The following is a 43,111-nucleotide window of genomic DNA, read 5'->3' as shown; positions in this document are numbered from 1 at the left end:
CAGGACCTCGCAGACGTTGGCGTCATCGGCATGGCCGTGATGGGTTCAAACCTCGCGCGCAACCTCGCGCGCAACGGCTACCGTGTGGCGCTCTACAACCGCACCACCAGCAAGACCGATGCGGTCATGGAGGAACATGGCCACGAAGGCGATTTCCGCCCGGCCGTTGAACTCGATGACTTCGTCGCCTCGCTGGAGCGTCCACGCCGCATCATCTGCATGGTCAAGGCCGGTCGCGGAACCGACGCAGTCATCGACTCCCTGATCCCCCTCCTGGAAGAAGGCGACATCGTCGTCGATGGCGGCAACGCCCACTTCGAGGACACCCGGATCCGCGAGAAGCGTCTGCGTGAGGTGGGCCTGCACTTCGTCGGCGCCGGGATCTCCGGCGGTGAGGTGGGCGCCCTGGAGGGCCCCTCCATCATGCCCGGCGGATCGAAGGAGTCCTACGCAGCACTCGGCCCGATCCTGGAGAAGATCTCCGCCCACGTCGACGGGGAGGCGTGCTGCACATGGATCGGCACCGACGGCGCCGGACACTTCGTGAAGATGGTCCACAACGGCATCGAGTACGCCGACATCCAGGCCATCGGCGAGGCCTACGAACTGCTGCGCGCCCTCGGACTCGACCACAACCAGATGGCTGAGGTCTTCTCGAACTGGAACACCGGCGACCTCGACTCCTACCTCATCGAGATCACCTCCGAGGTGCTGCGCAAGGTCGATCTCCGCACGGGCAAGGCACTCGTTGACGTCATCGTCGATGCCGCCGGATGAAGGGCACCGGCACCTGGACGGTACAGAGCGGCCTCACCCTGGGCACCCCCATCAACACCATCGCCGAATCCGTCTTCGCCCGCGCCGTGTCGTCGCATCCCCAACTGCGCAAGGCCGCCCAGGCCGCGCTACAGGGCCCGGCCGGCACACTGACAGTCGAGGATCGTGACGCCTTCATCGAACAGATCCGCCAGGCGCTGTGGGCCAGCAAAGTCGTCGCCTACGCCCAAGGCCTCGACGAGATCCGCATGGCCTCACAGGAATACGGCTGGAACATCGACGTCGCCGAGGTCGCGCGCATCTGGCGCGCGGGCTGCATCATCCGGGCCAAGCTACTGGAGCGCATCCGCTCCGAGTACGCCGCCAGCAACCTGGTGTCCCTCCTGACGGCGCCATCGGTGGCCGCCGACCTGGCCACCTGCCAGGACGGCTGGCGCACCGTCGTGGCACAGGCAGTCATGGCCGGTGTCCCCGTCCCCGTGTTCTCCGCAGCCCTGGCCCACTACGACCTCGCCCGCGCCCCCCGCGTGAACGCAGCCCTGACCCAAGGCCTGCGGGACTTCTTCGGGGCCCACACCTACCTCCGAACCGACATCGAGGGCCTCTGGCACACCCAATGGTCCGGCGACGGCACCGAAGTCCCCGGCGAGGACATGCACTGACCTGATCGGTCGAAGTGTCACACCCGGCTGGCACACTTGCGTCTCATGACGGACGTGGGCCCGCTGGGCATGTTCTCGGGCCCTGCCCGGACGTGGTTCGCTGACGTCTTCGCCTCCCCCACAGCCGTCCAGCAGGCCGCCTGGGAGCAGATCGCCGGGGGGCAGCACACGCTTGTCGTGGCGCCCACCGGCTCCGGCAAGACTCTGGCCGCGTTCTTCTGGGCGCTGGACACCCTGGCCGCCACCCCACGCACCGGCGGCACCAGGGTGTTGTACGTGTCGCCGCTGAAAGCGCTGGGCGTCGACGTGGAGCGCAACCTGCGGGCGCCGCTCGTGGGAATCCGGCGCACCGCGGAGAGGCTGGGTGAGACCGTCGCGGACATCACCGTCGGCGTCCGCAGCGGTGACACGCCCACGAAGGAGCGCGCCGCCCTGCTCCGCCGGCCGCCCGACGTCCTCATCACCACCCCCGAGTCTCTGTACCTGATGTTGACGTCGTCGGCCCGCTCGACCCTGCAGGACGTCGAGACCGTGATCATCGACGAGATCCACGCGATCGCCGGCACCAAGCGCGGCAGCCACCTTGCCCTGTCACTGGAACGACTCGACGCCCAGGTGGGGCGCGACGTGCAGCGGATCGCGTTGTCCGCCACGGTACGACCCATCGAGAAGGTGGCCACCTTCCTGGGCGGGGACCGCGAGGTGTCCATCGTGGCCCCGCCCTCCGACAAGAAATGGGACGTCCACGTCCGGGTGCCGGTGCACGACATCACCGACCCGGGTCCCCGCGCGGCACCCGTCGAGGTCGACCCCCTGCTGGCCAGCCACGGCGCATCGGATGCGGAGGCCACCGGCTCCCTGTGGCCCCACGTCGAGGCCGAGGTGTACGACGCGGTCTGTGCGGGCAACTCCACGCTCGTGTTCACCAACTCCCGGCGCGTGGCGGAGCGCCTGACCTCGCGGCTCAACGAGATGTGGGCGGAGCAGCACGACCCGGCGTCACTCGTGGCCCCCGGCCGACGCCCACCCGCGCAGATCATGCTGGCCTCCGACGAGGTGGGCATGGCCCCCGCCGTCATCGCGAGGGCCCACCACGGCTCGGTCAGCAAGGAAGCCCGCGCAGAGATTGAGGCGGCGCTGAAGTCCGGCGAGCTGAAGTGCGTGGTGGCAACGTCGTCACTGGAGCTCGGCATCGACATGGGCGCTGTCGACAAGGTGGTGCAGGTGTCCGCGCCGCCGTCGGTGGCCAGTTCGCTGCAGCGCATCGGCCGCGCAGGCCACCACGTGGGCGCCGTGTCCCGCGGGGAGGTGTTCCCCATGCACCGTGGCGACCTCATCCCCAGCGCCGTGGCCACCGCCCGCATGCTGGAGGGTGCCATCGAGGAGCTGCGGATTCCCCGCTCACCGCTGGACGTGCTGGCACAGCAGACGCTGGCCGCCACCGTTGCCGCCGGGGAGGGCGGCCTCGACGTCGACGAGTGGTTCACCTGTGTGAAGCGGGCCATGCCCTACTTCACGCTGGACCGCTCCGTCTTCGACTCCGTCGTGGACCTGCTCGCCGGCGCCTACCCCAGCGCCGACTTCGGGGAGCTGCGCGCCCGGTTGGTACTGGAGGAGGGCCGCATGGTGGCTCTGCGAGGGGCACTGCGCCTGGCCGTCACCTCCGGCGGCACCATCCCCGACCGGGGCATGTTCGGGGTGTTCCTGGCCACTGACGACGACGTCGGCCGCCGGGTGGGTGAGCTGGACGAGGAGATGGTCTACGAGTCGAGGGTGGGCGACGTCTTCACGCTGGGCGCATCGTCGTGGCGCATCCAGGAGATCACCCGCGACCAGGTGCGCGTCACGCCGGCACCCGGCCACACGGGTCGCCTCCCGTTCTGGCACGGCGACGCCGAGGGACGCCCCGCGGAGCTCGGCCTGGCGCTCGGTCGGTTCCACCGCGAGGTGCTGCGGACCCCCGAGAAGCTCGAGCAGCCGTATCTCGACGAGAACACCCAAACCAACATCCGCACCTACCTGACCGAGCAGAGGGAGGCCACCGGCAGCGTTCCCGACGACTCCACCATCGTGCTGGAGCGTTTCCGCGACGAGGTGGGCGACTGGCGGTGCGTCCTGCACTCCCCTCTCGGCCGCGGGGTGCTGGGCGCGTGGGCCCTGGCCATCGGCGAGGCCCTGTCCCGGGAGGCCGGCATCGACGTGGTGCCCGTGGCCTCCGACGATGGCATCATCTGGCGGCTGCCCGACAGCGACGCCGCGGAGCGGCTCGGCGAATTGCTGACCGTGAACCCTGAGGAGGTGGGCGCCATCGTCACCGAGCAGGTGGGTGGCACCGCCCTGTTCGCCGCCCGTTTCCGTGAGTGCGCCGCCCGTGCGCTGCTGCTGCCCCGCCGCGACCCCGGCCGCCGCGCGCCCCTGTGGCAGCAACGCCAACGTGCCAGCCAGCTGCTCGAGGTGGCGCGACTCCACCCACGCTTCCCCATCATCATCGAGACCGTGCGCGAGGTGCTGCAGGACGTCTACGACCTCCCCGCCCTGGTCACTGTGTTGCAGGGCCTCCAGCGCGGCTCCATGCGACTGGTGGAGGTTGTCACGGACCACCCCAGCCCCTTCGCGGCCACCATGCTGTTCCGCTACACGGGTGCCTTCATGTACGACGGCGACACCCCGCTGGCGGAGCGCCGGGCCGCCACCTTGTCCATGGACCCGGCCCTGCTGGCCGCCGTGCTGGGCACCGTTGACCTCCGTGAACTGCTCGACATGGAGGTCATCGACGCCGTGGAGGCTGAACTGCAGCACCGGGCCGGCCCCGCCGGTGGAATGGACCGGCGCGTCACCACCGTTGACGCCCTCGCCGACCTGCCCCGTCTGCTGGGCCCCATCCCTCTCAACGAGTTACCGGGCCACCTCAATGACGACCTGGGCGAACAACTCCCCGACGTGGTGCAGGCACTCGGCAACCGCGTGCACGTCCTGCAGCTGTCCGGCCGGGAGCATCTCGTGGCCGCCGCCGACCTGGGACTGCTCCGCGATGCGCTCGGCATCCCTGTCCCGGCCGGCGCCCCCGCGGCCGACGACACGGCTGGCCGTGACCCCGTCACGCAGCTCATCGCGCGGTTCGCCCGCACCCACGCCCCGTTCACGGTGGGGCAGGTGGCCGCAGCATTCGGGCTCGGCGCCGCCACCGCCCTCCTCGTGCTGGAGCGGGAGGTGCGGGCCCGAAGGCTCGTGGAGGGCCATTTCACGCCGGGCCGCGACGGCGTCGAATACTGCGACCCGGAGGTGCTGCGCCGCATTCGCACGCGGTGCCTGGCTCTGGCCCGCGCCCAGGTGCAGCCGGTGTCCCCCTCCGCCTACGCCCGCTTCCTGGCCGACTGGCACCAGGTCACCGACCCGCCGGACTCCACCCCCGACGAGGTCCTCATCGCGTTGCAGCGGCTCGCCGGGGCTGCGCTGCCCGCCAGCGCCTGGGAGACCCATGTGCTGCCCGCCCGCATGCGCGCCTACCAGCCCTCGCACCTGGACCAACTGGTGGCCGAGGGTGAGGTGGTCATTCGTGTTCGCGGGAGCGTGGGTGCACACGACCCGCTCATCTCCCTGGTACCTCGGGATGACCTGGATCTGCTGGGTCCCCTGGGGGTGGCCGCCGACGACGACGCCGTGGCGCTGGCCACGGACCTGCGGGACTCCGGCGGGCTGTTCACCGAACTGCGGGCGCTGCGGCAGGCGGCCGACCCCGGTGCCAGCTCGGCCGCTCTGGCGGACGACGTATGGCATGCCGCCGAGTTGGGACTGGTGGCTCCCGCGTCCATGGCGCCCGTGCGGGCCCGGATCGGTGGTTCGTCGAAGGGTGCCCACAAGGCTGCCCGCTCCGCGCCGCGCCGCCGGGCACGGCTTCCGCGCCCCGGCCGCTCCCTCATGGCACGCACCGGCACCATCGGGGGGCCGCCCGACGTCGCCGGTCGCTGGTACCCGGTGCAGGATCCGAGGACGGCACCGGCGGAGCAGGCCGTGGCGCAGGTCTCCACCTGGCTCGAACGCTTCGGCGTCATCACCCGGGGAGCGGTGGCCGCCGACGGATACGGTGGCGGGTTCGCGGCCGCCTACCGGGTTTTGGCGGAACTGGAGGCGGCCGGCAAGGTGCTGCGCGGCTATGTCGTGGAGGGCCTCGGCGGCTCGCAGTTCGCCACCTCCGCCACCATCGACCAGGTCCGCGACTTCACCGACAGCCCCGACGAGACCCCCTGGCCCTCCGGCATCCTGGATCCCGCCGTCTCCGTCTTGTCCGCCCTCGACCCCGCCAACCCCTACGGCAGTGTCCTGCCCTGGCCCGGCCACGACACTGCACGACCCTCCCGGGCGGCGGGTGCGCTGGTGGTGCTGGCCGACGGCGTCTGCCTCGCCCATGTCAGCCGCGGCGGCCGACAGCTCACCCTGTTCCCGCCCACCTCGCCGCAGTCCCCCACCCGTGAGGACGTGGCGGCACTGGTGGTGCGTGCCCTGCACGGCGCGGCGCTGCAGGGGCGCATGGGCCGCGTCCGCATCGAGGAGGTCGACGGCCAGAGGGTGGCCGCCACCGGCCTCCTGGACGCGATGCGCGGCGCCGGCGCCCGTGTGTCACCCCAGGGCGTGGTCATCGAGGCCGGTCATGCCCGAGGGTGACACGGTCCACCGCCTGGCCGAGCGGATGGCCAGCCTGGAGGGAAGGCTCATCACGTCCACGGATTTCCGTGTGCCCCGGCTTGCAACAGCCTCCTTGACGGGCCGCCGCATCGAGCGGGTGTGGGCGTGGGGGAAAAACCTGTACTGGGACTGCACCACCTCCGACGACACGCTCGTGCTGTACACGCACCTGCGCATGGACGGCATCTGGAACATCCACGCCGCCGGCACCAGATGGCGCTCCCCCGGACACACGGCCCGTGTGGTCGTCCGCGTGGAGGGGTATCCCGACCCGGCGCGGGAGGTGGAACTCGTGGGTCACGAGCTGGGCAGGGTGGAGCTGTGGCCGGCATTGGACTACCCGCAGCACACGGGCCACTTGGGGCCCGATCCGCTCGACGACGACTGGGACGCACCCGGGCGCTGGGACACACCCGGCCGCCACGAGGCCGAGGAGCGGCTGCGGGCCCAGGGCACGCGCAGCCTGGGCGAGTCCCTGCTGGACCAGCGGGTGCTGGCCGGGGTCGGCAACGTGTACTGCAACGAGTTGTGCTTCCTCCTGGGGGCCCACCCCACCTCGCCCGCCTCCGGCGTGTCAGCATCGCGCGCCGTGGATCTCGCGGCGCAGACCATGCGCGTTAACCGACACGCCTCGCGGCGGGTGTTCACGGGCGTGAACCGGCCCGGGCAGAACACCTTCGTCTACGGCCGGGCCGGTCAGCCGTGCCGACACTGCGCCACCCCCATCCGCTCCGGCTTCCTCGGCGGCGCCACCAGCGTGGCCGACCCACGCGCCGGCCAGGAACGCGTCATGTGGTGGTGCCCCACCTGCCAGCCGAGCCCGTGATCGCCCACAGACCGCACTGGTGCCGAGCTTGACTGATGCACCCGATCTGGCTCGCCCGGCTCGACAAGCTGCGTTGGGTGCTGGTGCTGACCCGTGAAGAGGTGCGGGCCGTCCGCCAGTTCGCCACCATTGCACCGACGACCTCGAGGACTGACCGCCGGAACCGGGTGGATCTCGAGTCAGACCGTGGGAGCCTCCGCTGCGAGGCGCGTCGCACGCCGACGCTGCAGCAGCGTGGCGACGCCAGCCACCACGGTCACCAACGCCCCCAGAAGAAAGACCAGCAGCCCCCCATTCGTGCCCGCCACAATCCACGCCGGGGCTGGGCCCGGGTCCAATCCCCGGTCCTCGGCCAGCCTGTACTGCACCCCGGAAACGATCGTCAGCACGACAGCAACGCACAGCCCGACGCCTGACGCGATCATCGCCACCCACTCCGTGCGTTTGGACACTGCGCACCTCCGACTTTCTGCAGATGGCCAGTGCGACTACGGGACCAGGTCTGGCCGCCACCTATTCCCCCACATGCTTCCACACCTGCCAGCGCCCCAAGGTCACGTGTGCCCGGCGCGTCTTGCGCAGGTTCCCATGCCCGGCGCGCCGGGGCACGATACTGGCCGCATGAGAGCTCGCCCCACCGCTGTACTGGCCATCGTGGCTTCGCTCGTGGTGGTGCTCGCTGTCGTCGCGGCGCTCGCGACCCGGGGCCGTGAGCATCCCGAGCTCGACGCCGGCACGCCCGAAGGCGTCGTCCAGCTCTACGTCAGTGCCTTGTTCGACGACGACCTCGCCACGGCGGCGCAGTACCTGGACCCGGCGCTCGGCTGCTCCGACCCGCTGCCCGAGCCCTACCTCAACGACACTGCCCGGATCGCGGTGGTGAAGACCACGACGAGCGGGGACACCGCGAAGGTGGACCTCCGGATCGAGGAGGGTTCCGGGCTGAACGGCAACTGGACGCATGATGAGAGCTTCACGCTCCGTCGCGACGGTGGCACGTGGCTGCTCACCGAAGAACCGTGGCCCGTCTACGGATGCAAGTGATGGGTGGCCTGATGATGAATTTCCTGCTGCTGTTCGCCCTGGCCATCCCGGCCGCACTGGTCGTGGTCATCGTGCTGGCCTTGCGCCGGCGGGAGCATGTGACGAGTGCCGCCCCGGGCGCCGGAACGCGCGGCGTGCGCCGCTTCTTCCAGTACCTCCTCCTCTTCGCGCTCACGATCCTGGCCGCCGTGGGGGTCGCGGACCTGCTGGGCCGCCTCTTCGGCGCCACCACCTCCGGCGGCGAGACCCTCGCCCTCCCCCTGTCCTTCACGCTCGTCGGACTCCCGCTGGCCTGCCTGATCGCCTGGTGGACCCGCCGTGCCATGCGCCACGACCCCGAGGAGGCAGCGTCGCTCTGGTACGCCGTGTACCTCACGCTGGCAACGTGGACGGCCCTCATCGTCGCCATGGTGGCGCTGCAGGCCCTGCTGTCCGGCGCCCTCCGGGGCGACGTCAACGGGGACGCGCTGGCCCGACTCGTCGTGTGGGGTGCGTTGTGGGCCCTCCACTGGAGGCTGGCACGCCCGCTTGGTGACATGCGCGGCTGGCCCCACCTGCTGGTCGGGTCGCTGATCGGCCTGGGGACGGCCGCCGTCTCCATGGGGCTGCTGCTGGGCACCAGCCTCGGCGCGCTCCTGCTGGATGGCCCCGGGGAACTGGTCTTCGGGACTTCAGGGGAATTGGCCCGGTTCGGCGCCATGTTCATCACCGGCGCGCTGGTCTGGGTGCGCTACTGGCCGGGCGCCGCAGCACGTCTGCCGCGCAGTACCCCCTGGCTGGCGTACGTCCTCCCGGTGGGTGTGGGCGGCGGGCTGCTCACAGCACTCGTGGCCGCCAGCATCCTGCTGTGGCAGGTGTTGGTCTGGCTGGTCGGAGACCACCTCGGCCTGAACGCCCGTCAGCACTTCGCGGATTCCCCCAGCGCGCTCGCCTTCACCGTCGTCGGCCTGCTCATCTGGTGGTACCACGGCGCAATCCTCGCGGAGACGCGCCGAAACCGGAGCGAGGTACGTCGCGTCTACGAGTACTTGGTCTCAGCACTGGGCCTCATCGCCGCCTCCGCAGGCGTTGGCATGGTCATCGTCGCAGCCATCGAGTCCTTCACGCCCGGCGTGGACCTGGGGATGTCGGTGGTGAACACGCTGCTGGGTGCGGTGACCCTGCTGGCGGTCGGGGTGCCCGTGTGGTGGTTGTTCTGGAGCAGGATCCAGCGGGTCCGCGCCGACGATCCGGTGTCAGAAACCGCCTCGCCCACCCGCAGGACGTACCTGGTTCTCCTGTTCGGCATCGTCGGCGTCGCGGCGGTGGTGGCCCTGCTCGTCGCGGTGTTCGTGCTCCTCCAGGACGTGATCGCGGGCACGGCCTCCGCGGAGACCCTCCGGTCGATGCGCTATGCCCTCGGGGTACTCGTCACCGCCGCCGCCGTCTCCGCGTACCACGGGGCTGTGTTCCGGGAGGACAGGCATGTCGCGCTTCCCAACCGGCCCACCGGGCCCAGGTCGGTGCTCCTCGTCGGCGCCCCTGCCCCGGGACTGGCGCTGGCACTATCCCGCGCAACGGGGGCCCGCACACAAGTCCTCGTGAGGTCCGACGGTGCGGCCCCACCGTGGTCGGAGGAGACACTCATAGCAGCACTGCACGCTCACCCCGGCGAAGATCTGCTGGTGATGGGCGGCGACCCACCGGAGGTGCTGGTGCTGGACCGGGAGCGACCCCACCACGACGCGTGACGTGCAGCCGCCACGTCCGGTCAGTCGCGGCGATCGGCCGGACTCTCAGCGGTTCAACATCTCCTCCACCCACTCCGGCACCGCCGTGCCGGCCGGGCCGAGCCGCGTCTCCTCAAAGTCGGTGTTGACCCAGGAAGGCTCCAGGTTCAGCTCCACGGTGTGCGCCCCCGCCGCCCTGGCCACCTGCACGAACCCGGCGGCCGGGTAGACGTTGCCGGACGTGCCGATGGCGGCGAAGACGTCGCAACTCTCCAGGGCCTCGAAGATCTGTTCCATGCCGAGTGGGATCTCCCCGAACCAGACGACATGCGGCCGCATGCCGCCGACCGCGCCGCATCCGGGGCACAGGGTGGTGTCGTCCACGTCGCCGCGGAACTCGTGCACGGAGTCGCAGAACACGCAGCGCGACCGCAGCAACTCCCCGTGCATGTGGAGCACGCGGGTGGAGCCGGCCCGCTCGTGCAGGTCATCGATGTTCTGGGTCACCAGCAGCACGTCACCGTCGAACTCGCGCTCAAGCCGTGCCAGGGCGACGTGCCCGGCGTTGGGAGCCACGACGCCGTTCAGCAACTGGCGGCGGCGATCGTTGTAGAAGCGGTGCACCAGGACAGGGTCGGCCTCGAACGCTTCCGGCGTGGCCACATCCTCGGGGCGGTGGTTCTCCCACAGCCCGTCGGCGTCCCGGAAGGTGGCGATGCCGGACTCGGCAGACATGCCGGCACCGGTGAGGATGACGATCGAGGAGACCATGTCACCACTGTGCCACGCCTGCCGCCCGAGATCGGGAAGCGGCTCAGAGGACAGACCCCCGCGCCACAAGCTCCGGCTCGATGGCGTGCACTGCGGGTTCCTCCCCGGCGATGGCTTTCAGCAACACCTCCAGGCACAGCGCGCCCAACTGGTCGAAGGGTTGGCGCAGCGTGGTCAGCGGTGGTGCGAAGTATCCTGCGCCGTCGACGTCATCGAAGCCGATGATGCTGACATCACGGGGAGCGTTGATGCCTGCCTCTCGGAAGGCGGCGAGCATCCCGAGCGCCGTCATGTCGTTGCCGCAGAAGATGGCGGGGGGCACGGCGTGATTCGCCACCATCTCGTGGCCGATCTCGTGGCCGCGCCGCGCCGTCCAGTCACCCACCCAGCTCCGGGGCATCTCGATGCCGGCTGCGGTCAGGGCGTCGCGGTGTCCGCGGATGCGCGCCAGAGCATCGAACCAGCCCAGCGGGCCGGACACGTGTGTCACCGACTGCGCCCCGTGCTGCAGGAGATGGTTGGTGGCGATCTCGGCACCCCGCCCCTGGTTCACGGAGACGACATGGAAGTCGGGGTCGGGGCCCATGTCAGCCACGACGACCGTGGGGACACCCGCGGCGACGGCCCGGATGCGCTCGGCCATGTGCTGGTGCGGCGCCACGACGGCGATGCCCTCCACCCCGCGGTCCCGGAACGCGGAGAAGACGGCCGCCAGTTCCTCCTCGTCCCGGTCGCTGACGGCGGTGACCAGAGCCGAGTACCCGGCGGCACGGGCCGCGACCTCGATGGCCGCGACCGTGCTGCCTGGACCGAAATAGCCCGACCCTGTCCATACGATGCCAACGAGCCCACTGAGCTGGGTGACCAGCGCCCGGGCCGCGAGGTTGCGTCGGAAACCTAGCTCGGCCATGGACGCCAGCACCCTCTCCCGCGTCTGCGGGCGGACGCTGTCCGGTGTGTTCAGGACGCGCGACACCGTTTGGTGGGACACCCCGGCATGCTTGGCGACCGCCATCATCCCCGGCGGTCGCGCTGTGGTGCCCCTCATGGTGTGTTGCCCATCGTGGATGGTCCTTTCGGGACTCAGACGCCCTGGGTGATGCGGTGCCACACGGCTTCGAGACGAAGCTCCTTCTGAAAGCCGCGCGTGGTCGTGTCCTCGTCGATGACAGCGAGTTCCATACCGGCCATGGCTGCGACATCCTCCCACATCTCACGGGTCGTGGACGTGGTCATGGCGGTGTGGTGGGCGGCACCGGCAGTCAGCCAGCACTCGGCCGACGTGGCGAAGTCGGGCTCGGGCACCCACACCGCGCGCGCCACAGGAAGGTTCGGCAGCGGGGCATCCGGCACGACGTTCTTGACCACGTTCATGACGAGCCGGAAACGCTCACGCATGTCGGACATTGCCAACACCAAGGCGGGACCGGCATCGGCGTCGAAGACCATGCGCACGGGGTCCTCGCGGTCGCCGATGCCGAGCGCATGGATCTCGATGCGAGGCTTGGCGGTGGTGAGGGAGGGGCAGACCTCCAGCATGTGCGCTCCGAGGATCTTTTCCTTCCCGGGGGTCATTTCGTAGCAGTAGTCCTCCATGAGGGAGGCACCACCGGGCAGTCCGTGGCCCATCACCTTGGCGGCCCGGACGAGGATGGCGGTCTTCCAGTCGCCCTCGGCTCCGAATCCATAACCCAACCCCATGAGGCGCTGCACAGCGAGTCCGGGCAGCTGCCGCAGTCCGCCGAGGTCCTCGAAGTTGGTGGTGAAGGCGCCGAAGGAGCCGGATTCGAGGAACCCGAGCATGCCCAGTTCCTGGCGGGCGGCGTAGCGGAGCGACTCGTGGCGTTCGCCGTCGCTGCGGAGCTCGGGCGCGACGTCGTAGAGCTTCTCGTAGGTCGCCACGAGGTCATCGATCTCGGCGTCCGGGACGGCGTCGACAGCGGCCACGAGGTCGTTGACGGCCCACGTGTTCACGGACACGCCGAGGCGGATCTCCGCCTCGGTCTTGTCGCCCTCGGTGACGGCCACGTTGCGCATGTTGTCACCGAAGCGCGCGAGCTTCAGGTTGTGCAAGCAGTCCCAGCCGGCGGCGGCGCGCGCCCAGGTACCCACTTTGGCCTGTACCTCCGGCACCGACGCGTGGCCCACGACGGTGCGGCGGGCCTTGCCCAGGCGGGAGGCGATGTAGCCGAACTCGCGGTCGCCGTGGGCTGACTGGTTGAGGTTCATCCAGTCCATGTCGATGGTGGCCCACGGCAGTTCCATGGACGCCTGCGTGTGCAGGTGCAGCATGGGCTTGTCGAGTGCTGCCAGTCCGAGGATCCACATCTTGGCCGGGGAGAAGGTGTGCATCCAGCAGATCACGCCGATGCAGGCGGGGTCAGCGTTGGCGGCCAGCATCTCGGCCCGGATCGAGTCCCTGTCCTTCAGCGTCGGACGCCAGACGATGGTGACGGGGACGTCGTCGGCGCCGTCGAGGAGATCCGCCACATGACGGGACTGGTTGGCGACCTGATCGAGCGTCTCGGGACCGTAGAGGTCCTGGGAGCCGGTCAGGAACCAGATCTCCTTGCCAAGAAAGGGGTTCTTCATCGCGTTTCTCCTGTGGGGGTGGGGCCAGCGGGCTGACCGTAGGCGTTCTGGTAGCGGTCGTGCAGCGAGGCGACGTCGGCGGCCGCGATGGGATGTGGCTCCCCCAGTTGGCGGGAGATGTGGATGGTACGGGCTACCTCTTCCACCATGACGGCGGCCTTCACGGCCGCACGGGCGTCCTTGCCGATGGTGAAGGGGCCGTGGTTGGCCATCAGAACGGCGGGGCTGTTGGATTCGCGCAGGGTATCAACGATGCCGCGGCCGATGGAGTCGTCGCCGATGAGCGCGAACGGGCCGATGGGGACGTCACCGCCGAACTCGTCGGCCATCATCGTGAGCACGCAGGGGATGGGCTCCCTGCGTGCCGCCCACGCCGTCGCATACGTGGAGTGGGTGTGCACCACCCCGCCCACGTGCGCCATGTGACGGTAGACGTAGGCGTGCGCTGCCGTGTCCGAGGAGGGACTGAGGTGCTGCGGCGTACCGTCGTCGATCTTGGTGCCCTCCAGCGTGCAGACCACCATCACGTCGGCGGCCAGCTCGTCGTAGGACACCCCCGAAGGCTTGATGACGAACAGGTCGAGGCCGGGCACGCGCTCGGAGACGTTGCCAGCGGTCCACACCACGAGGCCGTTGCGGGGCAGTTCGGCGTGCAGCCTCGCCACCCGTTCCCGGGTGTGGGCCACGGCTTGCTGCTGGTCGATGGGCAGGTCCTGCAGGACGATGCTCACGCGGTCTCCTCGGATGAGTTGTGGGCCTCACGGCGCAGGGCGCGCAGGGAGTGCATGATGTCGCGGTGGTCGCGTCCGAAGTGGTCGTGGACTGCCGTGTACAGCGCGAAGAGTCGGTTGTAGGCCTCCACGGCTGACGGGTTGGGCGTGTAGGCGTCCTTCTGGCGGCTGCCCATGGCAGCGCCGGCGGCATCCACATCCGCGTAGAGTCCCGCCGCGACGGCGGCATGGATGGCCGAGCCGAGGGCGGGGCCCTGCCCGGAGGTGATGACAGACAGCGGCATGCCCAGCACGTCGCAGTAGACCTGCATGAGGAACGGGTTGCGCAGCAGTCCCCCGGCGGCGATGAACTCCGTGATGGTGACCCCGGCGTTGGTGAATGCCTCCACGATGGTGCGGGTGCCGAACGCCGTGGCCTCCACCAGTGCGCGGTACTGGTCCTCCGGCTTGGTGGCGAGCGTCTGGCCGATCATGACGCCGGAGAGTTCGTGGTCCACCAGGACCGAACGGTTGCCGGAGTGCCAGTCCAGTGCCACGAGCCCGTGCTCACCCACCTTCTGCTTTTCGGCGAGTGACGTCAGGTACTCGTGCACGCTCTGGCCTGCTGCGGCAGCGGCGTCGGAGTAGGGACCCGGAACGCAGTTGTCCACGTACCAACCCAGGATGTCGCCGACGCCGGACTGGCCGGCCTCGTAGCCCCACTGGCCGGCGATGATGCCGCCGTCCACCACGCCGCACATGCCGGGGACCTGGCGGAGGTCCGCCCCGTTCACGACGTGGCAGGTGGAGGTTCCCATGATGGCCACCAGCTGGCCTGGCGCGGTGGCCTGGGCGGCGGGGGCGGTGACGTGGGCGTCGACGTTGCCGACGGCCACGGCGATGCCTTCTCTGAGGCCGGTCCAGGCCGCGGCCTCAGCCGTGAGGCCACCGGCCCGTGCGCCCAGCTCTCCGATGGTGTGATCAAGTTTGTCGGCCACGAACCCGCCGAAGCCCGGTGCGAGCGCCTCGAGGTAGTCGGCGGTGGGGTACTGCCCGTCCTGGTACATGCCCTTGTAGCCCGCCGTGCAGGCGTTGCGCACATACGTTCCGCACAGCTGCCACACGATCCAGTCGGCCGCCTCCACCCAGTGGTCCATGGCGTCGTAGACGTCACGGGCCTCCTCGAAGAGCTGCAGACCCTTGGCGAACTCCCACTCCGAGGAGATGAGCCCTCCGTAGCGCACGATCCACGGTTCGGACCGTTCGTGGGCCAGTGCGGTGATGCGGTCTGCCTGCGGCTGGGCGGCGTGGTGCTTCCACAGCTTCACGAAGGCGTGTGGGGTGTTGGCGAACTCGTCCAGCTCGCTCAGGGGTGTGCCGTCGGCCTTGACGGGCACCATGGTGCAGGCTGTGAAGTCGGTGGCGATGCCCACGACGTCGGCGGCGTCGACACCAGCGTCGCGCAGTGCCGCCGGGACCGCTTCACGCAGCACCGCGCGGTAGTCGTCAGGGTTCTGCAGGGCCCAGTCCGGGCCCAGCCGACGGCCGTCGCCGGCGGAGAGCGTCGCCTCCATGACGGCGTGCGGATACGCGTGGGTTGCCGCACCCAGCTCCTTGCCATCACTGGCCCGGACCACCACGGCCCGGCCGGACAGCGTTCCGAAGTCAATCCCCACCACGAGCGGTTCGCTGCTGCGAGCCATACCCACCTCCGAGTCACTACGCCATGGCCACCACCATGGGTGAACGTTCACATTAGCAGGAGAGTGTTCTCGCTGCGCACCCTTCACGCCACATTGCCGGGGATCTGGCGCCAACGATCCTCCAACGCCACGGCGGCCTCTCTGTGGCAGGATGTCCACGCGTGAACACGCAGGGAAGGGAGGTCACCGATGACCGTGAGGTACATGTCGTGGAGGCAGCGCGACCTCACCGACGCCCCACCCCAGGACACCATCTCGGCGCAGGGCGCTGCCATGTCCCGACCAGTGGCACCGGCGGGGGGACCGTCCCGCGGCACCGGCCGGGCAAGCCACCAGCTCGTTGTCTCGTTCCTGACGCAGGGCCGCGCCATCGCCGTGCTGGGGTTCTTCCTCCCCGTGTCCATGCTCGCCTTCAGCCTGATGACCGGTACGTCCATTCGGGGCAGCCTGTCGGAGTACTACTACACACCCGTGCGTGACCTCATGGTGGGCACGCTCATCGCCATGGCCGTGTTCCTGTGGAGCTACCGCGGCTTCAGCAACCGTGACGACGACCTTCGCTACGACCGCGTCGTCGGCAAGATCGCCGCCGTGGCGGCCGGCATCATCGCCTTCTCCCCCATCACGCCGCGCAACGACGACCGGTGCACCCTTGTGCAGTGCATCATCGGCCCACAGTCGGCCGCCTTCATCCACGGCGGAGGGGCCATGGTGTTCTTCCTCTGCCTGGCGGTCTTCTGCATCGTCCTGCTTCCCCGCAGCGCTGTGGAGAGCGAGGGCGCACGGGGGAGGATCGGCCTGTACCTGACCAGCGGCGGCATCATCGTGGCAGCATCCGTCTTCATCGGAATCTGGCAGTTCCTGCCCGTGGAGACGATCTTCGCCATGGGGCGCTACCGCCCCGTCTTCTTCGCGGAGACGGTGGCCATCTTCGCGTTCTCCACCGCGTGGCTGGTCCGCGGCAACGCCTTGGAGGCGGCCATCACCGCAAGTCAGGAACTCAGCCGACGAGATGGTCCGCCAGCCGACCCCTGATGGAGGCGGGCAGCGGCACCGGTCGCAGATCGGTCCCCGCGCACACCAGCACGGTGCGCGCCCGGGCGAAGATGGTGCCGTCCTGCGGGTCGAACACCTCACAGGCCAGGGTGGCCGACGACGTCCCCACGGCGGTTGCTGCAGTGCGCGTGGCATAAGGCGTCAACCGGTGGGACAGCTGCGACACGTAGTCCACGTCCTGGCGCGCCACGAGCCAGAGATGGCTGGAGTCGCCCGCACCCACGCGGGCCATCGTCGGATCCCAGTTCGACATCGCCTCGACGCGGGCCTGCTGGACGTAGTCGAAGGTTTTCACGTTGTTCACGTGGGCGTAGGAGTCGTGGTCGGACCACCGCACGAACAGGTCCGTGACGGTTCCCCTGCCCTCCAGGTGGGGGGCGGACAACGCCCGCAGTGGTTCCACGTCGGCCCGCACCGACGACAGGTACTCCCTGTCCGCGGTCGCGAGCCGGGTGGGCCGCCCCGCCTCGAAGTCGTAGGGGCAGAGCACCGTGGTGGCCCGAGCGACGACTCGTGCACGCTGGAGGATGTCGTAGGCCACTTCGAAGCGCGCTCCCCCGATGGCGGAGACGGTGAGATGTATCTCCACACCCGCGGTGTCGTAGTCGATGGCAGCGCGGTACTCCACCTTGTGACCCACCACGACGATGCCCGAATCCAGCATCGCCGAAATGGGGCCGCTGCGGAAGAAGGCGACTCGCGCCTCCTGCATGTAGTCGACGATGAGGGCATTGTTCACGTGCCCCTGCGCGTCGAGATCGGACCAGCGCAGGGGGCAGCGAACAACAAACACTCAGTCTTCCTTGTCATACAGCGATTCGACGACGTCGGCGTACTGCTTCGACACTGCGGACCGGCGAATCTTCATGTTGTGGGTGACCCCCGCGTTGTCCACCGTCAGTTCGGTGTCGAGGATCGCGAAACGCTTCACGGTCTCCCAGCGCTCCAACCGCTCGTTGGCCTTCTCGATCTGCCGGCCGATCGATTCGCGGATCTCCGGCAGTTGCGTGAGTTCGGCGTAGCTGAGGTGCGACAGGGAACGCTTCTGCGCCCACTTCTCCAGCAGGACCGGGTCCAGCACCAGCAGGGCGGCGCAATACCTGCGTCCGTCACCCACGGCCACCGCCTGCGACACGTAGGGAATGTTGGTCGTGATGGCGCCCTCCACCTTCTGCGGGGCCACGTACTTGCCACCGGAGGTCTTGAAGAGATCCTTCTTGCGGTCGGTGATGGTGAGGTTGCCGTCGGCGTCGAACGATCCGATGTCGCCTGTGTGGTACCAGCCGTCCACCAACACCTCATCGGTCAGCTCCGTGAGGTTGTGGTAGCCGGACGTCACGATGGGACCACGGATCAGCACCTCATCGTCATCGGCCAGCTTCGCCTCGATGCCGGGCACGGGCTTGCCGACCGTGCCGAACTTCGGGTCGGTGGGCAGGTTGAGGAAGGCGATGGCGCTGGTCTCCGTGGTCCCGTAGCCCTCCACCACCACGATCCCAGCCGAGTAGAACCACGCCTGGACCTGCGAGGACAACTTCGCCGAGCCGGAGATGAGGAAACGGATGCGTCCACCCAGCTTGTTCTTGAGCTTGCTGAAGACGAGCCTGTCGGCCACCTTGTACTGGATGCCCAGCAACGTCGGCAGGTCCCGACCCTCGAGCCGGTAGGGCCGGGTCTGGGCGCCGACGGCGAAGGCCCAGTGCGCGATGCGCCCCTTGAGCCCCGAACCTGTCACCACAGCAGCGCGGACCTTCTCGAAGATGCGTGGAGCGCCACACATGAACGTGGGCTTGACCTCACCGAGGCCGGGCACGATGCGCTCAATGCGCCCGTCGACGGCGGAGCCGAAGCCGTAGGCCAACTGGACGGCGAGAAGTGCCTTGCCGAAGACGTGGCTGAGCGGCAACCACAGGTACTGCAGGTCGTCGACCGTGAGCAGGTCCCACTTCTTCGTGCCAGCCGCCTCGTACACCCAGCACGAGTGGTTGAGCCGGACACCCTTGGGTTGTCCGGTGGTACCGGAGGTGTAGATCAGGGTGCTCAGGCTGTCGTGGTGGGTGCTGGCGATGGCTTCATCCACCAGTCCCGCGTTCGCTTTCAGTGCTTCCTCACCGAGCCGCTGGAGCGTCGCGTAGCTGATGATGCGGTCGGTCTCGTCGATACCGGCGGCGTCGAGGACCACGATGGTGTGCACGACGTCGTCGAGGTCCGGGTTGCCGATCACCTTCGTCAACTGCACCGCGTTCTCGGCCACGACGATGACGGATCCCGAGTCCTGCAGAATGTAGCTGACGTCCCCCGCTGCAGTGTTGGGGTACACCGTGGTGGTGGCGCCGGCGGCGCAGGCGATGGCCAGATCGAGGTAGATCCACTCGAGGCGGGTACTGGAAATGATGCCGACGCGCTCCTCATGGCCCAGACCGCGGCTGAGCAGACCCGCTGCCAGCGCGTCCACCCGTTCACGCGTCTGACGCCACGTGAAACTAGTCCACGTGTTGGGACCGTCAGCGCGGTCAGGCTCCATGAACGCCAGCATGTCCGGCGTCTCCGCCACCCGCTTGCGGAACAAGTCTCCAACCGATGTGGCCAAGCCGAGCAGTTCATTCTGCAGACCCATGGTGAGTCCCCTTCCAGTGGTTGTCGCAGCCTAGCGAAGAGTCCCGCCACGCGGGCGGAGCCAGCCAGGACCCCACCTGCTTCAGTTTTCAACCAGTCGCCTAGGATGGGGGGCATGGTAGATGCAGAACCACCGTGGCTGAGCACGCAACAACAGGAGATCTGGCGCCGCTGGCTGCGCGCCGCAGCGCGCATCACCTCCGAACTGGACACCGGGCTCCGCGAGTTCGACCTGGACCTGGCCGAGTACGAGATTCTTGTGAACCTCTCGGAGGAGGCGCAGCGACGGGTAAGGATGAGTGAACTGGCCGACAGGGTGCGACAGTCGCGCTCACGGCTCACCCACACCGTGTCTCGCATGGAGAAGCAGGGCCTCGTGACCCGTGAGACGTGCACCGCTGACGGCCGGGGCGTGTGGGCATCACTGACGCCCCACGGCTTCGAAGTCCTCGAGCAGGTGGCGCCCCATCATGTGGCGTCGGTCCGGCGCATCTTCATCGACGCCATCGACCCCGAGGATTTGAGCGCCGTTGGCCGTGCGATGAGCAGCGTGCTGGCGGTGGCAGACTAACCCCATGCCCGCCGCCCCCGCTGACCTGCTGCACCGACTCCGCGACGAACTCGGAGCAGCCGCGGAGATTCTCGACGATTCCACCTTGGCGCGGGCCCTGTACTCCACCGACGCGTCCATCTACCGCATCCCGCCGGCCGTCGTGGCGCACCCACGCACCAGGGATGAGGTGGTCGCCCTCGTGCGCGCCGCCCTCGCCGTCGGGATGCCCATCACGGTGCGCGGCGCCGGGACGTCGTGTGCGGGCAACGCTGTGGGGCCCGGCCTGGTGATCGACGTCTCACGCCACCTCACCACCATCCACTCACTTGACCCCACCACCCGGACCGCCGTGGTGGATCCGGGCGTGGTGCAGGAGTCCCTGCAGCAAGCGGCGAAGCCCCATGGGCTGCGACTGGGCCCCGACCCCTCCACCTCCACCCGCTGCACGGTGGGCGGCATGATCGGCAACAACGCCTGCGGCCCCCGCGCCCTCGGGTACGGCCGCATGTCGGACAACGTGGTGGCCCTCGAGATCATCACGGGCACCGGGGAGATCCTGCACCTCGGCACCGACGACCTCCCGGAGCTTCGGGACCTCGTAGCCGGCAACCTCGGGACGATCCGCACCCAGTTCGGCCGCTTCGGCCGTCAGGTCTCCGGATACTCCATGGAGCACTTGCTGCCGGAGAAGGGTTTCAACCTGCCGAAGTTCTTCGCCGGAACCGAGGGCACCCTCGGCATCATCCTGTCCGCCACCGTGCAACTGGCGCCCGACGCCCCCGAACGCGTCATGGTGGCGCTCGGATACGCCACCATGGCCGACGCCGGCGACGACATCTCCAACCTCCTGCCGTTCCGGCCCACCGCCTGCGAGGGCCTTGACCGACGCATCGTCGACGTCGTCGTGGCCAAGCGCGGCGCCGACGCCGTGGGCAGGCTCCCCGCCGGGGACGGCTGGATGTTCATCGAACTCGTCGGCGACGACCCCGCCGAGGTCAGGGGCCGCGCCGAGGCGCTGCTCGCGGCCGCCGCAAGCGTCGAGGGCTGGGTGGTGGAGGATCCCCTGCACGTCGCCGCCCTGTGGCAGGTGCGTGCCGACGGCGCGGGCCTGGCCGGTGTGAGCCTCGCCGACCCCGCGTACCCGGGCTGGGAGGACGCGGCCGTCCCGCCGGAGCACCTCGGCAACTACCTGCGTGATTTCGACGCCCTGCTGGAGCGCCACGGCCTCCATGCGCTCCCCTACGGACACTTCGGGGACGGCTGCGTCCACGCCCGCATCGACTTCCCGCTGACCAGCGAGGGTGGGGCCGCGCGCTACCGCGCGTTCGTCGTCGAGGCTGCACAACTGGTGGCCAGCCACGGCGGCTCCATGTCCGGCGAGCACGGCGATGGGCGGGCGCGCTCGGAACTCCTGCAGTACATGTACACACCCGAAGCGCTGGAATTGTTCGGGGCCGTGAAGGAGATCTTCGACCCCGGCAACCTCCTGAACCCCGGGGTGCTGGTGGACCCGGCCCCCGTCGACGCGGACGTGCGGGCGGTGGCCATCACGTCGTCGCCCCTGAACCTGTCACACCCGCAGTTCGTCTCCGAGGTGCACCGGTGCAGCGGCGTCGGCAAGTGCATCGCGGACAACACGGGCTCCGGCGGCGTCATGTGCCCCAGTTTCCAGGCCACACGCAACGAGAAGGACTCCACCCGCGGGCGCTCCCGCGTGCTGCAGGAGATGGTCAACGGCACACTCATTGGTGGTTGGCGCAGCCCCGAGGTCCACGCGGCCCTCGACCTCTGCCTGTCCTGCAAGGGGTGCGCCCGGGACTGCCCCACGGGCGTCGACATGGCCGCCTACAAGGCGCGCGTCACGCACGAGACCTGGAAGGGTCGGCTGCGGCCGCGCAACCACTACGCACTGGGCTGGCTGCCGCGCTGGGGTCGTATGATCACGACGGTTCCGGGGCTGGGGGCACTCGTCAACATCGTGGGCCAGACCCCCGGGCTGGGGCGCCTGCTGCGCTTCAGCGCCGGGGTGGATGCTCGCCGTGACATTCCACGGTTCTCGGGCCGCTCCGCACGCCGCCAACTTGCCGCCCACATGGCCACCGCGCACGCCGCCCCCGCCGTCGCCGCTGCCTCCAAGGGGCCCGTGCTGGTGTGGGTGGACTCCTTCTCCGACTGCTTCGAGTCCACCACGTTCGCCGCCACCGTGCAGGTGCTGGTCCGTCTCGGGTGGGAGCCGCAGGTCCTGGAGCGCACCGCATGCTGTGGGCTGACGTGGATTTCCACGGGCCAGCTCGACGGCGCCAAGCGTCAGCTGCGCACGGCTGCGGCGGAACTGGCGCCGGTGGTGGCGCGCGGGATCCCCATCATCGGACTCGAGCCGTCCTGCACGGCCGTGTGGCGCAGCGACGCCCCGGAACTGCTCCCCGACGACAAGAACGTCGCCGCCCTGGACGGCACGGTTCTGACCCTCGCGGAGTTTCTCGCCAAGGATGACGACTTCGTGGCGCCGGACCTGAGCGGACACACCATCGTCGCCCAGCCCCACTGCCACCACGCCTCCGTCATCGGTTGGCAGGCCGACGCGGCCCTGCTGGCCGCCACGGGTGCTGACGTCGTGCGCGTCGGTGGCTGTTGCGGTCTGGCGGGCAACTTCGGCGTCGAGATCGGCCATCATGAGGTCTCGGTGGCGGTGTTCGAGCACGACCTCCTGCCCGCCATCACGGAGGCAGGACCGGAGGCCATCGTCCTGGCCGACGGCTTCTCCTGCCAGACCCAGCTCACCTCACTGGCGAACCGCGACTCCATGTCGCTGGCGGAACTGCTCGCCACCCACTGACGTCGGATGGGTGGGAGTTCCATCAGGGCCGCGCAAGCTTTGTGGCAGATCGCCGCCGTGACGTGGCGTTGAATCGTGCGGGGGGACCGTGCTGCGCTTCACAGCCGACTCGTTGCACGAGTTGGTGTCAGGAGACCGCAGTCATGTTCCCCGGACAGTGGTTCGCCGGAGGAATGCCCCGGCGGCCATGAGGGACACGGCGCCGAGGATGATCAGGACGAGTGAGACCCAGACCATGCTGAAGGCAGCGACCACAGCAGCCCACCGCGGGATGATGATCAGGATCGCCCCGACGAGGACCGCCACCAGCACGGCCGAGATGAGCAGCGGGCCCCGGCTGCCGAACCGCAGCCACGACGCACCGAACATGGCCCCCACGGCCTGCATGGACAGCGCACCGGAGAGGACCACGAGCAGAAAGGCGCCCCAGTCACCGCTGCCGAGCGCCCTGACATCCAGCGAGTAGGCGTTGATGAACCAGTGGCCCGTGACCTTCTCCAGTGCGAGCAGTGTCGCGAGGATCGCCGTCACGTACAGGGTCTGCAGCACGAAGTACATGCCTGTTCCTACTACGTAGTCGCGACGGGTGGTGCCGAGCGACGTGGCGAAGGCGAAACAGGAGGTCGCCGCCTGGACCCCGAGGCTCAGGAGGAATCCCGCGAGGGTCCACACGATGCCGCCGTTGTTGCGGAATCCGTCGACCACTTCCGGACTCGAGGTTGACACTCCTGCCGCTCCCAGGCTCCACACGACCACCACCATGATGAGCACCACGCCGACGCCCAGGATCGGAGGCATGAAGAACGCGGAGAACCTACGGCTGAAGTGCATCCTGACGACGGCCTCAGTGCGTTTCATCGTGCCACTTCCTCTGTCTGCATGCCGTACGCGGCCACCAGTTCATGGATGGATGCCGGTTCGACGTCGACACCAGCAGCGGCGGCATCGCCACGGATGCTGTCGGTCGACGTGACCAGCGCGGTGGAGAGCGTCCCCAGCGTCGATCGGCGAAGCACCTCGTACCCACCCACAACCCTGTCAAGATCGGCGGTTCGCCCCGACAGCCGGACCGCGCGTTGCCGAAGGTCCTCGATGTCGGCGTTCTCCCGCACCCGCCCGTGGTGCAGGATCACCACCCTCTCGAGGAGCTGCTCCATTTCCTCGATCAGGTGGGTGGAGACGACAACGGTGCGCGGGTGCGCGGCGTAGTCCTCGAGGAGGAGGTCGTAGAACAGCGTGCGGGCGGTGATGTCGAGGCCCAGGTACGGCTCGTCGAAAAAGGTGATGGGTGCGCGCGACGCCAACCCCATGAGGAGTCCGACGGCGGACAGCTGGCCCCGGGAGAGCTTGCGGATGGAGCGGCCGCCAGGGATCTCGAAGGTCTCGACGATCCGCTCGGCCAGGGCCTCATCCCAGTTCTCGTAGAACAGTGGCCCCACGCGCAGCAGCTGCGCCAGGCGGTATTCGTCGGGGTAGCGCTGATTGTCGCGGATGAAGCAGGTGCCAGACAGCACGGAGGCGTTCTCCCAGGGTGACTGCCCGAACATCCGCACGGTCCCCTGTGTCGGCGCCTCCTGCGCGGTGATCACCGACATGAGCACGGTCTTTCCTGCGCCGTTGCGGCCGAGGATGCCCGTGATGGAGTCCTGCTGGATGGAGACGGTCACGTCATCCAGAGCGGTGATCGACCCGTAGCGCTTCGTGAGGTTGGTGACTTCGATGGCGGCTGTCATGACGATTCCTTTCGAATCAGTGCGACGATGCCCTCGGTGTCGATCCCGAGGGCTGTGGCTTCCGCCACCAGTGGGGCAATGTGCTTCTCGACCAGCTTGGCCCTGCGCTCTGCGGCAACCAGTTGCCGTGCGCCCTCTGCGACGAACATGCCGATCCCCCGCTGTTTCACGAGGACTCCCCTGTCCACGAGTTGGGCGACCGCACGGTTCGCGGTGGCGGGATTGATGCGGTAGAACACCGCAAGCTCGTTGATGGAGGGGACCTTCTCCCCCTCCGAGTGGGCGCCCCGCAGGATGTCGCCGCAGATCTGGTCCGCCAGTTGCTGGAAGATCGGCGATCCGTCATCGAACATCTGCGCCCCTTCCTCGGTTAGTTGGTGCACTAAGCAACCTACTACCCGGTGGAGCCGACGTCAATGGTGTGCCCACACGTGTGCGGTACGCGAACGGCCCGACCGCTCCTGGGTGTCAGGAGCGGCCGGGCCGTGTGTTTCGAGTCAGCGCGTGAGGCGACGGTGCGTGGTGCGGTGCGGGCGGGCCGCCTCGTCACCGAGCCTCGTGACCTTGTTCTGCTCGTAGTCGGCGAAGTTGCCCTCGAACCAGAACCAGTTGGCGGGGTCCTCGTCGGTCCCCTCCCAGGCCAGGATGTGGGTGGCCACGCGGTCCAGGAACCAGCGATCGTGGGAGATCACGACGGCGCAGCCCGGGAACTCCAGCAGCGCATCCTCCAGTGACTGGAGCGTCTCCACGTCCAGGTCGTTGGTGGGCTCGTCGAGCAGCAGCACGTTGCCGCCCTCCTTGAGCGTCAACGCCAGGTTCAGTCGGTTCCGCTCACCGCCGGAGAGAACGCCGGCCATCTTCTGCTGGTCGGGGCCCTTGAAACCGAAGGAGGCCACGTAGGCCCGCGACGGCATCTCGAAGTTGCCCACCTTGATGAAGTCGAGGCCGTCCGAGACCACCTCCCAGACGTTCTTCTTGGGCTCCAGGCCACTGCGGTCCTGGTCGACGTAGCTGAACGAGACCGTCTCACCGACACGGACGGTGCCGGAATCGGGCTCCTCCAGACCCGTGATGGTCTTGAACAACGTGGTCTTGCCGACGCCGTTGGGGCCGATGATGCCGACGATGCCGGCCCGCGGCAGCGTGAACGACAGGTCGTCGATGAGCACCCTGTCGCCGAAGCCCTTCTTCAGCTTCACGGCCTCGATGACGGTGGAGCCCAGGCGCGGGCCGGCCGGGATGTTGATTTCGCCGAGGTCGATGCTGCGGTCGCGCTCCGCCGCCGCAGCCATCTCCTCGTAGCGTGCGAGCCTTGAGCGGCTCTTGGCCTGACGTGCCTTCGGGTTGGAGCGCACCCATTCGAGTTCGCGCTCCAGGATCTTGGCGCGCTTGGCGTCCTTCTTTCCCTCCACCTGAAGGCGCGAGCGCTTGGTCTCGAGGTACTTGGAGTAGTTGCCCTCGTAGCCGTGGAGCCGTCCACGGTCCACCTCACAGATCCATTCGGCCACGTTGTCCAGGAAGTACCGGTCGTGCGTGACGGCGAGGACGGCGCCGGCGTAGCTCTTGAGGTGACCCTCGAGCCAGTTCACGGATTCGGCGTCAAGGTGGTTGGTGGGCTCATCGAGGAGCAGCAGGTCGGGCGCCTCGAGCAGGAGCTTGCACAACGCGACGCGTCGGCGTTCACCACCGGAGAGCACGTTGACGGGCGTGTCGCCCGGTGGGCAGCGCAGCGCATCCATGGCCTGCTCCAGCTGGGCGTCGATGTCCCACGCCTGGCGGTGGTCGAGTTCGGTCTGCAGCTTGCCCATCTCGTCGAGCAGGGCCTCGAAGTCGGCGTCGGGGCTGCCCATCTCCTCGGCGACCTCGTCGTAGCGCTTCATGAGGCCCTTGGTCTCGGCGACGGCCAGCTGGACGTTCTCCAAGACCGTCTTGTCCTCCTCCAGCGGCGGTTCCTGGAGGAGGATGCCGACCGTGGCGTCCTTCGCGAGGCTCGCCTCACCGTTGTTGGGCCGGTCCATGCCTGCCATGAGCTTCAGCAGCGTCGACTTGCCGGCGCCGTTGGGGCCGACCACGCCAATCTTGGCGCCCGGGAGGAACGACAGGGTGACGTCGTCCAGGAGGACCTTCTCACCGACGGCCTTCCGAACCTTGTACATGCTGTAAATGAACTCTGCCATTGGATGCCTTTCCACACGTGTTGCTGACCGCGTGCCAGTATGCCAGCCACCGCGGGATCGGCCGCCATGCCGGGCACTGCGGCTACCTCAGGCGAGCTTGTCCACGATGCGCCGGGCGTCACTGAGCCGGTCCAGCTCCGCCCGTGCCGGCTGCACCACCTCGAGTTGTGCCACCTCGGCGATCCGCCGGCGCAGGATGGCGCGGGCGCGTCGGGCCTTGGAGCGGGCACCCAGTCCGACGACGACCCGGGACCCGATGGAGAGCAGCAGGCCCACGAGCAGGCCGCCGCCCACCAGCAGGGTGGGCAGCGGGAACGGGATGTCGCGGATCATGACGCGGGGCAGCCGTGGGAGCTGGAAGTAGGCGAGCGCGACGTCGGCCGTGAGCCATCCGAGCCCCACCACCACGGCGGCGATCAGCAGCCACTGCAGGAACTTCAGCACCTGCCACCACAGGGGCTGACTGTCGGTGTGCAGGTCAGCGGTGACCACGGCACGGTCAAGGGTGTCGGGCAGCGTCGGAACGGACCCGTGGACTGCGTCGTGGATGGCGACCTGCCAGTGCTGGGGAAGCCCGTCGGAGAGTTCGGTGGCGAGCGTGCGCAATCCTGTCCGCAGCCGGGCATCGGCGATGCTCCCCCTGTTCTGCAACGAGGAGCGAGGGGCGACATCAGCCTCCAGCTGCGCGTGTCTGGCACCCGAGCCGATCCGCAGGCGGCGCAGCGGGTCCGGCTTGAACCGTCCCAGCCACTTCACCAACGGCCACCCGGTGGCGAGGGAACCTCGGTGCAGCATGGAGGTGCGGACCGCGTCCACCACGTACGGCACGCCCGCCGACTCGGCGAGGCTGTCCTCCAGCGAGGCCACAGAACGCTTCGACGGTGACGCCACCGCCGGGCCTGACACGGCCGCAGCCAGCTCGGAGGCCAGGACGTCCACATCGGCCGACAGCCGGGCAGCGGCCGCCGTCTTGGCGGTGGCGAGCGCGGCGAGACGGCGGCGCAGGTCCTCCAGTCCACTGCCGGTGCGCGCACTGGTGGCGAGCACGGTGACGCCGGCGAGGCCGTCGTCGGCCAGCAGGCGCCGCAGGTCGGCCAGACAGGAGCGCAGCTCCTCGGGGCTGAGCCGGTCGGCCTGGTTCAGGACGACGGTGATGACGTCACGGTGCCGGGCCAGCGGCCGCAGGTAGCGCTCATGGACGGCGGCGTCGGCATACTTCTGCGGATCAAGAACCCAGATGAACTGGTCCACCACCGGCACCATCTTGTCCACCTCCTGCCGGTGGGCCGCCTCGGTGGAGTCATGGTCGGGCAGGTCCAGCAGCACCAGGTCCCGGAACCCGTCCAGGGGTGGGGGCACCTCGTTGCGCCGCTGGATCCCCAGCCAGTCGAGGAGCGCCACGTCGCTGGGGGCGAACGCGACGGCGCGGGTCTGGGAGGTGGTGGGGCGGCGGGCCGCCACCTCCGCGAGGTCCTGCCCCGCCAGGGCGTTGAACAGTGACGACTTGCCGGAGCCGGTGGCGCCGGCGAGGGCGACCACGGTCTGCGGCCCGAAGGACATGCGCTGGCCGGCGTGCGCCACTACACGCCTGGCACGGGCCTCCACCTCCTCCGGGAGCCGGCCCGCCGCCTGGAGGAGCAACTTGTCCACCAGTGCGAGTCTCTCCGCAAGCGGCTGCATGTCAGAACCCTTCCGGGCGCGTCAGGTCGTCGAAGGCGTCGCTGCCGGCGCTGCGCAGCTCGTCGGCGACCGCATCGAGCCGGTCCGCCACGGACGTGTCCACCTCGAGCTGTTCGGTGATGTGCAGGAAGCGTGTGAGCTGGGTGGCGAACAGTGCCTGGACCCGAGCGTCGAGGTCGCTCTTGGCGCGCTGGGCGAGGCGGCGCACGGCATCTTCGCCGAAGACGCCCTCGAGCAGCCGTTGCGCCAGCAGGGACGTGCCGCCGGCGATGCCCACCTCAGCCGTGGTGAGTCCACCGGTGGTGGCGAACACCACGATGATGAGCGCGGCCCCCACCGCGTTGGTGCCGAGCGCCAGGAACCGGGCCTTGGTGCGCTTGCCGCGCCCCTGCTCCTCCACAAGCCGGAGGACATCAGCCTGCCATTCACGCACGGCGCGGGTGGCGTCAGCATCGAAGTCCGCCGTGGTACGGGCGAGGCCCTCGTTGGCCTCGACGATCTGGCGGCCCCACGACGTCATGGTCCACTGGTTCACGGCCGATTCGCAGGCGGCCTGGCCATGTTCCACCACGAGTGCGGCGAGTCCGTCGTTGATGGCGCCACGGACACCCTCGGCCTCCTGACGGCCCGTGAACCAGCCGGTGAGGCGGTCGCGCCAGCGTGAGATCTGTTCCTCGACCCCACGCATGAACTCGCCGGTGCCCACGAAGTCCTGCCAGCGGCTCAGCACCTCGCCACGCAACATGGTGCCGTCGCTGGTGGCCAGACCCACTTCGTCCGCCGCGAGACGGAACTGGTTGGCGGCCTGCCTGCCCAGCTCCTCGACGGCCTCGCCCTGCCGGCGGACGCCGTCGGCGAGGACGCGCAACTGCTCGTCGAGCCCGCGCACTGCCCCCGCCAGAGTCTGGAGTGCCACGTCCGTGCGGGCATCGGACTCGGCGGCCAGACCTGCGAGCCATGAGCGGATGGGTGCCACGTCGGCCAGCGGCAGCATGCCGTCCTCGCCGAGTTCCCGTTCCGCCACGGCGAAGAGGCGTGCGGCGGGAAGGCCGCGCTGGCTGAGCATCCCGGACAGGTGCGAGCGGAGGTCGTCGGTCGCCTCGGGAGGGCAGCGGTTCAGGACCACGGACACCACGGTGTCGCGGGCTGCGGCCTGCTCCAGCAGTTCCCATCCGACGGCGTCGGCGTAGCGGGCCGCTGAGGTGACGAAGACCCACAGGTCGGCCGCCGCCAGGAGTTGGCGGGAGAGGCGCCGGTTCGCGTCATCGATCGAGTCGATGTCGGGCGCGTCCAGCAACGCCAGTCCGGGCGGCAACGCGTCGTGGGCCACCACGTGCAGGGCACGGGAGTCGTGGACGGGGGTGGAGCTGCGGACGAGGTTGGGCAGGACCTTGCCGGAATCGAACCAGGCGAGGTCGTCGGGGTGGGCAACCAGTACCGGGGACGTGGTGGTGGGGCGCAGCACCCCCGGCTTCGTGAGGCGTGCCCGGAGCAGGCTGTTGACGAGCGTGGACTTGCCGGATCCCGTCGAACCGCCCACGACAACCAGCAGCGGGGCGTCGAGGCGCAGGGCACGGGGCAGGAGGTGGTCGCGCACCTGGTTCCCGATTCCGGCGGCAAGTCGACGCATGCCGGGGGCCTCCTCGAGCGGCAGTGGGTACTGCGCGAGAGGCAGAACGGCCTCGAGGTGTTCCAGAGCCGCCGCCAGTGGCGGCGGTCCGCTCCTCATGGGGCGGGCCAGTTCCCACCCAGGCCGGCAGGGCCGGGAGACTGCGGGGGCGGAGCCGACGTCAGCGGCTTGCGGCGCCGCGGGGGGAACAGCGTGAGTCCGCGGGTATCGGTCAGGGCGGCGGGGCGCAGCTCCTCCAGCTCGAGCAGGATCTCCCGCGCCCGATCGTCGCCACCGACGCCGATGGTGCCCCGCGTCATGCCTTCGCGCAGGTACGCGAGTTCGCTGATCCGCCGCATGAACCGTGTGGTGGGCAGCCATGTGCGCCGGGGCCCCCGGAGCAGCGACGCCACCTGGAGCTTCATGCGCTTGAAGGGGCTGGAGAAGACCACGGGGTCGCGATCAGTGAGCCACCCCACGCGCCGGTAGTCGCCGAGGCGACGGCGGATGAGCTGGGTCTGCGCCACGACCGTGAACACCAGCATGAGAATGAGCGTCGCGACGAGCCCCAACGCCATGAACCACTGGGGCCGCAGCGAGGCGGAGTCCCCCGAGGAGGCCACGCCGTTGAAGAGCATGTGCCCGCCACAGGCCAGGACGAACCCGCCAAGCGGCGCGGCGACGCGCACGATCTTGCTGCGAGTGCCGAGCGCAATGGCCAGTCCCAGCGCCGTCATCATGGTGAACACCGGGTGGCCGAACGAGGTGTAGACCCCGCGCAGCATGACCAGCGACAGGACCTCGGCCTGCGGGTCGGTGACCTCGATGGTGTTGTTGGCGTACACGAAGACGCGGGCGTAATAAATGATGTTCTCGACGAAGGCGAAACCGATGGCCGACAGCCCCGCCAGTGTCACGATCGACAGCCGGGACACGATGCGCGCGCGGAACAGCACCACCAGAAGGAACAGCACGGTGGCTTTGCTGGCCTCCTCCACGAACGGGGCGATGAAGATGGCGGCGCGGGTACCCATGTCGGCGTTCGCGCTGGTGGTGTTCATGGCCTCGGCGGCCCAGGTGTTCACGTGGATGGAGATCCACGTTGCGGCGCACGCACCCCACAGGAACGTCAGCAGCCACACCAGCGGACGTTGGGCCCGGAACCTGTCCAGCCACACGAACAGCACCACGTAGGCCAGTGCCGTCCACATCGCCCAGAAGGCGCTCTGGCGCAGCGCCTCGTTGTTCAGGCCCAGCGCCACCGTGCCGTCGGCGAACTCCCGGTCAGGGTGCAGCATCTGGTACTGGTTCAGGAGGCAGTATGCGTAGAACGGGACGAGGACAACGGTGAGCCAGAACAGTGGGCTGTGCAGCATCCGCTGCCACCAGGGTCGCCGCCGGGCGGTGGGCGGGAGACCGGAGAGCCACCGTTGCCTGTCGAGGAGTTGCGGGCTAGTCATGATGCGAACCAGCGTACCGGGCAGAGAACCCACCGCCCGTCGTTTCCCTGCCCGGGCATAGGCTCGGGCACTGGGTGGCGGTCCGGCCGCCCTCGTCGAAAGGTGCCCCACACATGGAGAGCTTCTTCGCCCGGATGGAACCCTGGCGCAAACCCGAGGGCGCACTGCACCTCTACGTGCTTCCCGGCGATGACACCATCGACCGTTTCGCCGCGGCCCAGAGGAGCATCGACGGTGTCGAGCACCTTCCCCTCATGCCGGAGGCCTACCTGCACTGCACGCTCCAGCGCCTTGCCGAGTTCGACGACGAAGTGGCCCAGCAGGACTTCACCCGGCTCGGGGACTGCCTCGGTGCCGCGCTGTCCGGGCTGCCATCCTTCGACCTGACGTTCGGCGGGCCCCGTGCCGGCGAGGTGGCCGTCGAGGTCTCCGCTGCCTCATCCCCGGAGTGGGACGGGCTGGTGACGTCCAGTCGTCGGGCCATCGTCGAAGCGTGGGGTCACGAGCCGCCCGCTCCCCCGGCGGCGCCACACCTGAGCCTGGCCTACGCCACGGGCAGCGTCGGGCACGAGAAGGTGGCCTCGCTCCTCGCGGACGTCGAACCCATCGGGGCGATGCGTGTGGGTGCCGTGCACCTCGTGTCCGTCACGGTCCGTCCGGAGCGCGGCACGTTCGACTTCACGTCGCTGGCCAACTGGGACCTTCAGAACAGCCATTGACCGGCGGAGGGGCCTCACGAACCGCTGGGGCCGAGCCGGGGGCGACCCGGGTCGTGGGTGCCCCGCTGCTCCTTCAGTTCGACGAACATGGTGTGCGTCGGTGTGGTGCCGGTGTTCTCCCCGGAGTGTTCCTGCGCGTCGAGCCAGCGCGCCTCGAAGGCAGGCATCTCCACATTCATCTCCTTGCCCCCACCGCGGAGTCGGCGCGCAAAGGGGCTGAGCGTGATCATCACGCTGTCGGGATGGCTGTGCGGCGCGGTCGCGTCGCCCGGCGCATCGAGGTATTCGAGGACCCGGACGCGGTCGTTCTCGAACAGCACGCTGTAGAACTGGGGATTGGAGAGAATCGGATCGGTCATGGCGTCTCCTGCTGTCATCGGCCGCGTCGCCACGCCCTTATGTCCGCACAGAATATATCCCGCAAGGCGCCACGGACAAGAGGCGGGACGCCTGTGTTCGGCCACACCTGCGGTGATCAAGCACCGCAGGTGCGCCGAAGCCGGTCCGGGCCGGAGGTGCGCCCCAGGCAGGACTCGAACCTGCGCGCGACAGATTAGAAGGCTGTTGCTCTATCCGCTGAGCTACTGGGGCTCTGTCAACCGATTCTAGTGAACATCGGCCCGCTGGTCACTCCGCCTCGTCGGGGCAAGGTCGTAGGGTGGGGCGAGTGAATGACAAATTGGTGTGGATTGACTGCGAAATGACGGGCCTCGATCTCCAGAAGGACGCGCTCATCGAAGTGGCCGTGCTGGTCACCGACGGCGAACTGAACGTCCTGGGCGACGGGCTCGACGTCATCATCAAGCCCACCGACGAGCAACTCGAGACCATGGGCGACTTCGTCCGCGAGATGCACACCAAGTCCGGACTCCTGGACAAACTGGCCGGGGGCATCACCATGGATGAGGCCACGCAGCGGATCCTCTCCCACGTGAAGGAGTTCGTGCCCGTGGAGCGCAAGGCACCGCTTGCAGGCAACACCATCGGCACCGACCGCGCCTTCCTGGCCCGCGACATGGCGGAGCTGGAATCGTGGGTGCACTACCGCAACCTCGACGTCTCCTCCATCAAGGAACTGGCCCGCCGCTGGTACCCGAAGGTGATGTACCAGGCGCCGGCCAAGGGAGGGAACCATCGCGCCCTGGCTGACATCCAGGAGTCCATCGAGGAGATGCGCTACTACCGCGACACGCTGTTCGTCCCGCAGCCAGGCCCCACGTCGGCGGAGGCCCGCGAGGCGGCAGCCAGGCATCGCGGCAGCCTGACGGGCCTCAGTAACCCCACGTGATTCCCGCAGGTGTCGCCGCGCGTATCCGGCAGGATCCGCCGCTGCACCTCAACATTGTGCCGGGGTGCACCCCTGTGGTGTTCCGCGGCAACCAGCCGGGCGCCCGGATTGCCACAGTGGGCATCAATCCGAGCATCCGCGAGTTCCTGACGCAGCACGGCGCCGAGTGGGCCGGACCGCAGCGTCGTTTCGAGACCTTGTCGTCGTTGGCGATCCCTGCGCTGAGACACGCAGAGGACGCCGACATCGAGCGCATAGTGCAGCGATCCCTGGACTACTTCACCGGGAATCCGTACCGGTCCTGGTTCGATCCCATGGAGTCGCTGGTGCAGGAACTCTTCAGCGCGAGCTATGTCGATGCATCCGCATGCCATCTGGACATCGTCCAATGGCCGACGAGGCCGCTGTGGGGACAGCTCGACCTTTCAACCCGGAGGGAACTCGTCGCCGGGGGCATCGACCTCCTCCTCAAACAGCTCGCAAGCAACACCCTGCAGGCCGTGTACCTCAACGGCAGGACGGTGTGTGACGTCGTGAGCGGACTGATCCCGCTGTCTGTCCGCACAGCACGCTTCCGCGGGAACGGGGCCTCCCGGGGCTTCTTCCGTGGGGTGCACCGTGGCGCTCTCGTCGTGGGATGCACCTCCAATCTCCAGGTGGAGCGCCTGCGCACAGAGCACCGGCAGGACTTCCGCGACTGGATCGTGGCTGAGTGCCGTCGCGATCTCGCGGCTCTCACCCACTTGACGTGAACGGGCGGTGGAGCAGTCATCACCGCACTGCCGCAGCGGCCGCGATCACGGTGCTCGTGGGGCCACGACACGGGTCCACAGCCCGGGCCGGACACTGCTTCTGACGCACACTTCCTGGCGCTGCAGCCGATTTCGACGAACCGCCAGCCATGCGCTAATGTTGTGCACGCGCCGATCCCGGTCAGCGCTGATGCAGTGGTGACATGGTGGGTATAGCTCAGCTGGTAGAGCACCTGGTTGTGGTCCAGGATGTCGCGGGTTCGAGCCCCGTTACTCACCCCACACCATCGCAGTTTGAAGATCTGGGACTTGTCCCAGTACAGTTGTCCGGCGCGCACCGCTAGCTCAATTGGTAGAGCAGCTGACTCTTAATCAGCGGGTTGAGGGTTCGAGTCCCTCGCGGTGTACAAAAGGCGTATCCAGCTGGCCCTTGCTCCTCACGGAGCAGGGGCCAGTCACCATTTATTCACTTTCATCCTTCACACTCCCCCAACAGCCTGAACTGCGTGCTTTGCCCCCCGTGGGAGGTGAGTGTCAGCTGCCGGCCAGCACGTCAGCATCTACGGCGCAGGCGACGTTGCGCCCCATGTAGGTGTCCAGCATCATCGACGGGTCTCTCATGGCCCAGGTGGTCAACGATCACCCGAGCACTGAACCCCGCATCATCGAGCCGCGTGGCCACGGTCTTGCGGAACGTGTGGGAGCTGACCCAGTCGAAACCCAGGTCGTCGAGGATCCGTCGCAGTTCCCCGGTGGTGTCGGAGACATTGCGCAGCCTGCCCAGTGGGGAGGGGAACAGGGCAACATCAGTATTGGGCTCAGGGTCAGCCATGCGTCGTCGCAGCACCTTCACCACTTTTGGTGGCAGGGCCTGATCCTCCACCCTGCCTTGCTCTTGGTTCTGTCCTGACCCCCCGAGGCCCGAGGTTGCGGGAGATCTCCACAGTCCCGGCCGCCAGCAGCACCTGGTCGGGCCTGACGGCGCAGGCCTCCCCCGGCCTCATGCCCGTCGCGGGCATGAACTCACACAACTCCACCAGATCCCTGCTCCCGCGCCCGCAGATGTGCCCTGAGGACCTCCGGCGGGCTCTGCGCCTCCAACGAGCTCAGAGAAGCTCGCTCGTCCCACCCTGCTAAATTTCAGCCGGTCACCCAAGCGCCAGAGCGCTCACTCATCACCTCATGGTCCCTGTTCGGCCCAACCATGAAAGCTACGACTGTCGTGGACCACTCAGGAGAACCTGACGATGTTGTTGAATACGCCGTTTCGCCAGGTGCGGCACCCGTTACGGCCGGTTAGCGCCGTGTCACACTCAGTGCGCCACCTGCCGCCGTCATTTGCCGTCCAAGAACCGGTGACCCCCAAGGGGTTCTTGGTCCACAGACTCCTTGGAGAAGGCAAGTAGGTGAGGTTGTTGAAGGTGAAGTCCGCGTTGCCATTTCCTGGGGCGTAGTGAGTGCGGCATCGGTCTACAACAGACGAATACGCCTCACATTCGGTCCACCAGAAGTTGCCGTTGAAATAGTGGATACCCTCCGTGGTGTAGACGTCGAAATTGGCAGGGAGTTTTGGATAGTCTTCGCGATCAACACCGTTGACGTTGACGACGCCATCGCCGTTCGCGTCGACAATGATCATCGGGCCGCCGTGGCAGCCCCATTCAGCGGTGGGAACACAGATGTCAGCGGCTGCACCAGCTGGCAGAGCACTTGTGGACAACACAGCAATTGCTGCGCCTGCGATGAGCTTCCTCAACATATATATCCTTGTGTGGTTTGGCGTCCTGCACGGGTGACCGCATTATATCGGCTGTCGTTGGCCATCACTTCCGAGAAGCTGCTCAACTGCGTCACCGCGGACGGACCATGTGCGCCTCATAACTGAGGCCCTCCTCGGTGTAGGCCCAGCGCCTTGCCAGACGGCGGTAATACCCGTGCGATCACCAACGGCACGACGCCAACGGGACTGTGCGGCCGCGAGGTCCCGCTTCGACGGTTGTCTATACTCTCGCGTCTTGCGCGTCGTTCTCGCCTTCCAAGTGAGTCGATGTTGGTTTGGCTGCGCGCATCCAAGTGCTGGCGAGGGTTGTCGCACGCTCACCTCCGCAGTGCTGTCATCATGGATCTTGAGCAACTACCTCCTGCAGAGGGAACCGACAAGAGAATCAGGTGAATCGTGAAGATGGTCGCCGTTGTCTTCGCAACTTTGTTGTTACTGGCAGGGTGTGGAGCCTTCCAAGTGAAAAGCGATCCCCTTCCAAGTCCACCGGGAGAAAGCGACAACCCACAACACTTTACGACGGTGATCGCCCTGAAGGATGCGCTGGTTGAAGCGGGCTACGACTGTCCGAGATGGGTGCAGTCAGACACCGTCACGCGCGCGTTGCAGTCTGGTTCGTGCAGCGACGCCGCTGTCCTCAGCATCTATCTCGACAGCGCGGCGGTCCAGACCAGCATCGAAGCGCTGAAAGGCTTGGGTGTAGGAGTTTCCCTCGCAGTCGGCGAGAACTGGATCGTGAACTCCCCACGTGCCAAAGAAGTGGCGCAGATGATTGGTGGCACGGTGGTGACGTCCCCAGCCTCAGAGTTGCCAGAGACCCCGCCCACCACCCCAAGTCCACCCCCACCCTCTGAGTCTGCACGGCCCCCCTCGTCCTCAACGCCCCTCGTGACCATCCCAACGTCCGCACCGCCCGTGAGTCCACGCAGGACAGTCACGAACGCGACGCTGCAGGTGGGTGACACCGCGCACCTGGCCACCTGGGATGTCACAGTGCTGCGGAGTGAACACGGCAAGGACGGCATCTCTTACGGCTGGAAGGTGAGGGTTTGCTACGTCGCCACCAGCGACCTCGCCGAGAACGGAAGGATCGCCGTGAGCGACAAGCCATGGTCCGCGATCATTCAGGACCTGGAGGGAGGCGACAACCCAGTTGCTGCGGTTCCCATCCGTGAGTTCGAACGTGACCACGCCTACCGGCCTGACTACCTCAACACGACCCTGTCCCTCGGTGAGTGCAACCTCGGCTGGATCGGCATCGTCCACGGCAACCCCGACCTGGCTTGGTTCGGCATCATCTACGAACCCTCCACAGGTGGGCGCATCACCTGGCTCAACTGAAAGAGCTGGCCTCCACCCCATGGGGATGCAGGCCAGCTCTTGTTGTCCCGGGCGTGCGAACTCAGCACGGCAGCGGGACCGATGGCCGTTCACTCAGACACGCTGCGGTCCCGTCGCACGGGGGGACGCTCCCGGCCGTCGCGTGGGCAGCCGTGGTGTCTGCCTCACTCACCGATGGACATGATGGCCTTGCGGGCCTTGTCTCCGAGACTCTTGTTCCGGGCATTCGAGATCGACTTCAACGTGATGGCGAACACCACGATTCCGAGCAGGGCTCCTCCGATGACGACGAGGCGGTCCGTGCGCCAGCCATGCTCATCCTTGAACTCCGCCTTCACGGCGTCGAATTCGGAGGCCGCGAAACTCTTCGCGTTCTCCACACCTCGCTTGGCGACATTCTTCGGGTTCACTTCGTCCACGAATTCACCCACCGAGTCGGCGAGATGCACGCGGTTGCGCGCCAGGTCGGCGCGGATCTCCGTGATGCTGCGTGCCTTGTCCTTGGCCATCGAAACTCCTTCAGTCTGAACGCTCGCAAGCCTAGCCCTAGGATGGGCACATGACAGCGCGCTTGACCCAAGGATCCACTGCTCCCGGCTTCACCCTCCCCGATTCAGACGGCAACGACGTCTCCCTCAAGGACTTCGCCGGCTCCTCGGTCATCCTCTACTTCTACCCGGCGGCCATGACCCCGGGCTGCACCACGCAGGCAGTGGACTTCACGGCTGCCAACGACCACTTCTCCGAGGCTGGCTACAACGTGCTGGGAGCCTCACCGGATTCGGTCGACAGGCTGGCGCGATTCAAGGAGAAGTCCGACCTGAGCGTGCCTCTGCTCTCTGATGAGGACAAGACAGTCATGAATGCCTACGGCTCCTACGGCATGAAGAAGCTGTACGGGAAGGAAATCGAAGGCGTCCTGCGTTCGACCTTCGTCATCGACGTGGACGACGTCGGCGTCGGCACCGTGCGGGTGGCCCAGTACAACGTGAAGGCAACCGGTCACGTGGCCAAGCTCCGCCGTGAGCTGGGAGTCTGACCCGACCCCCCGGGGGCCGGCCCGCTACACCACCATCGCCGCCCGCCCGGGCGGCGGCGTCGACGTCGAACTCGAGATCAGGCGCTCCCGCTTCCTGACCCGTCTGCAGCGCGTCGCCAACGAGGATGACGCCCGCACCGTCATCGACGAACGCCGACGGACGCACTTCGACGCGCGGCACCACTGCAGCGCATTCATTCTGGGCCCTGACAGCCGGACCGCCCGCTCATCCGATGACGGTGAACCCGCCGGGACGGCCGGCGTACCCATGCTGACGGTGCTGCAGCGAAACGGCCTCAGCGACGTGGTGGCCGTGGTCACGCGCTATTTCGGCGGCATCAAGCTGGGCGCCGGTGGCCTCGTGCGGGCCTATTCCGACGCCGTCGCGCAGGCCGTGGGCGCCGCAGGGCGAAAGGATGTGGTCCTCAGCCAGGTGGTGCGGGTCGACGTGCCGATGGCGGCCGCGGGCGCCATGGAGGCGCAACTGCGAGGGCTTGTCCTGCCGGGGGGCGTTGCGGTCACCGTCGACGGCGTGGAGTGGGGAGAGCAGGCCAAGATCAGCGTGACGGTCCCCGTCGGTGCCGAAGCGGACTTCAGGGCAGCGCTCGCCTCACTCTCGGGCGGGGCACTCGAGGCCGTCCACGTCGGCCAGCGCTGGGGCGACGTGGAGGCCTGAGTCGCTGACTCAGGAGGACTCACGCCTCCTCGGACCGTGCGACCTCCTGGCGTCCGCTCGGCGCTGCAGCCTCGGCCCGCCTGTCGCGCTCGATCCAGTCGGGTGTGACGGAGCCGATCGGCTTGGGAAGCTTCGAGGACTTCCGCTGGGGTGCTAGCTGCCGGGGCGACCCGGCAAGCGCCGATCCGCCGTTGGCCAGGCCCGGGAACGGGTCACGCCCCACCCAGTACTTGTACCCGGCGTTGACGGCGGCAAGGATCGGCACGGTCAGCAGTGCCCCCGTGAGGCCCAGCAGGTAGGTACCGGTGGTGACACCCAGCAGCACCACGAGCGGGTGCAGGTTCACAGCCTTGCCCATGAGAAGCGGCTGCAGGGCGTTGCTCTCCAGTTGCTGGACGGCGATGACGACGGCGATCATGATGAGGGCCGCCACCGGACCCTGGAAGAGCAGCGCCACGAGCGTGAACATGGCCCCCGACAGGAAGGCGCCGAACAGGGGGATGAAGCACAGCAGGAACGTGATGACGATCATGGGCACCACGAACGGCAGCCCCAGGAAGGCGGCACCGATACCGATGCCGATGGCGTCGACGGCGGAAACCACCACCTGGGTCCGGGCCCAGCTGCCGAGCGTCACCCAGGCGCGACGGATGGTCTCGCGCACCTTGGTCCTCGTGGGCTCGTGGAAGACCATGAGCATGAACGACGAAATCCTGTCGCCCTCCGCCAGGAGGAAGAACGCGACGATGAGCGCCAGGAAGGCCCCCACCAGCACCGTGCCGGCGCTGCTGGTGGCGTTGAGTGCACCCGACGACAGCGACGACGTGTTGTTCGACAGCCAGTCACGCCCTTGCGTGAACAGGTCCTGCAGCTGTGCCTCGTCGACGTTGAAGGGGCCGCTTGCCAACCAGTTCTCGGCCTTGTCCAGCACTTGCTGCAGGCTCTGGGTCACGTCCTGGACGCCCTGGGCGATGGAGCGTCCCGAGAAGTAGACGGTTCCTCCGATCAGCGCGAAGAGCCCCACCACGGTGACCGCCGCCGCCGCATGGCGCGGGAAGCGCAGCCTGTGGTTGAGCAGCAGTTGCACAGGCATCAGGAGCGCCGCAAGCAGCACGCCCACCACCATGGGGATCAGCACCTGGGAGACCATGGAGCCCACCTGGCTGAGGACCCAGCCAGCGGCGTAGACCAGAACGATCAGCAGCGCGGCCGCACCGACCACCCGGAACGGACGGGGCAGGGGAACCATGGACGTGTTGCGTTGACGCGTGGATGGCATGCGGTGATACTCCTCGGTGACGGGTCAGCCCCCCATTGTGCACGGTCGCAGATGGATCGCGCACGTCCAGAATCGCCGTTCCGACCCCGGACGCGCTGGCGTACCGGGCCCAGGTCAGTCCTGTGGCGCTGCTGACTCCTCCTCCACCTCGCTGGGCGTCGACTTCTCGAGCACTCTTTCCTTCTGGATCCAGTCCGGTGTCACGGCGCCCACCTGTTGGGGCAACTTCGACGACTTCCGATGGGGCGCCAGCTTGCGGGGTGAGCCGGACAGCGCGGACCCTCCCGCGTCGAGCCCCGGGAACGGATCGCGCCCCACCCAGTACTTGTACCCCACGTTGATGGCCGCCATGAACGGCACGGTCAGCAGGGCACCCGTGAGGCCGAGGAGGTAGGTACCCGTGGCCACTCCCAGCAGGACGACGAGCGGATGCAGGTTCACGGCCTTTCCCATGAGGAGCGGCTGCATCAGATTGCCCTCAAGGTGCACCACCACCACGACGATGCCGAGCATGATCAACGCCGGAACCAGCCCCTTGAAGAGCAGCGCCACCAGGACGAACATGATGCCGGCCAAGGTGGCGCCCACCATGGGTATGAAGCACAGAAGGAACGTGATGACAATCATGGGCACGACGAACGGCAACCCCAGGATCGCCGCCCCGATACCGATTCCCACGGCGTCGACGGCGGAGACGATCACCTGCGTGCGGGCCCAACTGCCGAGCGTCACCCACGATCGACGAATGGTTTCGCGCACCTTGGTCCGCGTGGGGCCCCGGAACACCATGAGCATCCACGACAGGATGCGGTCACCCTCGGCAAGCAGGAAGAACGTGACGATCAGGGCCAGAACAGCCCCCACCGCGGCCGTCCCGACGGTTGTGGTGGCGTTCAATGCCCCCGATGACAGGGAGGAGGTGTGGGCCGTCACCCACGCCCGCCCCTCCGCCAACAGGTTCTGCAGTTGCTGCTGGTCGACCCCGAACGGTGAAGTGGCGAGCCATTCCTCGGCCTTGTCCAGGACCTTCCCCAGACTGTCGCTGACGTTGCTGATGCCACCGGCGATCGATCGACCGGCATAGAAGATGGTGCCGCCGATCAGTGCGAGCAGCCCCACCACTGTGACCCCCGCGGCCAGGTGCCGCGGCATGTGCACCCTGTGGTTGAGAAGCAGCATGGCGGGCATCAACAGTGCCGCGAGAAGTACACCCACGATGATGGGAATGAGGACCTGCGAGACGGCACCGAAGACTTGCACGACGACCCAACCGGCCGCAAAGACGAGCACGACCAGCAGTGCGACGGCGGCCACCTGACGCAGCGACCGGGTGAGAGGAAGCGCCGGTGGTTTCTCATGATGCAGCGTTGACATGTCCGGGCTCCTCCAGAGCAGATGCGGTTGCTCCCATTGTGCGTCGCACGCAGTGCAGAACACGGGCATACATGGCTGCCCATGGCAGCAAGGACATTTCAGTGTCGGATTCACCACGGGGACGCGACGACGGCAGGGAGGAGCGCCATGGTGGGGGTGATGGATCAGCCGACGATGCCGGCGGCGATTGCGTGTGCCAGCCGGGCTCCGAGTGTGTGGTCAGTAGCTGAACGTGTTTGCAGGCTCATCGCCGATCCACCCCCACATCGGGACTGTGCCACCCAGTTCGGCATTGGGGAGGAGGTCTGCCTTGTCGAGGTGTTTGGCGTCGAAGCAGATAGGGCACACCATGTAGCGGCCGCCAGCCTCTGAGTATCTGAGTGTCAAGTCCTCCAGAGGAGGGCACCCCTGGCACGCGATGCCTCTGGCGACGTCGCCGACGACGAGACGTACCGCTTCCTTGGTGAGGAACATCAGGGTGGGGCGCCCGGTCTCAGCGGACCCGACGGCGACGAGGAACGCCACCGTGACCTTTTCCGCGTCCTCCAGGCCGGTGCAGAGGCTGATGACAGTTTTGGTTTCCATGGTGGGCTCCTTTGGCTCAACACAATCGTGCTGCGTTGAGGGGCCTTCGGTCATGGGGCATCCGCCCCATGTTCGGCACCGACAGGGGATTGTCGAACCGGGATCGACCGGTGGGCCGCCCTTCCACATTTGAGGCGATTGCCCCATGCTCCGCGTGGCGGTCCGTCTCAGACTTGGGTCATGACTACGACTCCACGACAAGCAGTTGCGACCACGCAAACGGCGCTGGGCCTCCCCCGAGGCACTGACGAGCGCTTCTCAGGCTACGGCGCCATGGGAGTGCCGTACTCGCGGGGCCATTACCTTGCCCTACGCGACATGCTCGCGAGCTCTGTTGGTCCCGCGTACCGGGCCATTTGGCATCGTGACCCGAGCGGCTCCTGGACGATCTTCACCACGGCAGACCCTGACGTCAGCTGCCCCCGCTACTTCGGCTCGGCAACCGCAGTCGAGCAGGTCCCCGCCATCGACGTCACCTGGCGCAACAACTGGAGCCTCGACGTGTCCATGGGTACCCGTCTCTCGTGGCGCATGGTGCTCGAGGCGACATCGGCCACCCGGGCGATGACCTCGATGGGCGGCGCCATGCCGGCGTGGGCCTGGAACAGCGACGCTGTCCTCGCCGCCATGGGCCCGATGGCCAGCACGGTTCTGCAGTCCGGAAGGATACGCCTGCACGGACGAACCCCCAATGGACAGGCGTTCAAGGCCGCTCCTCTCCAGGTGTGGCGGGTCGTCAGTGGCGACGCCCACGTGGACGGCGGTGACTGCGGCCCGGTGGGTTCGTTGCCAACGCAGGCATCACTGGCCGATTTCTGGCTCCCCCAGCGCGGTCTCTTCTTCGTTGGTCAGGCCCGCTTCAGCGGGCCGGAGCAGGCGAGCGTGGCGCCCCACCTCGCTGAGGAGAGGCGGGAATGACCCTGCCCGGTGTGAGCGCGTGTGAGCGCGTGTGAGCGCGACGAGGCGTCCGGAAACGCCTGACAATCATGGCCGAGGGGCGCAGAATCAGTGCATGGCAGGTGCGGGCAGGTCGGGCAGGGACGTCCTTCCGCGGCGCGCCGAGGTGCTTGCCGGGTTGTCG

At 68.0% G+C, this 43,111-nt stretch carries 37 protein-coding genes, 3 tRNA genes and 1 pseudogene (1 of these 41 running past the window's edge); 18 read left to right on the top strand and 23 right to left on the bottom strand.

Annotation, left to right across the window (positions count from 1 at the left end; translation table 11 throughout):
* The 3 genes and pseudogenes from gndA to EAX62_RS07285 all read left to right on the top strand — a co-directional run.
* Positions 1 to 1,439, top strand: a pseudogene (gndA, locus tag EAX62_RS07295) (NADP-dependent phosphogluconate dehydrogenase); the annotation flags it as partial.
* A 45-nt stretch (positions 1,440 to 1,484) separates the two neighbouring features.
* Positions 1,485 to 6,101: a DEAD/DEAH box helicase gene (locus EAX62_RS07290; RefSeq protein ID WP_121900898.1), complete on the top strand. Its 4,617-nt coding sequence runs from the start codon at positions 1,485 to 1,487 to the stop codon at positions 6,099 to 6,101.
* Positions 6,088 to 6,948: a DNA-formamidopyrimidine glycosylase family protein gene (locus EAX62_RS07285; protein WP_121900897.1), complete on the top strand. Its 861-nt coding sequence runs from the start codon at positions 6,088 to 6,090 to the stop codon at positions 6,946 to 6,948. Before EAX62_RS07290 ends, EAX62_RS07285 begins: the two co-directional genes overlap by 14 nt.
* 179 nt (positions 6,949 to 7,127) lie before the next feature.
* Here the strand turns inward: EAX62_RS07285 and EAX62_RS16685 are convergent, their stop codons facing one another.
* Positions 7,128 to 7,400 carry a hypothetical protein gene (locus EAX62_RS16685; RefSeq protein ID WP_158600583.1) on the bottom strand — a complete coding sequence of 91 codons (273 nt, stop codon included), beginning with the start codon at positions 7,398 to 7,400 and terminating at the stop codon, positions 7,128 to 7,130.
* Between the two features lie 169 nt (positions 7,401 to 7,569).
* Here EAX62_RS16685 and EAX62_RS07275 point away from each other — a divergent pair, with 169 nt between their 5' ends.
* Together EAX62_RS07275 and EAX62_RS07270 are read left to right on the top strand one after the other, a co-directional pair.
* Entirely contained in the window at positions 7,570 to 7,992 is a 423-nt protein-coding gene (locus tag EAX62_RS07275) for a hypothetical protein (protein WP_121900896.1), read from the top strand.
* 11 nt (positions 7,993 to 8,003) lie between these two features.
* Positions 8,004 to 9,722, top strand: coding sequence for a DUF5671 domain-containing protein (locus tag EAX62_RS07270; protein WP_147454049.1), 1,719 nt, complete (start codon positions 8,004 to 8,006; stop codon positions 9,720 to 9,722).
* Between the two features lie 45 nt (positions 9,723 to 9,767).
* Here the strand turns inward: EAX62_RS07270 and cobB are convergent, their stop codons facing one another.
* The 5 genes from cobB to araB are packed head-to-tail and all read right to left on the bottom strand — an operon-like array spanning position 9,768 to position 15,477.
* Positions 9,768 to 10,472, bottom strand: coding sequence for a Sir2 family NAD+-dependent deacetylase (cobB, locus tag EAX62_RS07265; protein ID WP_121900894.1), 705 nt, complete (start codon positions 10,470 to 10,472; stop codon positions 9,768 to 9,770).
* A 43-nt stretch (positions 10,473 to 10,515) separates the two neighbouring features.
* Positions 10,516 to 11,520 (bottom strand): LacI family DNA-binding transcriptional regulator, encoded by a 1,005-nt coding sequence (locus EAX62_RS07260; RefSeq protein ID WP_199711145.1) that lies wholly within the window; start codon positions 11,518 to 11,520, stop codon positions 10,516 to 10,518.
* Between the two features lie 35 nt (positions 11,521 to 11,555).
* Positions 11,556 to 13,064, bottom strand: coding sequence for an L-arabinose isomerase (gene araA, locus EAX62_RS07255; protein WP_121900892.1), 1,509 nt, complete (start codon positions 13,062 to 13,064; stop codon positions 11,556 to 11,558).
* On the bottom strand, positions 13,061 to 13,789 hold the full coding sequence (locus EAX62_RS07250) for an L-ribulose-5-phosphate 4-epimerase (RefSeq protein WP_407703311.1): 729 nt from the start codon (positions 13,787 to 13,789) through the stop codon (positions 13,061 to 13,063). Before EAX62_RS07250 ends, araA begins: the two co-directional genes overlap by 4 nt.
* A gap of 2 nt (positions 13,790 to 13,791) precedes the next feature.
* Positions 13,792 to 15,477 carry a ribulokinase gene (araB, locus tag EAX62_RS07245; protein WP_121900890.1) on the bottom strand — a complete coding sequence of 562 codons (1,686 nt, stop codon included), beginning with the start codon at positions 15,475 to 15,477 and terminating at the stop codon, positions 13,792 to 13,794.
* A 189-nt stretch (positions 15,478 to 15,666) separates the two neighbouring features.
* Between araB and EAX62_RS07240 the strand changes: the two genes are divergently transcribed.
* A complete protein-coding gene (locus EAX62_RS07240; RefSeq protein ID WP_121900889.1) occupies positions 15,667 to 16,512 on the top strand; it encodes a DUF998 domain-containing protein in 846 nt (281 codons plus the stop codon).
* Here EAX62_RS07240 and EAX62_RS07235 read toward each other — a convergent pair.
* The gene (locus tag EAX62_RS07235) at positions 16,478 to 17,326 is read right to left on the bottom strand and encodes an acyl-CoA thioesterase (RefSeq protein ID WP_121900888.1); all 849 of its coding nucleotides are present in this window, start codon (positions 17,324 to 17,326) and stop codon (positions 16,478 to 16,480) included. The two genes, EAX62_RS07240 and EAX62_RS07235, sit on opposite strands and share 35 nt — an antisense overlap.
* Entirely contained in the window at positions 17,327 to 19,150 is a 1,824-nt protein-coding gene (locus tag EAX62_RS07230) for an AMP-dependent synthetase/ligase (protein ID WP_121900887.1), read from the bottom strand.
* A 114-nt stretch (positions 19,151 to 19,264) separates the two neighbouring features.
* On the opposite strand from EAX62_RS07230, the gene EAX62_RS07225 reads away from it, so the two are divergent.
* Positions 19,265 to 19,720, top strand: coding sequence for a MarR family winged helix-turn-helix transcriptional regulator (locus tag EAX62_RS07225; RefSeq protein WP_233557832.1), 456 nt, complete (start codon positions 19,265 to 19,267; stop codon positions 19,718 to 19,720).
* A gap of 4 nt (positions 19,721 to 19,724) precedes the next feature.
* Positions 19,725 to 22,538 carry an FAD-binding and (Fe-S)-binding domain-containing protein gene (locus tag EAX62_RS07220; RefSeq protein ID WP_121900885.1) on the top strand — a complete coding sequence of 938 codons (2,814 nt, stop codon included), beginning with the start codon at positions 19,725 to 19,727 and terminating at the stop codon, positions 22,536 to 22,538.
* A 141-nt stretch (positions 22,539 to 22,679) separates the two neighbouring features.
* Here EAX62_RS07220 and EAX62_RS07215 read toward each other — a convergent pair whose 3' ends face one another.
* The 7 genes from EAX62_RS07215 to EAX62_RS07185 form a co-directional block, all read right to left on the bottom strand.
* Positions 22,680 to 23,396: a hypothetical protein gene (locus EAX62_RS07215; protein WP_121900884.1), complete on the bottom strand. Its 717-nt coding sequence runs from the start codon at positions 23,394 to 23,396 to the stop codon at positions 22,680 to 22,682.
* On the bottom strand, positions 23,393 to 24,271 hold the full coding sequence (locus tag EAX62_RS07210) for an ATP-binding cassette domain-containing protein (RefSeq protein ID WP_121900883.1): 879 nt from the start codon (positions 24,269 to 24,271) through the stop codon (positions 23,393 to 23,395). The genes EAX62_RS07215 and EAX62_RS07210 overlap by 4 nt, the downstream gene beginning before the upstream one ends.
* A complete protein-coding gene (locus tag EAX62_RS07205; RefSeq protein WP_121900882.1) occupies positions 24,268 to 24,624 on the bottom strand; it encodes a GntR family transcriptional regulator in 357 nt (118 codons plus the stop codon). The genes EAX62_RS07210 and EAX62_RS07205 overlap by 4 nt, the downstream gene beginning before the upstream one ends.
* Positions 24,625 to 24,768: 144 nt before the next feature.
* The gene (gene ettA, locus EAX62_RS07200) at positions 24,769 to 26,448 is read right to left on the bottom strand and encodes an energy-dependent translational throttle protein EttA (RefSeq protein WP_121900881.1); all 1,680 of its coding nucleotides are present in this window, start codon (positions 26,446 to 26,448) and stop codon (positions 24,769 to 24,771) included.
* Positions 26,449 to 26,535: 87 nt separating this feature from the next.
* On the bottom strand, positions 26,536 to 28,128 hold the full coding sequence (locus tag EAX62_RS07195) for a GTPase (protein WP_121900880.1): 1,593 nt from the start codon (positions 28,126 to 28,128) through the stop codon (positions 26,536 to 26,538).
* A 1-nt stretch (position 28,129) separates the two neighbouring features.
* Positions 28,130 to 29,857 carry a P-loop NTPase family protein gene (locus EAX62_RS07190; protein ID WP_121900879.1) on the bottom strand — a complete coding sequence of 576 codons (1,728 nt, stop codon included), beginning with the start codon at positions 29,855 to 29,857 and terminating at the stop codon, positions 28,130 to 28,132.
* Positions 29,854 to 31,197 carry a PrsW family intramembrane metalloprotease gene (locus EAX62_RS07185; protein WP_147454048.1) on the bottom strand — a complete coding sequence of 448 codons (1,344 nt, stop codon included), beginning with the start codon at positions 31,195 to 31,197 and terminating at the stop codon, positions 29,854 to 29,856. The genes EAX62_RS07190 and EAX62_RS07185 overlap by 4 nt, the downstream gene beginning before the upstream one ends.
* A gap of 113 nt (positions 31,198 to 31,310) precedes the next feature.
* Here EAX62_RS07185 and EAX62_RS07180 point away from each other — a divergent pair, with 113 nt between their 5' ends.
* Positions 31,311 to 31,916, top strand: a complete 606-nt coding sequence (locus EAX62_RS07180; RefSeq protein ID WP_121900877.1) for a 2'-5' RNA ligase family protein — start codon at positions 31,311 to 31,313, stop codon at positions 31,914 to 31,916.
* Positions 31,917 to 31,930: 14 nt separating this feature from the next.
* Here the strand turns inward: EAX62_RS07180 and EAX62_RS07175 are convergent, their stop codons facing one another.
* Positions 31,931 to 32,275 (bottom strand): cupin domain-containing protein, encoded by a 345-nt coding sequence (locus tag EAX62_RS07175; protein WP_121900876.1) that lies wholly within the window; start codon positions 32,273 to 32,275, stop codon positions 31,931 to 31,933.
* 159 nt (positions 32,276 to 32,434) lie between these two features.
* Positions 32,435 to 32,507: transfer RNA gene (locus tag EAX62_RS07170), tRNA-Arg, on the bottom strand.
* 76 nt (positions 32,508 to 32,583) lie between these two features.
* On the opposite strand from EAX62_RS07170, the gene orn reads away from it, so the two are divergent.
* The 4 genes from orn (at position 32,584) to EAX62_RS07150 (ending at position 34,363) form a co-directional block, all read left to right on the top strand.
* A complete protein-coding gene (orn, locus tag EAX62_RS07165) occupies positions 32,584 to 33,204 on the top strand; it encodes an oligoribonuclease (protein ID WP_121900875.1) in 621 nt (206 codons plus the stop codon).
* The gene (locus tag EAX62_RS07160; protein ID WP_121900874.1) at positions 33,201 to 33,956 is read left to right on the top strand and encodes a hypothetical protein; all 756 of its coding nucleotides are present in this window, start codon (positions 33,201 to 33,203) and stop codon (positions 33,954 to 33,956) included. Before orn ends, EAX62_RS07160 begins: the two co-directional genes overlap by 4 nt.
* Before the next feature lie 206 nt (positions 33,957 to 34,162).
* Positions 34,163 to 34,238: transfer RNA gene (locus EAX62_RS07155), tRNA-His, on the top strand.
* 52 nt (positions 34,239 to 34,290) lie between these two features.
* Positions 34,291 to 34,363, top strand: a tRNA-Lys gene (locus EAX62_RS07150).
* A gap of 146 nt (positions 34,364 to 34,509) precedes the next feature.
* Here EAX62_RS07150 and EAX62_RS07145 read toward each other — a convergent pair.
* Both EAX62_RS07145 and EAX62_RS16540 read right to left on the bottom strand, forming a co-directional pair.
* Positions 34,510 to 34,788: a tyrosine-type recombinase/integrase gene (locus EAX62_RS07145; protein ID WP_147454047.1), complete on the bottom strand. Its 279-nt coding sequence runs from the start codon at positions 34,786 to 34,788 to the stop codon at positions 34,510 to 34,512.
* A 399-nt stretch (positions 34,789 to 35,187) separates the two neighbouring features.
* Positions 35,188 to 35,715 (bottom strand): hypothetical protein, encoded by a 528-nt coding sequence (locus tag EAX62_RS16540; protein ID WP_147454046.1) that lies wholly within the window; start codon positions 35,713 to 35,715, stop codon positions 35,188 to 35,190.
* A gap of 936 nt (positions 35,716 to 36,651) precedes the next feature.
* On the opposite strand from EAX62_RS16540, the gene EAX62_RS16535 reads away from it, so the two are divergent.
* Positions 36,652 to 37,077 carry a hypothetical protein gene (locus EAX62_RS16535; RefSeq protein WP_147454045.1) on the top strand — a complete coding sequence of 142 codons (426 nt, stop codon included), beginning with the start codon at positions 36,652 to 36,654 and terminating at the stop codon, positions 37,075 to 37,077.
* 164 nt (positions 37,078 to 37,241) lie between these two features.
* On the opposite strand, the gene EAX62_RS07135 is transcribed toward EAX62_RS16535, so the two are convergent.
* Positions 37,242 to 37,586, bottom strand: a complete 345-nt coding sequence (locus EAX62_RS07135) for a DUF3618 domain-containing protein (protein ID WP_121900871.1) — start codon at positions 37,584 to 37,586, stop codon at positions 37,242 to 37,244.
* 50 nt (positions 37,587 to 37,636) lie between these two features.
* Here EAX62_RS07135 and EAX62_RS07130 point away from each other — a divergent pair, with 50 nt between their 5' ends.
* Both EAX62_RS07130 and EAX62_RS07125 read left to right on the top strand, forming a co-directional pair.
* Positions 37,637 to 38,116, top strand: a complete 480-nt coding sequence (locus tag EAX62_RS07130) for a peroxiredoxin (protein ID WP_121900870.1) — start codon at positions 37,637 to 37,639, stop codon at positions 38,114 to 38,116.
* Entirely contained in the window at positions 38,100 to 38,792 is a 693-nt protein-coding gene (locus EAX62_RS07125) for an IMPACT family protein (protein ID WP_325048791.1), read from the top strand. Before EAX62_RS07130 ends, EAX62_RS07125 begins: the two co-directional genes overlap by 17 nt.
* 19 nt (positions 38,793 to 38,811) lie before the next feature.
* Here EAX62_RS07125 and EAX62_RS07120 read toward each other — a convergent pair whose 3' ends face one another.
* The 3 genes from EAX62_RS07120 to EAX62_RS07110 all read right to left on the bottom strand — a co-directional run bounded on the left by EAX62_RS07120 (position 38,812) and on the right by EAX62_RS07110 (position 42,030).
* Complete coding sequence (locus EAX62_RS07120) at positions 38,812 to 40,071, bottom strand: AI-2E family transporter (protein WP_121900869.1); 1,260 nt, start codon at positions 40,069 to 40,071, stop codon at positions 38,812 to 38,814.
* Between the two features lie 114 nt (positions 40,072 to 40,185).
* Positions 40,186 to 41,445 (bottom strand): AI-2E family transporter, encoded by a 1,260-nt coding sequence (locus EAX62_RS07115; protein ID WP_158600582.1) that lies wholly within the window; start codon positions 41,443 to 41,445, stop codon positions 40,186 to 40,188.
* Positions 41,446 to 41,664: 219 nt separating this feature from the next.
* Entirely contained in the window at positions 41,665 to 42,030 is a 366-nt protein-coding gene (locus EAX62_RS07110) for a peroxiredoxin (RefSeq protein ID WP_121900867.1), read from the bottom strand.
* A 180-nt stretch (positions 42,031 to 42,210) separates the two neighbouring features.
* Between EAX62_RS07110 and EAX62_RS07105 the strand changes: the two genes are divergently transcribed.
* Together EAX62_RS07105 and EAX62_RS07100 are read left to right on the top strand one after the other, a co-directional pair.
* Complete coding sequence (locus tag EAX62_RS07105; protein WP_121900866.1) at positions 42,211 to 42,948, top strand: hypothetical protein; 738 nt, start codon at positions 42,211 to 42,213, stop codon at positions 42,946 to 42,948.
* Between the two features lie 94 nt (positions 42,949 to 43,042).
* Positions 43,043 to 43,111, top strand: partial view of an HD domain-containing phosphohydrolase gene (locus EAX62_RS07100; protein WP_121900865.1) — the start only. The gene runs 1,521 nt beyond the window's last position; the window shows 69 of its 1,590 coding nt (coding positions 1-69); the start codon lies at positions 43,043 to 43,045; its stop codon lies beyond the right edge, outside the window.

The sequence above is a fragment of the Tessaracoccus antarcticus genome, assembly GCF_003688855.1.
GTDB classification, from domain to species: Bacteria; Actinomycetota; Actinomycetes; order Propionibacteriales; family Propionibacteriaceae; genus Arachnia; species Arachnia antarctica.
The sequence above is the reverse complement of the archived record's forward strand: the minus strand, read 5'-3'. Positions and strand labels throughout refer to the sequence as shown.

What these genes read in the sequence shown, in the direction of transcription:
- EAX62_RS07290 (WP_121900898.1), top strand. Translation starts at nt 1,485, where the DNA reads ATGACGGACGTGGGCCCGCTGGGCATGTTCTCGGGCCCTGCCCGGACG.
- araA (WP_121900892.1), bottom strand. Translation starts at nt 13,064, where the DNA reads ATGAAGAACCCCTTTCTTGGCAAGGAGATCTGGTTCCTGACCGGCTCC.
- EAX62_RS07275 (WP_121900896.1), top strand. Translation starts at nt 7,570, where the DNA reads ATGAGAGCTCGCCCCACCGCTGTACTGGCCATCGTGGCTTCGCTCGTG.
- ettA (WP_121900881.1), bottom strand. Translation starts at nt 26,448, where the DNA reads ATGGCAGAGTTCATTTACAGCATGTACAAGGTTCGGAAGGCCGTCGGT.
- EAX62_RS07180 (WP_121900877.1), top strand. Translation starts at nt 31,311, where the DNA reads ATGGAGAGCTTCTTCGCCCGGATGGAACCCTGGCGCAAACCCGAGGGC.
- EAX62_RS16540 (WP_147454046.1), bottom strand. Translation starts at nt 35,715, where the DNA reads ATGTTGAGGAAGCTCATCGCAGGCGCAGCAATTGCTGTGTTGTCCACA.
- EAX62_RS07185 (WP_147454048.1), bottom strand. Translation starts at nt 31,197, where the DNA reads ATGACTAGCCCGCAACTCCTCGACAGGCAACGGTGGCTCTCCGGTCTC.
- cobB (WP_121900894.1), bottom strand. Translation starts at nt 10,472, where the DNA reads ATGGTCTCCTCGATCGTCATCCTCACCGGTGCCGGCATGTCTGCCGAG.
- EAX62_RS07145 (WP_147454047.1), bottom strand. Translation starts at nt 34,788, where the DNA reads ATGGCTGACCCTGAGCCCAATACTGATGTTGCCCTGTTCCCCTCCCCA.
- EAX62_RS07105 (WP_121900866.1), top strand. Translation starts at nt 42,211, where the DNA reads ATGACTACGACTCCACGACAAGCAGTTGCGACCACGCAAACGGCGCTG.
- EAX62_RS07115 (WP_158600582.1), bottom strand. Translation starts at nt 41,445, where the DNA reads ATGTCAACGCTGCATCATGAGAAACCACCGGCGCTTCCTCTCACCCGG.
- EAX62_RS07215 (WP_121900884.1), bottom strand. Translation starts at nt 23,396, where the DNA reads ATGAAACGCACTGAGGCCGTCGTCAGGATGCACTTCAGCCGTAGGTTC.
- EAX62_RS07260 (WP_199711145.1), bottom strand. Translation starts at nt 11,520, where the DNA reads ATGAGGGGCACCACAGCGCGACCGCCGGGGATGATGGCGGTCGCCAAG.
- EAX62_RS07175 (WP_121900876.1), bottom strand. Translation starts at nt 32,275, where the DNA reads ATGACCGATCCGATTCTCTCCAATCCCCAGTTCTACAGCGTGCTGTTC.
- EAX62_RS07120 (WP_121900869.1), bottom strand. Translation starts at nt 40,071, where the DNA reads ATGCCATCCACGCGTCAACGCAACACGTCCATGGTTCCCCTGCCCCGT.
- EAX62_RS07210 (WP_121900883.1), bottom strand. Translation starts at nt 24,271, where the DNA reads ATGACAGCCGCCATCGAAGTCACCAACCTCACGAAGCGCTACGGGTCG.
- EAX62_RS07225 (WP_233557832.1), top strand. Translation starts at nt 19,265, where the DNA reads ATGGTAGATGCAGAACCACCGTGGCTGAGCACGCAACAACAGGAGATC.
- EAX62_RS07240 (WP_121900889.1), top strand. Translation starts at nt 15,667, where the DNA reads ATGACCGTGAGGTACATGTCGTGGAGGCAGCGCGACCTCACCGACGCC.
- EAX62_RS07130 (WP_121900870.1), top strand. Translation starts at nt 37,637, where the DNA reads ATGACAGCGCGCTTGACCCAAGGATCCACTGCTCCCGGCTTCACCCTC.
- EAX62_RS07285 (WP_121900897.1), top strand. Translation starts at nt 6,088, where the DNA reads ATGCCCGAGGGTGACACGGTCCACCGCCTGGCCGAGCGGATGGCCAGC.
- EAX62_RS07270 (WP_147454049.1), top strand. Translation starts at nt 8,004, where the DNA reads ATGATGAATTTCCTGCTGCTGTTCGCCCTGGCCATCCCGGCCGCACTG.
- EAX62_RS07190 (WP_121900879.1), bottom strand. Translation starts at nt 29,857, where the DNA reads ATGAGGAGCGGACCGCCGCCACTGGCGGCGGCTCTGGAACACCTCGAG.
- EAX62_RS07110 (WP_121900867.1), bottom strand. Translation starts at nt 42,030, where the DNA reads ATGGAAACCAAAACTGTCATCAGCCTCTGCACCGGCCTGGAGGACGCG.
- EAX62_RS07220 (WP_121900885.1), top strand. Translation starts at nt 19,725, where the DNA reads ATGCCCGCCGCCCCCGCTGACCTGCTGCACCGACTCCGCGACGAACTC.
- EAX62_RS07205 (WP_121900882.1), bottom strand. Translation starts at nt 24,624, where the DNA reads ATGTTCGATGACGGATCGCCGATCTTCCAGCAACTGGCGGACCAGATC.
- araB (WP_121900890.1), bottom strand. Translation starts at nt 15,477, where the DNA reads ATGGCTCGCAGCAGCGAACCGCTCGTGGTGGGGATTGACTTCGGAACG.
- EAX62_RS07230 (WP_121900887.1), bottom strand. Translation starts at nt 19,150, where the DNA reads ATGGGTCTGCAGAATGAACTGCTCGGCTTGGCCACATCGGTTGGAGAC.
- EAX62_RS07195 (WP_121900880.1), bottom strand. Translation starts at nt 28,128, where the DNA reads ATGCAGCCGCTTGCGGAGAGACTCGCACTGGTGGACAAGTTGCTCCTC.
- EAX62_RS07135 (WP_121900871.1), bottom strand. Translation starts at nt 37,586, where the DNA reads ATGGCCAAGGACAAGGCACGCAGCATCACGGAGATCCGCGCCGACCTG.